Raw genomic sequence first — 57,671 nt, 5'->3', positions numbered from 1 at the left:
AAGCTGATGCCGTGCGTGCCCGCGGGGTAGCGGCGCTGGTCGAGGCCCATCTTCTTCAGGGGCGTGCCGTGGTGGGTCTGGAGGTAGATCTGGCCGGGGCGTTTGGTGAAGCCGCCGGGGAAGGAGGAGTTGTTGACGAGGTATGTGGCGCGGGCCATCGCCTGCCAGTAGCGCCGCGAGCCCTCGATGACGTACTCGACGCCGGGCGGTACCCGGTGCTTGTGGCGGCTCGACACCACCCACACACCGCGGATGTGCGGGGCGAGCTCGCGGGCCTTGGCGTGGATGGCGGCCGGGTTGCAGCTCACGGCGCGGTTCCAGTAGGCGCCGTAGACGGCAAGATGCGGGTCGAGGGAGCGGCGCAGGTCGGCGCGGTAGGTGACGCGCATGGCGCGGGCGCGGACGGCCTTCTTGCGGCGGGCGAGCGCGGAGCGGACGGCCTTCATGCGGCCGCCCGCGCGGGCGAGGGACCGGTAGGTGGAGTACGAGCCGGACAGCAGGGCGCGCTGCCGGTCGGTCACCGTGACGTAGCCGCCGGGGCGGTGGGCGCGCAGCATGGCGGCGGCCGCCCGGAAGTACGCGGCGCGGTCGCCGGGCGGGATGCGGCCCGGGTCGTCGAGGACGGCCAGGATGTGCTCGACGGCGCACGGGAAGAGGCGTGCCGTCACCTCGGTGCCCGCGGCGAACAGCTCCTCGTACCGCCCGATGACCGCGAAGTGCGCCCGGCCCGGTGACTTCGCGAAGCTGCCGCCGCGCCGCTCGCGCCAGCGCACGCACACCCGGTCGAGCGCGCCGACGCGCTCCCCGGCGGCCAGGGTCGCCTGGTGCACCGGCACCACGTCCTCGTAGGGGCCCGCGGAGAAGGCGAGCGCGTGCGCGGACCAGAAGGAACGGCGCACGACGCGGTTCCAGGCGGCGACGGTCACGGCGAGCGGATCGCCGGTGACGTCCTCGCCGGCCGGGCGGCGCACCGTCTCCCACCAGTCGACGCGGTCGTGGCCGAAGAGCAGCACGTCGACGCCTTCGGCGGGGCCGCGCAGCGCCTCGCTCAGGGCGGCGAGCGCGCCGGGGAGCAGGATGTCGTCGCCGTCGAGGAACAGCAGCCACTCGCCGGTGGCGCGCTCGGCGCCGGTGTCGCGGGCGGCGCCGGTGCCCCGCCGCTCGGGGAGGCGGACGAGTTGCACCCGGGGGTCGCGCTGCGCATACTCCGCGGCGATCGCGGCCCCCGCGTCCGGCGAGTCGTCGTCGACGACGACCAGTTCGAGGTCCGTGAAGGACTGGTCGAGCACGGACTCCAGGCACTCCCGGAGATACCCCTGGACGCGGTGGGCGGGTACGACGACTGAGAAATACGGCATGAGTACCGACCGTAGCCAGATGCGCACGCTGTGTCGAAGACCGAGCCTCACTCGATGGGGTGATCAGGCACCTCGATGGGGTGAGCGGGGGCACGGAAGTTGATCGAGTCGGGCAAAAAGGGTGAATACGCCCGTAATAGGTCGTAACGCCACCCTTACTCCTACGAAAGGCCGGTCGCCGTGCAGCCCCGACTCACCGTCGTCGTGCCCATCTACAACGTCGAGGAGTTTCTGCAGGAGTGCCTTGAGTCGATCGCCCGGCAGACTCTGGACGGCGGCATCGAAGCCGTCCTCGTCGACGACGGCTCCACCGACTCCAGTCCGCGCATCGCGCGTGAATTCGCCACCCGCGACCCCCGCTTCGTCTATGTCCGCCAGCCCAACGCGGGCCTGAGCGCCGCCCGCAACACCGGGGTGCGGCACGCCCATCCGAGCGCCGAGTACCTCACGTTCGTGGACAGCGACGACATCGTGCCGCACGACGCCTACGCCCGCCTGATCGCGAGCCTGGACGCCAGCGGCTCCGACTTCGCCAGCGGCAACGTCTGGCGCCTCACCGAACGCGGCCGCTCACAGGCCTGGCAGTACCAGTGGCTCACCGCGCCGCGCACCCGTACCCACATCAGCCGTGACCTGGCCCTGCTCGCCGACCGCGTTGCCTGGAACAAGGTCTTCCGGCGCGCCTTCTGGGACCGGCACGGCTTCGAGTTCCCCGAGGGACGGCTCTACGAGGACACCCCGGTGATGATCCCGGCGCACTTCCTAGCCTCCTGTGTGGACGTGCTCAACGACCACGTCTACTACTGGCGGGTGCGCGAGGGCTCGATCACCCGGCGGCGCACCGACGTCAAGGGCGTGCGGGACCGCATCGCGGCCTGCGCCCACGTCAGCACCTTCCTGGCCGGACAGGCGCCCGAGCTGAAGTCCACGTACGACGTCTCGTGCCTGCGCGACGACTTCGTGTACTTCCTGGAGGGGCTGCCGATGGGCGGCCCCGAGTACCGGGCGGCGTTCCTGGAGGGCACCGCCGACTTCCTGCGCGCGGCGGACCCGGAGATCCTGCGGCAACTCCCGGTGGATCTGCGCGTGAAGTGGCACCTGGTGCGGGAGCGGCGCACCGGTGAGCTGATCGAACTGCTCGACCACGAACGGCGCGGCGGCAAGGGCACGTTCGCGGTGCGCGGCGCCGTGCGCAAGTACGCCGAGTACCCGGGGTTGGCAGACCTTCCCCCCGAGATCGCCCGGCTCGGCCGCGACGAACTGCCCGCCGTGGCGCGCCTCGGCGAGGCGCGCTGGGGCGCGGACGGGCTGCTGCGGATCAGCGGCTACGCGCACCTGCACAACCTGGACGCGGCCCGGCCCGCGCAGTCGGTGAAGACCGGGCTGCTCAAGGCGGCGCACAGCAGGGGCCGGTACCGGTGGGTGCCTGCCAGGACCGTGCCCGCGCCCGAGGCCACCGAGGATTCCGGGCAGCAACTGCACTGCTACGACCTGTCCGGCTTCGAGATGACCGTCGACCCGCAGCGGCTGAGGACCGGCGGCAAGTGGCGGCCCGGCAACTGGCTGCTCGGCGTGGTCGTCGCGGGCCACGGCGTCGTGCGCCGCGCCGCCGTCCGCGCCCGGGACGGCTCCCGCACCCAGTCCCTGGTGCACGACCTCGGCGACGGGATGCGTGTGGTGCTCGGCTTCAGCAAGGGCCGGCTCGTGCTGCGCGTACAGGAGTACGCGGCCCGCGTCGAGGGCCATCGCGGGCACGGCGGCGACGTGGTGCTCACCGGCAGCCTGCCGGGGCACGCCCGTCCCAGGGCGCTGCGCCTCACCCACTCCTGCGGTGTCCGCCTCGACTTCCCGGTCGCCGTCGTCGACGACCGCTTCGAGGCCCGCCTCCACCTCCCCGACCTGGAGGCCGTGCCGCCCGCCCCGCACCACGCCCCCGCCCAGGTCGAGCCGCCGCACAGCGACCGCTGGCAGGCCGCACTCGAACTCCCCGACGGCTCGACGCTGCCCCTCGCGGCCGTCACGGACCTGCCGCCGGGACGGTACGCGACCCGGCCGGGCCGTGAGCTGTGCACCACCGCCGACGACCGCGGCAACCTGGTGGTGGAGCTGACCCGGCGGCCCATCGCGGACCGGGTCGTGTGGACCGCCGACGGCACCCTGGAGATCGAGGGCTCCGCCACCGAGGCGAGCTGGCCCTCGGCCGATCTCGTCCTGCGGCACAGCGGCCGCGACGACGAGGTGACGGTGCCGGTGGAGCTGACCGGCGACCGGTTCCGCGCGGTGGTGGCGCCCGGGGGCGGGGTGCTGCGGGAAGGCCGCTGGTATGTGTTCCTGCGCGAGGTGGAGAACAGCGGGGCGGGCGTTCCGGTACGGGTGCTCGCGTCGACGGGGGCCGGGCTGCCGTTCCACCAGGTGCTCCAGGGGCGGCAGTTCACCGCCGACCGGCGCTTCGGCGACCGGCTCGTGATCGACGCCCGGTCGGTCCTCGCGCCCACCGAACGCGGTGCGTACCGGCGCCACCGACTGCGTACCGAGCACTACCCGCGCGAGCGCGCGAGGGCGCTGCGGGACGCCGTCCTGTACTTCGACGGCGACTCGCCGCGCGCCGTCCACGAGGAGCTGGTGCGGCGCGGCGCCGAGGTCGAGCACCTGTGGGTCACCCAGGACCAGCAGACCCGGGTGCCCGCGGGGGCGCACGGCGTGGCCGAGCACAGCGCCGAGTTCCACGAGGCCCTGGCCCGCTGCCGCCGCATCGTCACCGCGGGGCACCTGCCGGACTTCTTCCGGCGCAGTGAGGGCCAGACCGTCGTCCAGACCTGGCACGGCACCCCCCTCAAGCGCATCGGCACCGACCTCACCGACACCCTGTACGCCGACCACGGCCACCTCGACCGACTGCCGCGCCTGGCCGCGCAGTGGAACGTCCTGGTCTCCCCCAGCCGCTTCGCGACGCCACACCTGGGCCGCGCCCTCGCCTACGACGGCGAGGTCCTCGAAGCCGGATCGCCGCGCAACGACGTGCTGTTCGCCGACGACCGCGACAAGGTCGCCGAGCGCGTCCGGCGCGAACTGGGCCTGCCCCCCGACCGCCGTGTCGTCCTGTACGCGCCCACCTACCGCGACCACCTCGGCTTCGGCCCCGGCCGCTACCGCCACGACCCCGCCCTCGACCTCGGCGCCGTCGAGGACGGCATCGGCGACGACCACGTCCTGCTCGTACGCAGACACCCGCTGACGTCGGGACGTCTCCCCGGCGCCCGGGCACCGTTCGTCCGCGACGTCACCACCCACCCGCGCGCCACCGAACTCCTGTTGGTGGCCGACGTGCTGATCACCGACTACTCGTCCCTGATGTTCGACTTCGCCCACACCGGCCGCCCGATGCTCTTCCACGCCTACGACCTGGAGCACTACCGCGACACCGTCCGCGGCTTCTACCTCGACTTCGAGAACAGCGCACCGGGCCCGCTGCTCACCTCCACCACCGAGGTCGTCGACGCCCTGCGCGGCCTCGACGCCGTCACCGGACGGCACGCGGACGCGTACGCGGCGTTCCGCGAGGCGTACTGCGACCTGGACGACGGGCGCGCCGCGGGCCGCGTCGCGGACAGGCTGATGCGGTGACGGCGCCGATCAGACCGTCACCCGCCGCAGAGTCGTCCGCGCCCGCGGCACCCGCGCCCGCGCCGGGTGCGGGCACGGACACCGTCGCCGCGGGTGCGGGCGCGGCGGGAGGCGCGGGTGCGGCGTGGCGGCGGGTCTCGCTCGGGGCCACCGCGTCCGGGTTCGGGGTGCGGTGGCGGCCGAGCCCCTACCTCCTGCTCGGCGGGCTCTTCTGGCTCGTGATGTCGCTCGCCTACTGGCGGGTCCCGATCTGCTGCGACTTCGGGCAGCACGCGGCGGTCGTCGAGCGGCTCAAGGACGACCTGCTGCACCCGGCCCACCCGATGGCGGACCTGCCGGGCGACGGCAGCGCGTACTACTCGCCGTACGCCGTCGCGCAGGCACTGCTCGCCGAGGCGACGGGCCTCGCGGGCTGGCAGGTCGTCAAGCTCTCCGGGCCGCTGAACCTGCTCGTGCTGCTCACCGGCATCGGCCGCTTCGTCCGTGTCCTCACACCGCGCCCCTGGGCCCCCGTGCTCGCCCTGTTCGCGATGGTGCTGCTCTGGGGCACACGGATGGCCTGGTGGAGCGGTTACCTCGGCCTGATGTCGATGACGGGCAACCTCGGCTACCCGTCGACGTTCGGCATCGCGCTGATGTTCTGGGCCTGGGCGTGGGCGGGCACGGCCGCCAGGTCCCGGCGCGGCGCGCCGACCCACCTGGGGCTCGGCGCGCTGTGCGGGCTGATCCTGCTGATCCACCCGATCACGTCGGTGGCGGCGGTGATCGGTGTGACCGCCTTCGCCGTGCCGCAGTGCGGGCGGGCGCTGCGGGACGGTGTGAGGGCGGGGCTGCGGGTGCCGCTGATGTGGGCGCTCACCGGCCTCACCGCCCTCGCGGTGGCCACGACCTGGCCGTACTTCAACCCGCTGACCCTGGTCGGGGACCAGTCCGTCGACTGGATCCACCGGCAGTTGTACACCGACATGCCCGAGCGCTTCTGGCTCGCCGCCCTCGGCCTGCCCGCCCTGTACCTGCGGTGGCGCAAGGACCACAAGGACCCGCTGGTCGTGATGTTCGCCCTGGACTGCGCGGTCGTCGGCTACGGCTGGCTCAGCGGCCACTACACCTACGGCCGCATCCTCGGTCTGACCCTGGTCCCGCTGCAGTTCGCCCTGGCGATCGAGCTGGCGGCCGCGCGCCCGTGGGGCACCCGCCGCGCCGCCCTCGCGGGGGCCACCGCGCTCGGCGCGTTCACCGGGTTCTTCCAGATCCAGGCGGGCGCCGTGGTGCCCCGCGCCCTCGACCCGGTCGGCTTCGCCCAGCCACCGCGCTGGCCGGACTACGGCTGGGCGGCGGCGCACATGGACCGCGGCGACGTCGTCCTGACCGACAGCTACCGGCCCATGCGCTCGGTCCCCGCGTTCGGCGTCAACCTGGTGGCGCCCGCCTGGCCGGACGCCTCGCTCGAGGAGTCGGTGCGCAACCGGCGCCTGGACGAGGTGCGCCGCTACCTCGACCCGGCGTCGACGCCCGCCGAACGCGCCGCCGTCGTCGAGCGGTACCACGTGCGCTGGCTGCTGCTCGCCCCGGAACAACGGCTGCCCCCCGAGGCGGTGGTGGTGACGTGGAGCTCCCGCACCGGCGAGATCCTCGCCCGGGTGGGCGGGGTGTCATGAGGCGGAGGTGACCGATGGGATGTGGGCGGCGAAAGTGACTGGTGGGACGTGTGAGGCGATGGTGTCCGGGAAGGCGCCCAGGGCAAGCTTCCCGACGAAGACCACGAAGACTCCTAATCGGATAAATTCTGCCAAGCTCTAAAATTTCCCCCGTGGACCGCAACTCACCCCAAGAGCCCCAGATCACCGTCGTCGTGATCGGCTACGACGACGCCCCGCACATCGCCGACGCGGTGCGCTCCGCGCTCGCCCAGGGCCCCGCCGTGGGCGAGGTGATCGCGGTGGACGACTGTTCGACGGACGACACCCCCGCCGTGCTCGCGGAACTGGCCGCGCGGGACCGCCGGGTGCGGGTGATCCGGCGGCCCGTCAACAGCGGCGGCTGCGGGGCCCCGCGCAACGACGGCATCGACGCCGCCAGGCTGCCGTACCTGATGTTCCTGGACAGCGACGACGTGCTGGCCCCCGGCGCCGCCCAGGCGCTCCTGGACGCCGCGCTCGGGCACGGCGCCGAGGTCGCCTCCGGGCGGTGCGTGCGGCGCGAGCTGCCGTCGGGGCGCGAAGTGCCCTGGCAGCCCGAGCTGTACCGCAAGCCCGCGCTCGTGGCCCGCCCCGAGCTGCGCCCGCACCTCGTCCACGACACGCTCTGCGTCAACAAGCTCTACCGCACGGACTTCCTGCGCGCCCACGACATCCGCTTCCCCGAAGGCCGGTTCCTCTACGAGGACTTCGTCTTCGGCGCCCGCGTCCTGGCCGCCGCGCCGCGCATCGCCCTCGTCCCCGACACCGTGTACGTGTGGCACGTGCGGCGTGCGGCCACCAAGCTGTCGATCTCCCTTGACCGCGCGGGGATCGACAACTGGCGGGCCCGCATCACCGCGCACCGCCGGGCCGTGGAGATCCTGCGGGGCGCGGCGAGCGGCGACAAGCTGCTGGCACGGGCGGCCCGCGCCCAGTTCCTCGACCACGGCCTGCGCATGTACACGCGGGAGCTGACGGCCCGCGGCCCGGAGTACCAGCGCGAGTGGTGGGCGCTCACCCGTGCCTACCTCGCCGAGTTCGACGCCGCCGACCTGGAGGCCGCGCCCGCGCCGGGACGTGTCATCGCCCGGGTCGTCCTGGCCGCCGCCGAGCCCCGCGACCTGGACCGCCTCAAGCAGGTGGCGGCCCGTCCGGCCCGGCTCGTCCCGCCGTACGCGCGCGCCGCCGACGACACCCCCGTCTGGTCGCCCGACCTGCCCCAGGTCACCCTGGACCACCTCCTCGTACGGCCGCTGCGGCTGCTTCCGCTCACGGTCGACGCGGAGCTGCGCCCGCGCGCGGGCACCAGCGTGCTGCGCCTGCGGCTGCACGAGCTGTACGGGCGGGTCGCCGCCGCGGGCCCCGGCGTGGTCGACGTGGAGCTGACGCACCGGGGCGGCGGCCGTCCCGGTCTGCGGCGCACGGCCGCTTTCGGCCCCGGGCAGTTGGACGGGAGCTGGCTCGCCGAGGTGCGCGTCGACCTCGGCGCGCTCGACGGCGACGTGTGGGACCTGCGGCTCCGGCTGCTCTTCGACGACGGCACGGCACGCGAGACCACGGCGCGCGCGGTGCCGGGACCCGGTCTGCTGCGGCGCACGGTGGTGCCGGGCGGGCGGCGCGGCGTCCTGCTCGTACAGCCGTACGCGACGCGGGCGGGGAACCTCTCGGTGCGGATCGCGCCCGGGGTGCGCGGGGTCGCGGCGGTCGCGCGGCGGCGGCTCGCGCGGATGGTCCGCAGGCTGCCGGGCAGGCGGGCCGACGGCCCCTGACGCGAGCCGTACGCGCGCTCTGGAAGACTGCACGTCCGGGATGTCCGGGGTGCGCCCACCACCGGCACGACACGACCGACACGACGACACGACGGGACGAGCTGACCATGACCTGGCTGATCACCGGCGGCGCGGGATACATCGGAGGGCACGTCGTGCGCGCCATGGCGGAGGCGGGCGAGCGGACGGTGGTCTACGACGACCTGTCGTCGGGCTTCGCCGAGCGCGTGCCCGACGGCGTGCCCCTCGTCGTCGGCTCGACCCTGGACGCGGACCTCGTCGCGCGCACCCTGCGGGACCACGAGGTGGCCGGTGTCATCCACCTGGCGGCGAAGAAGCAGGTCGGCGAGTCCGTCGAGCAGCCCCTGCGCTACTACCGGGAGAACATCGAGGGCCTCAGGGTCCTCCTCGACGCGGTCACGGACGCGGCGGTGCCGTCGTTCGTCCTGTCCTCCTCGGCCGCCGTGTACGGCATGCCCGACGTGGACCTGGTCACCGAGGACACGCCCTGCGTGCCGATGAGTCCGTACGGTGAGACGAAGCTGGCGGGCGAGTGGCTGACCCGCGCGGTGGGCCGTGCCACGGGCCTGCGCACGGCGTGCCTGCGGTACTTCAACGTGGCGGGCGCGAAGAGCCCCGACCTCGCCGACACCGGCGTCTTCAACCTGGTGCCGATGGTCTTCGAGAGGCTCACCGCCGGCGAGGCCCCGCGGATCTTCGGCGCCGACTATCCGACGCCCGACGGCACCTGCGTACGCGACTACATCCACGTCACGGATCTCGCCGAGGCCCACGTGGCCGCCGCCCGGCGGCTCACGGAATCCCCCGGCGCCACCGACCTGACCCTCAACGTCGGCCGCGGCGAGGGCGTTTCGGTGCGCGCGATGGTCGACCTGATCGCGGAGGTCACCGGGTACGACATCCCGGCCGCGGTCACCGAGCGGCGCGCGGGCGACCCGGCGCGCGTGGTCGCCGCGGCGGACCGGGTGGCCGCCGAGCTCGGCTGGTCAGCGAAGCGGGACGTGCGGGAGATGGTGGAGTCGGCGTGGGCGGGCTGGACGCGGCTGCACCCGGGGGCGCGGCGGCAGGCACGCACCGAGAGGTAAGTACCGCACCGAATAGTCGGTACTTGAGCGGTAGCACGGCGGGCACCAGGCTTGAGGGGCGGCGAGCGACACCTCGCCACCCCACCGTCCCTCGCCCCCTTGGGAGCAGCCATGCCCGCGCACGCCCGTACACCCGTGACCCTGGTCGGACTCGGCGCGATGGGCGCGGCGCTGGCGTCGGCGTACCTCGCGGCCGGGCACCCCGTCACCGTGTGGAACCGCACCCAGGACAAGGCCGCACCGCTCGTCGAGCGGGGCGCGGTGCACGCCGTGGACATCCGGGACGCCATCGCCGCGAGCCCGCTGACGATCGCCTGTCTGACGACGTACGAGGCGACCCTCGCGGCCCTGGGGCCCGCCGCGTCCGCGCTCGCGGGACGGACCCTGGTCACCGTCAACTCCGGTACCCCCGCCGGTGCCCGGGCGATGGCCGACTGGGCTCTCGGTCACGGTGCGCGCTTCCTCGACGGCGCCGTCAAGAACGTACCCGCGGCCGTGGGCGCGCCCGACACCCTGCTCTACTACAGCGGCGACCGGGCCGTCTTCGACGAGCACGAGGCCACGCTGCGGGTCATGGGCGGCGACACCGTGCACCTGGGCACCGACCCCGACCTCGCGGCCCTGTACGAGTCCGCCGTGGGCGGCACGCTGCTGCCCGCGCTGCTCGGCTTCCTCCAGGGCGCGGCACTGGTCACGGCGCGCGGCCTGGAGGCGAGCACGCTGGTCCCGTACACGGTGAAGTGGCTGGAGATGATCAACTCCCTGCTCCCGCAGTTCGCGGCGGAGATCGACCGCGGCGACTACAGCGCGCCCCAGTCGTCCGTCGGCATCTTCCACGCGGGCATCCCCGGTGACACCGAGGTCGCGGCCGAGGCCGGTCTCGACGTGAGCTGGCACGCGCCGATGCACGCGCTTCTGGAGCGGGCGGTCGCCGAGGGGCGCGCCGAGCAGAGCATCGCGGCGCTGGTGGAGGTGTTGCGCAGGCCCGCCTGACGCAACCCGCCGGGCGCCGCTGCTCGGCGGGGGTGTAGCAGGCTCCACCCCCGCTTCGGGTGCGCGCCCTCTCGTGGCCCCCGGGCCCGGATTCCTAGCGTTCTCGGTGACGGGCGGCGCGGGCCGCGGGGGTCATGGAGAGGGCGTACGGGATGTTCGGGCGGCGCGGTCCTGCGCGGAAGGCGGCCACGGAACGGGCGGGGAGCGACGCGCTCGTCCTCGACGGGGTCGGGCGTACGTACCGCGGGGGTGAGGTCGTCGCGCTGCACCCGGTCGACCTGGTGGTGCCCCGGGGCCGGTTCCTCGCCGTCATGGGCCCCTCGGGCTCCGGCAAGTCGACGCTCCTGCAGTGCGCGGCCGGGCTCGACCGGCCGACGTCCGGCACCGTCCGGGTGCAGGGCGTCGGGATCGGCGCCCTGCCGGAGGCCGAGCTGACGCGACTGCGCCGGGAGCGGATCGGCTTCGTCTTCCAGGCCCACAACCTCGTGCCGTCGCTCAGCGTCGGCGAGAACGTGGCGCTGCCGCTGATGCTCGGCGGCGCGACGGCCGGGGTGAGCGCCCGCGCGGCCGTGGCCCTGGCCGCCGTCGGCCTCGGCGACCGCACCGGCGACCGCCCCGCCGAACTCTCCGGCGGCCAGCAGCAGCGCGTCGCGATAGCCCGCGCCCTGGTCACCGACCCGGCCGTGATCTTCGCCGACGAGCCCACCGGCGCCCTGGACCCGTCGACCGCCCACGACGTCCTCACCCTGCTCCGAGGAGCGGTCGACAGGGACGGCCACACGGTCGTCATGGTGACGCACGACCCAACGGCGGCCGCCTGGTGCGACGAGGCGGTCTTCCTCGCCCAGGGCCGCGTGGTCGCCGCCCTCGGCGCACCGGACGCCGAGCGGGTGCACGCGGTGATGCGGCAACTGGGGAGCGGTCGGACGGTGGTGGCGGCGTGAGCGGGACGCGGGGTACCTCGGCGGCGGGGACGGCGGCGGGCAGGCGGGGTGGTGGGGGCGTTGTCGCGTTGCTCGCCGCCCGCGGGGCGCGTGCGCATCGGAAGGCGTGGGCCGCGGTGTTCGCGGCGCTCGTGCTGACGTCCACGCTGCTCGGCGCCTTCGCGCTCGCCGTGACGTCGGCGGCGCTCGGCCACGCGCGCGTGGAGCGCTACGCGGCGGCCGACCTCGTGGTCGCCGGTGACCAGAACACCCGCTACACCGCCAAGCCGTGGGGCTCGGAACCGGAGACGGCGACGGCGGGCCTGACGGAACGGGTGCGGGTGCCCGAGCGCGCGCTCGACGTGGTGCGCCGGGTGCCGGGCGTGCGGGCGGCGATCGCCGACCGGGTGTTCCCTGTGGGCCTCGCGGGCACCGCCGCCACCGGCCGCCCCTGGGACGCGGCCCGCCTCGCGCCGTACGCGCTGCGGGACGGACGGGAACCGCAGCGGGCGGGTGAGGTCGTGGTGGGGCGCGGCGCGCGTCCCGTGCACGCGGTCGGCGGCCGGGTCGCGTTGCGGGTCGACGGGGCCGACCGGACGTACCGGGTGGTGGGCGTCGCGGACGGGCCGCGTGCGGCGGTCTACTTCACCGGCGGCGAGGCGCGCCGCCTCGCCGGGCACGCGGGCACGGTGGACGCCGTCGGCGTCGTGGCCGAAGAGGGCGTCGGCACCGGCGCGTTGCACGGGCGGGTGCGGGACGCCGTGGACGAGGCCGGTCTCCGCGGCACCGGGGTACGGGCGAAGGGCGACGCGGCGGGGCTTCGGGTGCTCACCGGCGACGGCCGCGGGGCCGCGGAGGACCTGACGGCGTCCCCGGCGCGCGGCACCCTCCTGGAGATCCTCGGGGCGGTCGCGGGGACGATGACGCTGATCGCCGTCCTTGTGGTGTCGTCGACGGTCGTGCAGGCGCTGCGCCAACGCGGCCACGAGCTGGGCCTGTTGCGGGCCGTGGGCGCGACGCCCCGGCAGTTGCGGGGCGCGGTGGGCCGCGAGGTGGGGCGTGTCGCGGTGGCGGCGGCCGCGGTGGGCGCCGTCCTCGCCGTGCCCGCGCATCTGGTGCTGCGCGCGCTCCTTGACGCACGCGGTGCGGTGCCGGCAGGCCTCGTGCTGCCCTTCCCGCCCTGGCTGGTGGCGGCACCGCTGGTCACGGCGGGCGTCACCGTACTCGTCGCCCGGCTCTCGGCGCTGATCGCCTGCGGTCGCACGGCGAAGGTGCGGCCCGCGCAGGCGCTGCGCGAGTCACCGCCGGGAACTCCGCGCCGCATCACGGGCCTTGTGCTGCTCGGCCTCGGTGTCAGCTCCGCGGGAACGGCGACGCTCCAGGGCGGGCAGGCCGCGGCGGCGGCAGCGAGTGCCGCCGCGGTCCTCATGGTGATCGCGTGCGCGGTGCTCGGCCCGTGGATCGCGACGGGCGCGATGCGGGTGCTCGGCGCGCCGATGCGCCGCTTCGGCGGCCCCGGCGGCCGGCTCGCGGCCGCCAACTGCACGGCGGCGGCGACCCGTCTGGGCGCCGCGATCACCCCCGTCGTCCTGGTCACCGCGTTCGCCCTGGTGCAGCTCGCGGCGGGCGCCACCCTGACGCACGAGGCCCGGGCCCAGGTACGGGACGCCGCCCGCGCGGACGTGGTGGTACGGGCCGAAGGCGGGCTCCCGCGCGGCGCCCTGGAGCGGATCAGGGCCCTGCCCGGGGTGTCGGGCGCGACGCTGGTCGTGCGCAGCACGGTGGTGCTCGCGGGCAAGGAGGCGGGCGAACCGAAGCTCGAACGCCTGCCGGTGCTCGGCGTCACGCCGGAGCGCCTGACCCGCACCCTGGACCCCGACGTCCGCGAAGGCGACCTGGCGGGCCTGCGCCCCGGCACCGTCGCCCTCTCCACGGACCGGGCGCGCGCCCTGGACGCCGAGCCGGGCTCGACGGTGCGGCTGCGCTTCGGCGACGGCGCCGAAGGGCGGCTGCGGGTGGCCGCGGTCTACGGACGGGGCCTCGGCACCGGGGACTTCCTGCTCGCCCGCGACGAGGTCCTGCGGCACGCGTCCGGCGCCGGGCAGGCCCGGGTCCTGGTGGCGACGGACGGCACGGCCCGCACGCTCCGTGCGGTGGGCGCGGCCGTGCCGGGCGCCCGCGCGCACCGGGACGCGGCGGCCGTACGGGACGCGGTGCGCGTCGAACCCGAGGACCAGGCCCTGGGCGAAGTGGTGACCGGGGCGGCGGTCGGCGCGATCGGCGCCTTCACCGTCATCGCCGTCCTCAGCACACTCTCGCTGATCGCGGTCGGCCGCCGCCCCGAACTCACCCTCCTGCGCAGGGCCGGAGCGGCCCGCTCCCAGTTGCGCCGGATGCTGCACGCGGAGGCAGCCGCGGTCGCCGTCACCGGCCTGGTGGTGGGCGCCGCCGTCGCCCTGGTCCCGCTGCTCGCCTTCAGCCTGGCCTTCGCGGGCGCCCTGCCCTACCTGCCGCCCGCCCAGGCCGCGCTGATCGTCGGCGTGGTCGCGGCGACGGCCCTGGCGGGGACGGTGCCGCCGGTGCGGCGGGTGCTGCGGGGGCGGTACCCGACGGGGTGAGGGGGTGGGGGCGCGGGCCGCGCCCCGGACAGGCCTCGATACCCCCTCGGTCAGGCCTTGTTGAGATAGGCGAGGACAGCGAGCACCCGCCGGTGCCCGCTGTCGCTGGGCGGCAGGCCCAGCTTCAGGAAGACGTTCCCGATGTGCTTGCTGACCGCGCGTTCGGAGACGACCAGGGTGGCCGCGATGGTGGTGTTGTCGCGGCCCTCGGCCATGAGGTGCAGCACCTCGCGCTCGCGCGGCGTGAGCGAGTCCAGGGGGTCGTCGGCGCGCCGCGTCAGAAGCTCGGTGACGACCTCCGGGTCGAGCGCGGTGCCGCCCGTGGCGACGCGCTCCAGGGCGTCGAGGAACGCGTCGACCCGGCCGACGCGGTCCTTCAGGAGATAGCCGACACCGCTCGCGTCACCGCCGAGCAGCTCGGCCGCGTACGTCTCCTCGACGTACTGGGACAGGACGAGGACGGGAAGGCCCGGCAGTTGCCTGCGGGCGTCGATGGCCGCGCGCAGCCCCTCGTCGCGGAAGCCGGGCGGCATCCGGACGTCGAGGACGGCCACGTCGGGCCGGTGTTCCAGGAGGGCGGGCAGGATCTCGGGTCCGGTGGTCGCGACGGCCGCCACCTCGTGCCCCGCCGATGTCAGGAGCAGCACGAGCCCCTCCCGCAGCAACGCGTTGTCCTCCGCGATCACCACACGCACGGCAGCTCCACCCCGATCTCGGTCGGCCCCCCGGCGGGGCTCGTCACATCCATGGTCCCGTCCAGGGCCGCGACCCTGCGCCGCATGCCGAGCAGCCCGCTGCCGCCCGACTCGTCGGCGCCGCCGCTGCCCTCGTCCCGTACGCACAGCCGCAGGCCGCGGGGTGTGCGGGCCAGTTCGACCCCGGCCCCGCGCGCCCCGCTGTGCTTGGCGGCGTTCGTCAGGGCCTCGGCCACCACGAAGTACGCGGCGGCCTCCACCGCGGCGGGCGCCCGCGCGCCGCCCTCCACGCCGTCGTCCCGTACGGACACCTCAAGGCCGCTGCTCGCGGCCAAGGCCCGTACCGCGCCGAGGAGTCCGCGGTCGGTCAGGATGGGCGGGTGGATGCCGCGCACGACGTGCCGCAGTTCGGTCAGGGCCTCCTCGGCCTGGTCCTGCGCGTCGTCGAGGAGTCTGCGTACCGTATCGGGGTCGGTGCCGCCCCGGTCGTAGGCCCGCTTGGCCAGACCGACCCGCATGGACAGGGCGACGAGCCGCGCCTGGGTGCCGTCGTGCAGATCCCGCTCGATGCGGCGCAGTTCGGCGCCGTGCGCGGCCACCGCGCCCGCCCTGGTCTCCGTCAGCTCCTCGACCCGCTCGGCCAGTTCGGCGTTGCGCTCGGCCTCGGGCGACGGCTTGAGCAGCGCCCGCGACCAGCGCGCGTCGAGTTCGGCGAGGCGCACGATCAGCGGGAGCACGACGGCCCCGCGGCGGAGCAGCCCGCACCACACGCCGTCGACGATCACACCGATCACCCACAGCGGCAGCGCCACGTACAGCAGCAGCAGGCCGTAGACGAAGTGGACGACGAGCCAGCGCAGGTCCCGGTAGGTGCCGGGGTCCTTGACCGCCTTGCGCACCCGCTCCACGAGGGTGCCGGTCAGCGGCGTGTACGCCTCGGGGATCCGGGTGCCCGACCACTGGGCGACCTGGCGCCGCTTGTAGCCGGCGATGCGGCGCAGCATCAGGACCGTCTCCGGCAGCACGCCCAGGCCGATCACGATGAGCGAGGCGACGGCGGTGAAGAGCAGGACGCCGACGAACACGTACGAGAGGAGGGCGAGGCCCGCGCCGAGGAGCAGTTGCATGGAGGCGCGGTCCGCCCGCTCGATCGTCTCTCGCATGCCCCTCAGGCTATGCGAGCCCCCGCGCGGGCACGGGTGGGTGTGCCACCGGCCCGGTGGTGGAGCGCGCTACACCACCGGCCAGGGTGGGTGCCCCCTCGATCATCGCGGGCGGTGCGGGCAGAGTGGGCCACGAACGAAAGTCCGTACCCCGAAAGGTCCCCGCCATGAAGGCCGTCCTCTGGTTCGTGCTCGCTGTCGCCATCGTCTTCAACGCCTTCAGCAGCGTCGCGTTCAGCGGGGCGACGGAACTGGCCGTGAGCATCACCACGGGCTGCGCCGTGATCGGCTCGATCACGGTCCTCGTGCTGACCCGGGAGAGGCAGCCGTAGCTGACCGCGCGTTGAGCGCGAGGGGGCTCACAGCGCGTTGAGCGCCGCCGCCGTCGCCCTGGCCAGTCCTTCCAGATACCCCTCGGGCAGTTCGCCGCGCACCACGACCGCCCGCCAGTACAGCGGCCCCGACATCAGGTCCAGGGCAAGGGCCTCGTCCGTGCCGCTCAGGCCCGCGCGCAGTTCGCCCCGCGCCACGGCCTGCGCGACGATGCCGCTCGCCACGCCGTACTGCCCCTCGCGCAGCGCCTTCTGCAGGGCCGCCTCGATGTCGGGGTTGCGGGCCGCCTCCGCCTGGAGGTCGGGGACGACCTGGGAGGCGACGGGGTGGCGCAGCGCGCGCGACGTCACCTCGTACAGCAGGCGCAGATCGCCCTCCAGGGTGCCGGTGTCCGGCGTGGGCAGGCCCTGGACCGCGAGCGCCGACACCAGGTCGAGCACCAGGTGCAGCTTGGAACGCCAGCGGCGGTAGACGGCCGTCTTGCCGACGCCCGCGCGGCGCGCGATGCCCTCGATGGACATGCGCGCGTACCCCACCGCCGCGAGCTCCTCGAAGACGGCGGCGCGGATGGCCTCCGTCACGTCCTCGCGCAGCACGGCGGCCCCCGCGGGCGCCCTGCGGCCCCGGTCACCGGGCTTTTTCCCGCTTTCCCCGGGCTCTCTGTCACGCGTCGTCATGAGGACAGCATAGGACGTGACGACGAAACGGTTGCGTTCCGACGTCGCGGCGTCCTACTGTCTGCGTGACGACGATACGGTCCCGTCCCGACGTGTTCCGGCGTGAACCCGCGTGTTCGATGTGAACCCACGTGTTCCGATGTGAACCTGCGTGACATCGCACCGTGCCGCCGCCCTCCCACGTCCCCGAGCGGAAGCAACGGCCGTGACCCTCGTACTCGACAAACCGCCCACGGCGGAGCCGCCGGCGGAGTCCGCGGCGGCCCTCGCCGCCCGCCACGGCCTGACCGTCAGCGGCGCCCGCCCCTCCCTGCCCGCCTATGTGCGCGAACTGTGGCGGCGGCGCCACTTCATCACCGCGTTCGCCACGGCCAAGCTCACCGCCCAGTACAGCCGGGCGAAGCTCGGCCAGCTCTGGCAGGTGCTGACACCGCTGCTCAACGCGGCCGTCTACTACTTCATCTTCGGCGTCCTGATGGACACCAAGCACGACGTGCCGGACTATGTGCCGTTCCTGGTCACGGGCGTCTTCGTGTTCACCTTCACGCAGCAGTCCGCCCTCGCGGGCACCCGCGCCGTCTCCGGCAGCCTCGGTCTGGTGCGCGCCCTGCACTTCCCGCGGGCCGCGCTGCCGATCTCGTACTGCCTGCAACAGCTCCAGCAGCTCCTGTTCTCGCTGGGCGCGCTGCTCGCGATCCTGCTCTGCTTCGGGGTGCCGCCCAGCGCCTCCTGGCTCCTGGTCCTGCCCGCGCTCACCCTGCAGTTCGTCTTCAACGCGGGCCTCGCGCTCGCCCTCGCCCGCCTCGGCGCGAGGACGCCTGACATCGCGCAGTTGATGCCGTTCGTGCTGCGGACCTGGATGTACGCGTCCGGGGTGATGTGGAGCATCGACAAGGTCCTGGCCGACAGGGATCTGCCGCGCGCGGTCACCGTGCTCCTTGAGGCCAACCCGGCGGCCGTCTACATCGACCTCATGCGGTTCGCGCTCATCGACAGCTTCCACGCCGACCGGCTCCCGCCGCACGTGTGGGCGTGGGCCACGGGCTGGGCGCTGATCGCGGGGGTGGGCGGATTCCTCTACTTCTGGAAGGCGGAGGAGACATATGGCCGCGGCTGACGCGACCCCGGGGGCGAGCACGCCCCGCACGCACGAGCCCCCCGCGCCGACCGTCGTCGTCGACGCCGTCGACATCGTGTACCGCGTGCACGGCTCCGGCGCGGCCACCGCCCGGGGCGCGGCGACCGCGGCCCTCGGCCGCGTCCTGCGGCGCCGGGGCGGCGCGGAGGCCGGGGTGCGTACGGTGCACGCCGTCCGCGGGGTGTCCTTCACCGCCCTGCGCGGCGAGGCCATCGGGCTCGTCGGCACCAACGGCTCCGGCAAGTCCACGCTCCTGAAGGCGGTCGCGGGCCTGCTGCCGGTCGAGCGCGGCCGGATCTACACCGAGGGGCAGCCCTCGCTGCTCGGCGTCAACGCGGCCCTGATGAACGACCTCACCGGCGAGCGCAACGTCCGGCTCGGCTGCCTCGCGATGGGGATGTCCCGCGAGGAGACCCGGGAGCGCGGCGCGGGCATCGTCGACTTCTCCGGGATCGACGACAAGGGCGACTTCAGCTCGCTGCCGATGCGCACCTACTCCTCCGGCATGGCCGCGCGCCTGCGCTTCTCCATCGGTGCCGCCAAGGACCACGACGTCCTGCTGATCGACGAGGCCCTGGCCACCGGCGACCGCGCCTTCCAGCAGCGCTCCCAGGCCCGCGTCCGCGCGCTGCGCGAGCGCGCGGGGACGGTCTTCCTCGTCAGCCACAACAACAAGTCGATCCGGGACACCTGCGACCGCGTGCTGTGGCTGGAACACGGGGAGCTGCGCCTGGACGGCCCGACGGCGGAGGTCATGAAGGAGTACGAGCGGTTCACCGGCGGCAGGAGCTGAGATCCTTGCCCCTTTTGTCGCGCCAATAAGCAGATCCTTACACTATGGGAGCGTTTAGCAGCGTTGGCAGAGCCGACGGCCGAGCCGACGACAGAGGCAGCAGAGAGGCTGGAGCAGGGATGCCGGAGCTGAGCGTCGTGGTGTACGGCCGCAACGTACAGGGGCACCTCGCGGAGAGCCTCGCGGCCCTCGCGGACGCCGCGCCCGCGGTGGAGGTCGTCGTCGCGGCCGTCGGCGACTCCGCCCGCCAGGCCGCGGAACGGCACCCGTACGTCACCCTCGTCGCGCTGCCCGACGGCACCGCGGACGGCACGGCCCGCGCGGCGGGCGCGGACCGGGCGACGGGGCGCTGGCTTCAGTTCGTGCACAGCAAGGACAGCGTCCCCGCGCTCGCGGCACGGGCGGTCGCCGAGCGGGTGGCCGCCTTCCGGGAGACGGCGGCCTCGCAGGAGGCTGTGGCCTCGAAGGAGGCTGTGGCCTCGCAGGAAATGGCGGCCCCGCCGGAATCTACGGCCCCTCAAGAATCTGCGCCCCCGCAAGAAACCGCCGCCCCGCAAGAAGTGGACGTCCTGCTCACCGATCACGTCCGCTCCACCTGGCGGCACTCCCGCATGCCGAGCCCCGACGGCGGCTTCCTCGCCGAGCCGGGCCGCCGCGAGGTGTCCCTCGGGGACTGCCCGGACCTGCTGAAGGTGACACCGCTGCTCGGCACCCACGTCGTACGGGCGGACTTCTGGCGGTCCCGGCAGCGGGCGGGCCTCGCCACGGACGACGAGCTGTTCACGGCGTACGCGCTGCTGCTCACCGCGGGACGGATCGCGGCCCTGGACCAGGCGGCCCTGGAGGACCGGCAGTTGCGGGCGCAGAGCCTGCCGCCGGTCACGGCCGACGACCACTTCGCGCTCCTCGACACCTACGAGCGGCTGCTCCGCCTCGCCGCCGAGCACGACGCGGGCCCCGGTCCGCGCGCCGTGCTGTACGCCGCGATGGTCACCGCGAGCCTGCGCACCGTGGCCCGCGCGCCCCTGCCCGATGACACCGCGCGGGAGTTCTTCGCCCGCGCCGCCCGGGCCGCGGTGGAATTCCGGCCGCCCGGGTACCGGCGCCCCGGCGGCCTGGAAGGGATGCGCCGCCGCCTCCTGGAGGAGAACGCGTACACCAAGTACCGCGTGTTCCAGGCGGCGAACCAGCGGCGCCGCACGGTGCGCTCGGCGGTCAGGGGGAGCCGGCGGACGGTGGGCAGGAAGGTCCGTGACCTTCAGTACCACCAGGACCTGAAACGTCCGATCGACCCGAACCTGGCCGTGTTCTCCGCGTACTGGGACCGGGGCGTCGCCTGCAACCCGGCCGCCGTCGCCGCGAAGCTCGCCGAACTCGCCCCGCACATCCACCAGGTGTGGATCGTCGCCGCCGACAACGTGCCGCTGCTGCCGCCGGGCACCGACCACGTCGTACCGGGAACGCGCCGCTACTGGCGGGTCCTCGCGACGGCCAAGTACCTGGTGAACAACGCCAACTTCCCCAACGCGGTGGTCAAGCGTCCCGACGCCGTGCACCTCCAGACGCACCACGGCACCCCCCTGAAGCGCATGGGCCTCGACCAGCTCGACTACCCGGCGGCGGCCAAGGGCCTGAACTTCCACGACCTGCTCGCACGCGTCGACCGCTGGGACTACAGCGTCTCGTCCAACAGCCACTCCACGCAGATGTGGCAGCGCGCCTACCAGTCCCGCTACGTGGAGCTCGACCACGGCTACCCGCGCAACGACGTGTACTACACGGCGACGGCCGCGGACGTCCGCGCGGTCCGCGAGCGCCTCGGCATCGCCCCCGGCAAGCGCGCCCTGCTGTACGCGCCCACGCACCGCGACTACGAGGCGACGTGGACGCCGCGCCTGGACCTGGCGACACTCGCCGACCGGCTCGGCGAGGACACCGTGCTCCTGGTGCGGGGCCACTACTTCTACGGCGGCGCGGCCTCGCCCCTGCCGAGCCTGCGCCGTTCCGGCCGCATCGTCGACGTGTCCACGTACGACCCGGTGGAGGACCTCGCCCTCGCGGCTGACGCGCTGATCACGGACTACTCCTCCATCATGTTCGACTACGCCAACCTGGACCGCCCGATCGTGATCTACGCCGACGACTGGGAGACGTACGCGAAGACGCGCGGCGTCTACTTCGACCTGCCGTCACAGGCGCCAGGACCGGTGGCCCGTACACAGGAGGAACTGACCCGGATCCTCACCTGTGACGCCTGGCGGGACGGGGCGGCGGCGAAGGCGCGGGCGGCGTTCCGGCGGCGCTTCTGCGAGTTCGACGACGGGCGGGCCGCCGAGCGCGTCGTCCGCCGGGTGTTCCTCGGCGAGCCCGAGGATTCACTGCCGCCCGTCACCCCGCTGGACGGGCGGACACCCGCCCCCACCCCGCAGGAGGCCACCCGATGACGCCCGCCCCCGCGTCCCCCGATGTGACGGTCACCGTCATCGTCCACAACGACGCCGAGCGCCTCCCGCGCGCCGTGGCCTCGCTCCAGCGCCAGTCCCACCCGAACATCGAGATCGTCATCAGCGACGACCACTCCACGGACGCCACCCCCCGGGTGGCACGGGAGCTCGCCGCCCGCGACGACCGCGTCACCTACCTCCGCCTGCCGCGGAACAGCGGCGGCTGCAGCGCCCCGCGCAACCGCGCGATCGACATCGCGCGCGCCCCGTTTCTGATGTTCCTGGACAGCGACGACGAACTCCCGGAGCGGGCGGTGGAGTCACTCCTCGCCGCCCACGGCGAACGCCCGGTCGACTTCGTGATGGGCGCGGTGGAACGGGTACGGGTCGACACCGGCCGCACCTCGACGTGGATGCCCCACCTGGTCGCCGAACACCGCACGGTGGCGGGCATCGAAGCCGAACCCGCCCTGCTCTTCGAGCACTTGGCGACGAGCAAGATGTACCGGAAGTCCTTCCTCGACGACCACGCGCTGCGCTTCCCCGAAGGCATCCACTACGAGGACCAGCTCTTCTCGGCCCAGGCGTACTGCCTGGCGAAGGCGTTCACGGTCATCCCCGAACCGGTGTACCGCTGGTACATAGAGCCGTACGGCGCGGCGGAGGCGGCGTCCATCTCCAACCAGCGGCACAAGCTGAGCAATGTACGCGACCGGGTGCACGTGCAGGGCCTGATCGACGCGTTCCTGGAGCAGAGCGGCCACCAGAGCCTGCGCGACGCCAAGGACTACAAGTTCCTCAAGCACGACTTCCGGATGTACGCGGGCGACCTGCCCTTCCGTGACGAGACCTGGCTGCGCGGCTTCGCCGACATCGTGAACCCCTATCTGGCGGGCCTCTCCGAGGACGCGTACGCGCGGCTGCCGCGAGCGGAACGGGTCGTCCTGCAACTGGTACGGGACGGACGCCTGGACGAGGCGCAGGTGGCGGCGCGGGGGCTCGGGCACGGGGTGGGGCCGCGCGCCCTGGCCGAGGACGCCGACGGGCGGGTCTACTGGGGCGCGCGAGTACCCGCCACGCCCGCCGCCCGGCGCGAACTCGACCTCACCGATCTCGGTCTGGACTCCCGGCCGTTCCCGAGCGCGCAGTTCCGGCACGAGATCACGCGCCTCGAACCGGCCCCCGGAGCCGCCCTCGCTCTGACGGTCCGCACCTACGACCCCGGCCGCAGGCTTCCTATGGGCCCGCAGGTGGCGAGCCTCGTCGTGGCGCCGGGCCGCCGCCGTCTGACGACCCGCTTCCGGCTCGACCCGGTACGCCCCGGCGTCTACGAGGGCGAGGCCGTCCTCGACCTCTCCCGGGCCCCCGTCCCGCCGGACGGCTTCGCGGGCACCCGCCACCCGCTGATCCAGCTCACCGACGGCCGCCTGCGCAACAGCGGCATACTCCTCGCCCCCCTTGCCTTCCCCCGCCTCACGGCCCGCGTCCCCTACCGCTCGGGCACGGCCCCGCACCGGGTGACGGCGGAACCGGAGGGCCGCGGCGCGGGCCGCCTCCAGCTCACCTGGGCCCCGGTGGGCGTGACGTCCCGCGTCCTTGGGCCCCTGGCCCGCCGGGTGGCCGGGGAGCAGGGCTCACGCGTGCGCAGGGCGGCGCGCCTGGTGGGGAGCGTGCTGCGCTGACCGCGGACACGGGCACCGGCACCGGCACCGGCACCGGCACCGGCACCGGCACCGGCACATCGTCCCCGGCGGCGCGATCCCGCCCGTGAGTTCATGTCCGCCCCTGTGCCTCTGCCGCCGCCGCGCGCCCCGCCCCGCCCCCGCCCGACGGACTCAGCACCTCGTACAGCACCTGCCCCCTGGGCCCGGTCGCCACCTTGCGCAGCGCGGGGTCGGAGCCGGGCAGGCCGCCGTCGGAGCGGTACGCCACGACCCACCGCACCCCGTACCGGCGCAGCACCTCCAGTCGCCCGGCGCGCGGCGTCTTCGGCGCGAAGTAGCGGCGTACAGCGGCGGCGCGCGCGTCCTCGTCGGGGAGAAAGAAGTCCGGGTAGCCGGGCGCCACGGTGTACGCGCCGTAGGCCGGGAGCCGGCGGGCCGGGAACGTCTTGGCCAGAACCACGTCGCCGTAGCGCACATGCGGGGTGATCCAGCGGTGACCGGGCCACGGCGGGCGGTACTTCGCGGCGACGGCGGCAGGGAGCGCAGCCCGGGGAAGGACGTAGCCGAGCGTGCCCGCCTGCGTCCACGCGCCGACCGCGAGGGCCAGGGTCAGGGTCCCCGCGGACGCGGCGGCCAGGGCCCGCCCGACGCGGCCCCCGCGTACCGCCGCCAGGCCCGCCGCCTCCACCCCCGCCGCGATCTGCGCGGGCAGCAGCGCCGCCGGTAGCACCCGGCCCCAGGAGTAGTGGCCGCTCAGGCCCCCCGCGGCGAAGACCAGCGCGCCGAGGGCGAAGAAGAGGACGAGGGGGTCGCGGCGGTCGCGGCGGAAGCGGAGAGCCAGTGCGGCCACGCCGACGAGGGCGAGGCCGAAGCGGGCCGGGAGGTCGCGGTAGAGGGCGCGGTGGATCTCCTCCAGGCCGCCGCCGGCGCCGAAGAGGTCGAAGAAGGGGTAGTAGGGCCAGGCGGCGAGCAGCGCGAGGCCGAGGGCGAGACCGGCGCCGAGCCGAAGCAGCGTCGCGCGGCGCGGCCACGGTCGCGCGCCGAGCAGCAGCGCGAGCGCGCCGAGGGAAGCGACCACGCCGGTGAACTGGTGGGTCAGGAGGACGACCGCCCACAGCGCCCCCAGGGCGAGGAACACCGCGGGGCCCGCCGTGTCCGCCCGGAGGGCCTCGCGCAGGCACGCCCAGAGGTGGAAGGCGAGGCCCAGGGCGAACGTACTCGGGTACGAGACCGTCAGGGCCAGCGAGTTCAGGCCGAGGAATCCGCTCCACGCGAAGAGGGACGGGCCCCAGAGGAAGAGGACGCAGAGGAGGGCGAGGGGCACGGCCGCCCGGTGCGGGGTCAGGGTGCGGACGAAGCGCCGGATGCCGGTGAGGAGGAGGGCGAGGCCCGCAAGGGCCGCGAACCGCAGGACGGCGAAGACGCCGAGGCCGGTCGCCTTGGCGAGGCAGCCGAGGAGGACCGTCCACGGGGAGTAGTAGGGGCTGGGCACGTCGGCGTCGACGAGGGGGTCGCCGGGGTGCAGCGGGTCGTGCCGCAGGCGCTCCAGCGTCGCCGCGTGGATGCCGAGGTCACCGGCCCAGGGCAGCCGGACGACGACGGCGAGGAGGAGAAGGACGGCGACGGCCGCGGCGGCCGACGCCCCTATGTGCCCCGGCGGCGCGTCGCTCCCGCTACGGCCGCCGCGCGTCATGGTGGGCACGGTCCTTGAACACCCACGTCCGGTACACCAGGAAGCGGAACGCGGAGGCGAGCACGATGGACTGAGCCTTCGCGATGTTCGAGCCGAGCGGCCCGCTCAGCCCTGCCCCGTGGTAGGCGGCGTAGAACAGCAGGCTCTCCATCAGCACACCGATGCCGCTGAAGGCGAAGAACAGGGCGATCTGCCGTTTGCTGCGCGAGGCGCGGTCCCGGTAGGCGAAGAAGCGGAACCCGAGGTAGTTGGTGCCCATGGCGACGCAGCTCGCGAGGACGGTGGCCGTCATGGGCCGTGAGCCGAGGCCGTGCAGGAGCAGGTTGAAGACGACGAGGTTGACGGCGACCCCGCTGCCGCCGACGACCCCGAACTTGACGACCTCCAGGCAGAGGCGGCGCAGCTTGGCCAGGGGGAAGCGGGGTACGGCCACCGGAGCCGCCACGTCCGGCACGGCGACGCCGGGGGCGGTGCCGGGGGCGGCGGCCCGTGCCTCGTGCAGTGTGCCGCTCGTCATACGGACGACCCCGCCCCGGAGCCCCCGCGGGCACCCTGCGCCGCACGTACCCGCAGCTTCCACGGCATGACGACGGACTCCAGTTGCACCATCAGGTTCATCTTGGACTCGCCGACGGTGCGGTCCTCGAAGTGGATCGGGACCTCCATGACGTCGAAGCCGTGGCGCAGCGCGCGGTACTTCATCTCGACCTGGAAGCTGTAGCCCGCGCTGTCGATGCTCGCGAGGTCCACGGCGTGCACGGCGTCGGCACGCCACAGATTGAAGCCGCCGGTGATGTCGCGGACGCGGGTGCCGAGGATGGTGCCCGCGTAGGCGTTGGCCCAGCGGGAGAGGAGCTTGCGGTGGGCGCCCCAGGCTTCGGAGAGGGTGCCGCCCTGCACGTACCGGCTGCCGACGACGACCCCGGCGTCCGTGGCGAGCGCGACGCCGAGCAGTTCGGCGACCTTCTCCACGGGGTGGCTGCCGTCGGCGTCCATCTGCAGGACGTAGCGCGCGCCGTCCTGGACGGCCTTGGCCATGCCCGCTGCGTAGGCCCGGCCGAGGCCGTCCTTCTCGGTGCGGTGCAGCACGCTCATGCGGCGGTGGCCCGTGGTCTCCTGGTGGCGCCGGGCGCAGTCCTCGGCGAGTTCGCCGGTGCCGTCGGGGCTGGAGTCGTCGACGACGAGCAGGCTCAGGCCCGGCAGCCCGAGGGCGAGCAGCGCGTCGGCCATGCCGGGCAGGTTCCCCGCCTCGTTGTACGTCGGCATGACCACGGTCAGCGGTGTGGCGGCCCACTCCGCGGGCAGTCGTCCGGCGCCGAGCACCTGGGCCGCGCGCTCCGCCGCGGTCGGCGGACTTGCTTCTGTCATCGGCCTACCCTGCGACCTTCCCGGCGTCCACGCCGACGGTTCGATACCGATCTGCCCGTCAGATCCGTCCATCAGATCCGTCCATCAGATCTGTCCGTCAGACAATCTCATCTACCGTAGCCCAAATGCCCGAATTAACGGCATAAGGCAAGTCTCGTCACCCGTTCCGCAGACTGCGGGTATCCCGTACGGCGCCGAAAACGCCGCCAACGGGACCGGGGGCGCCCCGCACCACAAGGTGCGGGGCGCCCCCGGAAACGTACAACGTTCGAACGGTTCTCCGCCGCCCGGTTACGAGTGCGTGCGCAGCAGCGTCCGCATCGTCCGCATGGCCACCGACAGATTGGCCAGGTCGAAGGCGTCGGAGCCCTGGATCTCCTCCAGGGTCGTCCGGGCCCGGCTGAGGATCGCCGCGTTCTTCTCCTCCCACGCCTTGAACCGCTGCTCGGGCGTCGCCTCGCCGTTCCCGACGGCCAGCACGTCGGCCGTGAGGGCGGCGTGCGCCGCGTACAGGTCCTCGCGGATCGAGGCCCGCGCCATCGACTGCCAGCGGTCGGCCCGCGGCAGTTCGATGATCCGGTCCATGAGCTGGGTGATCCGCAGCCGGTCCGCGAGGTCGTAGTACACCTCGGCGACGGCCATCGGTTCCTTGCCCATGCGGTCCGCGACGGCGACGATGTCGAGCGAGGGGAAGGCCGAGGAGAATCCGGCGACCCGCTGGGCAAGCTCTTCCGGCACGCCCGCCGCGGTCAGCTCCTCGCGGATGTTCTCGTACCACTCCAGGTCGGAACCGCGCATCAGCTTCGGCAGCTCGCCCCACACCTGGGCGACGCCGTCGCTGAAGAACTCGATGGTCTCGGCCAGTTGCAGCGGCTGCGGCCGGTTGTTGAGCAGCCAGCGCGTACCCCGCTCGACGAGCCGGCGGCAGTGCAGCCGCACCCGCGTCTGGACGTCGGCGGCCACGACGTTGTCGAGCGACTCCACGGCGTCCCAGACCTCGCCGAACCCGAAGATCTCCCGCGCGGCGAGCTGCGCCCGCACGATCTCCTCCAGGGACGCCCCGGTCTCCTCGCGCAGGCGGTGCAGGAACGTCGAACCGCCGGAGTTGACCGTGTCGTTGACCAGGACGGTGGTGATGATCTCGCGGCGCAGCGCGTGGCCGTCGATCTGGTCGAGGAACCTCTCACGCAGCGGCTGCGGGAAGTACGCGTGCAGCAGCCTGCGCAGGTACGCGTCGTCGGGCAGCGTGGTCTCGATCAGCTCCTCCGCCGTCACGATCTTCGTGTAGGCGAGCAGGACGGCCAGCTCGGGCTGTGCGAGGCCGCGGCCGGAGCTGAGCAGCTCGCGGATCTGCCGGTCGGTGGGCAGGAACTCCAGGTTCCGGTTGAGCTGGCCCTCGCGGGTCAGACGCCGCATGAAGCGCTGGTGGGCGTGGAGCAGCGAGGGCGCCTCGAAGACGGAGTTGGAGAGCGCCGTGTTCTGCGCGTAGTTGTTGCGCAGCACGAGGTGGCCGACCTCGTCGGTCATCTCGGCGAGCAGCTTGTTGCGCTGCTTGACCGTCATGTCCCCGGCCTGCACCACGGCGTTGAGGAGGATCTTGATGTTCACCTCGTGGTCGGAGGTGTCCACGCCCGCGCTGTTGTCGATGGCGTCGGTGTTGATGCGCCCGCCCGCCCGCGCGAACTCGATCCGGCCGAGCTGGGTGAGGCCGAGGTTGCCGCCCTCGCCGACGACCTTCACGCGCAGCTCGGCGCCGTCGACGCGGATGGCGTCGTTGGCCTTGTCGCCGACGTCCGTGTGCGACTCGGTGCCCGACTTCACGTACGTGCCGATGCCGCCGTTCCACAGCAGGTCGACCGGCGCCTTGAGGATGGCCTTCATCAGGTCGGCCGGGGTCATCTTGGCGCCGGACTCGATGCCGAGCGCCTCGCGGATGTGCGCGTTGAGCTGGATGGCCTTGGCCGAGCGCGGGAAGATGCCGCCGCCCGCGGAGAGCAGTTCCTTGTTGTAGTCGGCCCAACTGGAGCGCGGCAGCTCGAAGAGACGGCGGCGCTCGGCGTACGAGGTGGCCGCGTCCGGGTTCGGGTCGATGAAGATGTGCCGGTGGTCGAAGGCCGCGACCAGGCGGATGTGCTCCGAGAGCAGCATGCCGTTGCCGAACACGTCACCGGACATGTCACCGACGCCGACGACGGTGAAGTCCTCGGTCTGGGTGTCGCAGCCCAGCTCCCTGAAGTGCCGCTTCACGGACTCCCAGGCGCCGCGGGCGGTGATGCCCATGCCCTTGTGGTCGTAACCCGCGGAACCGCCGGAGGCGAAGGCGTCACCGAGCCAGAAGTTGTACGACTGGGCGACCTCGTTGGCGATGTCGGAGAACGTCGCCGTGCCCTTGTCGGCCGCGACCACCAGATAGGTGTCGTCCTCGTCGTGCCTGACGACGTCGGCCGGGGGCACGACCTCGCCCGCGACGAGGTTGTCGGTGATGTCGAGCAGCGCCGAGATGAACGTCTTGTAGCAGGCCACACCCTCCGCGAGCCAGGCGTCACGGTCCACGGACGGGTCGGGGAGCTGCTTGGCGACGAAGCCGCCCTTGGCGCCCACCGGCACGATGACGGTGTTCTTCACCATCTGCGCCTTGACCAGGCCGAGGATCTCCGTACGGAAGTCCTCACGCCGGTCGGACCAGCGCAGACCGCCGCGCGCCACCTTGCCGAAGCGCAGGTGGACGCCCTCGACACGCGGCGAGTACACCCAGATCTCGTACGCGGGCCGCGGCGCCGGCAGGTCGGGGATGGCCTGCGGGTCGAACTTCATGGAGACATAGCCGTGCGGCTTGCCGCCCGCCGCCTCCTGGAAGAAGTTGGTGCGCAGCGTCGCCTTGATGACGGTGAGGAAGGAGCGCAGGATGCGGTCCTCGTCCAGGGAGGCGACCTGGTCCAGGGCGCCGTCCAGCTCCTCCAGGAGCCCGTCGGTCAGCTCGGTGCCCGCGCGCTGGCGCTCCGGGGACATCCGGGCCTCGAAGAGCGAGACGAGCAGCCGGGTGGTGTGGACGTTGTTGCGGAGGGTGTCCTCCATGTAGTCCTGGCTGAAGGTGGACCCCGCCTGGCGCAGGTACTTGGCGTAGGCGCGCAGGACCATCGCCTGGCGCCAGTTCAGTCCGGCGCGCAGGACCAGGGAGTTGAAGCCGTCGACCTCGGCCTCGCCGGTCCAGGCGGCCGCGAAGGCCTCCTGGAAGCGGGCCCGGCCGTCGTCGCCCAGATAGTCGCCGTTGCCGTTCTGCGCCTTCGGCATCCGCAGGCCGAAGTCGTAGACCCAGGCGCTGGTGCGGTCCGAGCAGCGCAGCTCGTAGGGCCGCTCGTCGGTGACCTCCACGCCCAGGCGCTGAAGGACGGGCAGCACGGCGGACAGCGAGATCTGCGCACCGGCCCGGTAGATCTTGAAGCGGCGCTCGTCGGGGGCGGCGCCCACGGGCTCGTAGAGGCTGAGCGCGAAGTCCTTGTGGCTGTCCTTGGACAGCCGCTCCAGGTGGACGAGGTCGGCGACCGCGGCGCGCGGCGTGTGGTCGGCCTTGTAGCCCTCGGGGAACGCGTGCTGGTAGCGGCGCAGCAGCTCAGCGGCGCGCTCCTCGCCCAGCTCGGCGGTCAGCGCCTCGCCGAAGCCGTCGGCCCAGGAGCGGGCGGCCTCCACCAGGCGGGCCTCGATGCGCTCGACGTCGCTGTCGGAGAGGTCGGGGACCTCGCCGCCCTTGGGGACGCGGACGACGAAGTGGATGCGGGAGAGGATCGACTCGGTGTTCCAGGCCGTGAAGTCGACGCTGGCGCCGTTCAGCTCCTCCTTGAGGATGTCGATGATCCGCAGCCGCACGCCCGTGGTGTAGCGGTCGCGGGGCAGGTAGACGAGCGCCGAGTAGTAGCGGCCGTACTCGTCCTTGCGCAGGTAGAGACGGAGGCGGCGGCGCTCCTGGAGGTAGAGCACGGAGGTGACGATGGACCGCAGCGGGTCGGCCGGGGTCTGGAAGAGCTCGTCGCGGGGGTAGGTCTCCAGGATCTGGAGCAGGTCCCGGCCGTCGTGGCTGTTGGGCGAGAAGCCCGCGCCCCTGAGGACCTCGGCGACCTTGCGGCGGATGACCGGCACCCGGCGCACGGACTCGGTGTACGCGGCCGAGGAGAACAGGCCGAGGAAGCGGCGCTCACCGACGACGTTGCCCTGCTCGTCGAACTTCTTCACGCCGACGTAGTCGAGGTAGCTGGGCCGGTGCACCGTGGAGCGGCTGTTGGCCTTCGTCAGGACCAGGAGCTTGTGCTCGCGGGCCTTGGCGCGGGCGTCGGCGGGCAGCCGGTTGAAGGACGGGCTGACCGGGTGGTGGTCGTCGTCCTCGCTGTGCTGCGGGTCGGCGCGCAGGATGCCGAGGCCGGTGCCTGGCACGGCGGCCAGGGAGTCGTCCTCCGTCAGGTCGTACTCGCGGTAGCCGAGGAAGGTGAAGTGGTCGGCTGCCAGCCAGCGCAGGAGCTCACGGGCCTCCTCGACCTCCTGGTCGCGCAGGTCGTCGGCGGTCGGCTCCTTCGGCAGCTCGTCGGCGATGCGCAGCGCGGCGTCGCGCATCTTCTCCCAGTCCTCGACCGTCTCGCGGACGTCGGACAGGATGCGCAGCAGGTCGGCGGTGATCTGCTTCAGGTCGGAGCGGTCGGTCTCACGGTCGATCTCGACGTGGATCCAGGACTCGGTGACCGCGTCGTGCGGGCGCTCGGCGCCGTTCGCCCCCGCGGGGAGGCCGTTCGCCCCCGCGGGGAGTACCTCCAGGAGCTTGCCGGTGACGTCACGGCGGACCACGACCTGCGGGTGGATGACGACGTGGATGCCGCGCCCCTGCCGGGACAGCTCGTTGGTGACGGAGTCCACCAGGAACGGCATGTCGTCGGTCACGACCTCGACGACGGAGTGGCTGCACGTCCAGCCGTTCTCCTCGACGGTCGGGGTGTGCACCCGGACGTTGGCCGTGCCCTGGGGGCGGTTCTCGGCCAGACGGTAGTGGGAGTAGGCGGCGCCGAAGACGTCGACCGGGTCGCGGTCGGTGAGGTCCTCGGGGGCGGTGTGGAGGTAGTAGCGCTGGAGGAACGCGAGCACCTTCGCCTGGTCGGCGTCGGCGGCGTCCTCGGCCTCGGCGGCGCTTCCGGGGCTGGCGGCTGCGCCTCCGGCCTTCGCGGCGGCGCTCTCGGCCTTCGGGGCTGCGCTTTCGGCCTTCGGGGGACGGGTGGCCTTGCCGGAGCGGTCGGCCTTTGTGGAACCGTCGGCCTTGCCGGAACCGTCGGCCTCGGCGGTGCGGCCCGGTCCGGGCCCCCCGATGGCGTCGCTCCCGCCCGTCGGCCCGGTCGGTGCTCCCGTTGGCAGGCGCCCCCCGACCGGGCTGTTCTCAGCTACCCGGGCGGCCCGCGCGAGCAGCTCGGCCTTGGCTTCGTCCAGCTTGGTCTGCATTGTCCTCTGACTCCTGTCGCGCGCCGTTGCGTGACGTAGAAGGAAGTGATGTGACGTAACGCCGCGACGCGGGGTCTCCGGTCCATGTCGACGTTATGCCGCGATGAGCGATGAGCGGGCGGTTATCCGCCATTTCCGGCGAATCCATTGGCCGACCCAGATGTCCGCGATACCCCTGATGCCTGAGATGTTCGTGGCATCGGCTCCGTGATCCGTTCCGCGGTCCACACCGCGAAGAGTCGTCAGCGAGGCGCCCGGCACGGTTCGTGTGCACCGTGTTCTCCGGGCGCGGGGCGGAGGCGACGTCGCCTCCGCGGGATATCGCGCTGATCACGGGACCAAGGCTATCGCCCCGCACCGGGAAGTCGTCATGAGCCGCATGTGTACAAAACCCGGAGGCGAACTTTGACAGTCTGCACAGTCGCCTCCCGCACTACGGGGGCCAGAGCACTACGGGGGTCAGATCCGGCCACACCCGGGCCGCGGGCGGACGGCGTGCGGCCGGGGGGCGGGCGGCACCCTTGGCAAACGGCGCGGGGCGATGCACGTTGAGCGTGAAGGCACGCACCGTACTGCGCGCGTGAGGGCACGCACCGTACTGCACGCGTGAGGGCGCGCACGGTACTGCACGCGTGAGGGCACGCACCGCACCGCACGCGTGAGGGCACGCACCGCACCGCACGCGTGAGGGCACGCATCGCACCGCGCGCCGTCCCGTACGCGGATACGCGACCGACTCGGGGAGCGAACACCATGGCACCCAAGATCCTGATCGTCACCGGTGACGCGGCGGAGTCACTGGAGGTCCTCTACCCCTACCAGCGCCTGCGCGAGGAGGGCTACGACGTCCACATCGCGGCCCCCGCCCGCAAGACGCTCCAGTTCGTGGTGCACGACTTCGAGCCCGGCTTCGACACGTTCACGGAGAAGCCCGGCTACACCTGGCCTGCCGACCTGGCCTTCTCCGAGGTGGATCCGGGTCAGTACGTCGCCCTCGTCGTCCCCGGCGGCCGCGCCCCCGAGTACCTGCGCAACGACCCGGAGCTCCGCAAGGTCCTCAAGTCCTTCTTCGACGCCGACAAGCCCGTCGCCCAGATCTGCCACGGCCCCCTGCTCACCGCGGCCGTGGGCGGCCTCGCGGGCCGCCGGGTCACGGCCTACCCGGCCCTCGAACTCGACATGCAGGCGGCCGGGGCCACCTTCCAGGACGCGGAGGCGGTGGTCGACGGCACCCTGGTCTCGTCCAGGGCCTGGCCGGATCACTCCGGCTGGATGCGCGAATTCTTGACAGTACTGAGGTCAAAGGCCCCGGTCACATAACCTTCCCCCCGGCCCCCCTGCCCCGCAGCCCCCTGCGTGCAACTGGCCCGCCCCCCGCTGTGGGCAACTGGTCCGCCAGGGGCGAGGGGGGTACCTTCCTGCTCGAGCGGAGCCGAGAGCTTGGGGGAGGGTGGGCACAGCCCCAACCGCCGGGCACCGCCTGTGTGGGCGGAGGGGCACCCCCCGGACGGGACACGGCACGCGGCACGCGGCACGCAGCACCGCAAAGCTCAGGCGACCAACCGCTCCGCGGTCTCCACGGCCTCCCCGAGGCTGTCAACGACGGGAACTCCCGCCGATTCAAGGCTCCCCCGACTGTGCGACCCACCGGTATAAAGCACGGCCCGAGCCCCCACATGAGCCGCGGCCCGAGCATCATCCACCGCGTCCCCGATGACGACGACCTGCTCGACAGCAACCTCCGCCAGCTCGGCAAGATGCCGGACCATCCGCTCGGCCTTCCCGGCATGGGAGGCATCCGCACGCCCGTCGATCCGCACGAACCGCTCCGCGATCCCGTGCCGCCGCACCAACGGCACGAGCTGCTCGTGCGGAGCGAGCGACAGCAGCGACTGCGTACGCCCCTCCGCCTGCCGCAGCGCGAGCAGCTCCGCCGCCCCCTCGGCCAGCGCGCACGTGTCCACCCGCGTCCCGTAGTGCTTGTGGAAGACGGCGTCCATCACGAGCCACTCGTCCTCGGTGGGCAACCGCCCCATCAGCCGCTCGTAGAACAACGGCACCGGAACGCAGTACAGCTCCCGATACCGCTCCAGGGTGATCGGCTCCAGGCCGATCTCCTGGAACGACGCGTTCGTCGCTCCTATGACCGCGTCGATGTCATGCAGAAGAGTCCCGTTCCAGTCCCAGACGATGTGCGCCCCGCGCCGCTGCTTCCCCATGCGAAAGACCGTACCCGGCGCCACCGACAACACATCCGAGGAACCCCGCGGCCGGGGAACTCCCGCAGCCGAGAGCGACCGCTGGGTCCTGGGCCCGGGGTCCGGGGTCCGGGGTCCGACCAGGTTCGGGCTAGTCCTGGGCCCCGATCAGGTTCGGGATCTCCTGCGTGGCGTACCAGAGCAGCTCGTGGTCCTCGGCCCCGTCGACGACGAACCGCGCGTCGTCGTCCCCGTGGTCCGCGGCCCCCAGCGCGTCCGCCGCAGCGGTGACGTCGGCCTCCGCGTCCCCGGAGTCCACGTGCACGGCGGCCGCCTTGGCCAGCGGCAGCGCGCCCGCGATCCGCACCTCGCCGAGCGCGCCCTGGTCGAGACCGCGGTCGGGGTCGGCGACGGCCGTCCCGTCCGGCACGTCCGCCGCGAGAACGACCCGGCGCCGCGCGGCCCCCGGCTCACCGGCGAGCAGCCGCAGGGAGGCGAGCGCCGCCCGGTTCAGGGCCGCGTACTCCAGCTCCTCGATGTCGTCCGAGACATACCACTCGCGCAGCGCGGGCGTCACGGCGTACGCGGTCATCGGTCCGGGCCCCAGCTCACCGGCCTCGTGCGCCTGCGCGAGACGGGGCAGGGTCAGGGGTACGTACACGCGCATGACTGGCCGCTTTCGTAGTCGCGAAGGCGTCCGGGAGGGGCCTCCAGGACTCCCGGGACGGGCTTCCAGGATACGTGCGCGCGTCCCCCTTCGAGCTGCCGCCCGGCACGGCCCCCGCGTCCACCCCGGTCCACGCCGTCACCCGCTCCTCCCCCGCGCCCGCGGCCCCGCGCACCCCTCCGCTCACCCTGATGAGTGAACCGCCGCGCACGCCCCGGGCCCGCTCGAAGCCGTTGCCCCGCCCGCCTCCGCGGCCGTACAAGATCCCCAGCACAAAAGTTACCCACCGGTACTAGCAAGGGGCCCCGAGGCCACCACCGCAGCCTCCGCCCTCACCACACACCAGCGAACGGAACTGGAACCCCCATATGCGCCAGCCCCAGCCCCAGACCCAGACCCAGACCCAGCCCCAGATCCAGCCCCAGACGCAGACCCCAACCGCACCGACAACCACGCCCACACCGACAGCCACGCCCAAACCCATGCCCCCGACCGGCTCCAGGCGCCCCGCCACAACCCGCAAAGCCCCGTCGCCCACGCTCCGCAAGATCATGACCAGGCCCCGCCGCCCCGCGGCCCCCCGCCCCACGGCGACCCGCCCGCCCACGAGCCGCCCACCGGGCCGTACCGACCCTCGCCGCCCGAGTCCACGCCGCATCCCCGCCCAGCCACCCCCGCACCCGGCCGAGCTCTTCACCGAGTTGCTGCTCCTGGTGCTCAGCGGTCAGCGTCCGGTGCACGCGGTGGCGCGCCACATCGCTCACACCGCGTACGACGACCTGGTGCGGCTCGCCGAGCTGCTGCCGCTGCGCTCCGTCGGCGGCCACCGCCCCGCCGTACAGCGCGTGGGCCACTACGAGGTGCGCCCGGGTGTCTTCGAGGTCTTCGCCCGCGTAGGCGCGGGCCCCGCGCTGCGCGCCCTCGCGTTCCGCCTGCACCTGGGCGACGACGAGCGCTGGCGCTGCACGGCGGTGGAGGTCGCGGGGCCAGGCATCCGCCGGCACTGACAGGGCCGCCGACAGCGAACGACAAAGCGCGGGCCGGGCACCCACAGGTACCCGGCCCGCGCTCAAGCCCTACGCCTCGCGAAGCCCTACGCCTCGCGAAGCCCTGTGCCGCTCGAAGCCTCACGCCACGCGCAGAACCGCTACTTCTTGCGGCGACGCCCGCCCTTCTGGGCCTTGCGCCGCTCCGCGCGGGTCATGCCGTCGCCGGAGGCCGTCGTGGCACCGGCCGGCTGGTCGCTGGTCGTGAAGTCGCCCTCGTCGACACCGCCCTCGGCGTTCGGCGCCTGGAAGTGCAGGCGGTCGGGGCGCTGCGGGGCGTCGAGGCCCTTGGCGCGGATCTCCGGGCGGGGGGCGCCGGCCGGAACCGCGTCCTGCGCGCCGTCCTTGGTGAGGGAGGGCGCCGCGTCGGACACGGGGACCTCCTCGACCTGCTGCTCGACCTGGACCTCCAGGTTGAACAGATAGCCGACGGACTCCTCCTTGATGCCGTCCATCATGGCGTTGAACATGTCGAAGCCCTCGCGCTGGTACTCGACCAGCGGGTCCTTCTGCGCCATGGCCCGCAGGCCGATGCCCTCCTGGAGGTAGTCCATCTCGTAGAGGTGCTCGCGCCACTTGCGGTCGAGGACGGAGAGCACGACCCGGCGCTCCAGCTCACGCATGATGTCGGAGCCGAGCTGCGCCTCACGGGCCTCGTACTGCGCGTGGACGTCGTCCTTGATGGCCTCGGAGATGAACTCGGCCGTCAGACCCGCGCGGTCGCCGATCTCGTCCTCGAGCTCCTCGACGGTGACCTTCACCGGGTAGAGCTGCTTGAAGGCGCCCCACAGCCGGTCGAGATCCCACTCCTCGGCGAAGCCCTCCGCGGTCTCCGCGGAGACGTACGCGTCGATGGTGTCGTCCATGAAGTGCACGATCTGCTCCTGCAGGTCCTCACCTTCCAGGACGCGGCGGCGCTCGCCGTAGATGACCTCGCGCTGGCGGTTGAGGACCTCGTCGTACTTCAGGACGTTCTTACGCGTCTCGAAGTTCTGCTGCTCGACCTGCGACTGGGCGGACGCGATCGCGCGCGTCACCATCTTGTTCTCGATCGGCACGTCGTCGGGGACGTTGGCCATCGACATCACGCGCTCGACCATCTGGGCCTTGAACAGGCGCATCAGGTCGTCACCGAGCGACAGGTAGAAACGGGATTCGCCGGGGTCGCCCTGACGGCCGGAACGGCCGCGCAACTGGTTGTCGATACGGCGCGACTCGTGCCGCTCGGTGCCGAGGACGTAGAGCCCGCCGAGGTCGACGACCTCCTCGAACTCGGCCTTCACGGCCTGCTCGGCCTTCTCCAGGGCGGCGGGCAGCGCGGCAGCCCACTCCTCGATGTGCTCCTCGGGGTCGAGGCCGCGCTGACGCAGCTCCGCCTCGGCGAGGTCGTCGGGGTTGCCGCCGAGCTTGATGTCGGTGCCTCGTCCGGCCATGTTCGTGGCGACGGTGACGGCGCCCTTGCGACCGGCCTGGGCGATGATCGGCGCTTCACGGTCGTGCTGCTTGGCGTTCAGGACCTCGTGCTGGACACCGCGCTTGGAGAGCTGCTGCGAGAGGTACTCGGACTTCTCCACGGAGGTGGTGCCGACCAGGATCGGCTGGCCCTTCTCGTGCTTCTCCGCGATGTCGTCGACGACGGCGGCGAACTTGGCGACCTCGGTGCGGTAGATCAGGTCCGACTGGTCGGCGCGGACCATGGGCCGGTTCGTCGGGATCGGCACGACGCCCAGCTTGTAGATCTGGTGGAACTCGGCGGCCTCCGTCATGGCCGTACCGGTCATTCCGGAGAGCTTGCCGTAGAGCCGGAAGAAGTTCTGGAGGGTGATGGTCGCAAGGGTCTGGTTCTCGTCCTTGATGTCCACCCCTTCCTTCGCCTCGATCGCCTGGTGCATGCCCTCGTTGTAGCGGCGGCCGGCGAGGATACGGCCGGTGTGCTCGTCGACGATCATGACTTCGCCGTCGATGACGACGTAGTCCTTGTCCTTCTTGAAGAGTTCCTTGGCCTTGATGGCGTTGTTCAGATAACCCACGAGCGGGGTGTTCACCGACTCGTAGAGGTTGTCGATGCCCAGCCAGTCCTCGACCTTGGCGACGCCGGACTCGTGGATGGCGACGGTGCGCTTCTTCTCGTCGACCTCGTAGTCCCCGGTCTCCTCGATGCCCTTGAGGGGCTCGCCGGGCTTGCCCCTGGTGAGGCGGGTGACCAGCTTGGCGAAGTCGCCGTACCACTTGGTGGCCTGATCGGCGGGGCCGGAAATGATCAGCGGCGTCCGGGCCTCGTCGACGAGGATCGAGTCGACCTCGTCCACGATCGCGTAGTTGTGGCCGCGCTGGACCAGCTCGTCCTTCGACCACGCCATGTTGTCGCGGAGGTAGTCGAAGCCGAACTCGTTGTTCGTGCCGTACGTGATGTCGCAGTTGTACATCTCGCGGCGCTGGGCCGGTGGCATGTTCGCGAGGATGCAGCCGACGCTCAGGCCGAGGAACTTGTGGACGCGGCCCATCATTTCGGAGTCGCGCTCGGCCAGATAGTCGTTGACCGTGATCAGGTGTACGCCCTTGCCCGAGAGCGCGTTCAGATACGCGGGCAGCGTACCGACGAGCGTCTTGCCCTCACCGGTCTTCATCTCGGCGACATAGCCGAGGTGCAGGGCGGCGCCGCCCATGAGCTGCACATCGTAGGGACGCTGGCCGAGGACGCGCTTGGCGGCCTCGCGCACCGTCGCGAAGGCCTCGGGCAGCAGGTCGTCGAGGGTTTCGCCGTCGGCGAACCGCTCCTTGTACTCCGCGGTCAGCGCGCGCAGCTCGGCGTCGGAGAGGGCGGTGAAGTCCTCTTCGATGGAGTTGACCTGGTCCGCAATGCGGTGCAGCTTGCGCAGGATCTTGCCTTCGCCTGCACGCATGATCTTCGAGAGGACGGACACGGGGGTTGGTCTCCTTGCCGGTCGGGCCTGGCACGGTCGGTTTTACTCGTCGGGCAACGGCCATCGTATGCGAGGACCCGGCCGCCCCGGGAGGTCTGCCATGTCGTCAACGGACGGGCACTCGTGAAGGTGCCGCTCCGAGCCCGGGAATCCGCGCCGGCGGGCGACTCCTGCGGCCGCCCCGCTGCCCCGCGTTCCGAGCGCCGCAGGCCCGGAACGGCGGCCGCGCGGACACAAAAAGCTGGCGCCGCCTCGTCCGCCCGCAGCAGAATCGGCCGATGGAGCCCGTCACCCTGACCACCGAGCGCCTGCTGCTGCGCGCCTTCTCCCCGGCCGACACCGACGAGGTGTACGCGGCCTGCCAGGACCCCGAGATCCAGCGCTGGACGACGATGCCCTCGCCGTACGCGCGCGCGGACGCGGAGGGCTTCATCGGCCGCATGGTGCCCGACGGCTGGCGTCTCGACTCGGAGTACACCTTCTCCGTGCGTCCCCGTGCGGGCGGCCCGCTCCTCGCCGCGACCAGCCTGCACCACCCGCGCGCGGGCTGCTGGGAGGTCGGCTTCTGGACCGGCAAGGAACACCGGGGCCGCGGCTACATGACGGAGGCCGTCCACGCCCTCGCCCACTGGGCCTTCACCCGCCTCGGCTGCAGCCGCCTGGAATGGCGTGCCGAAGTGGGCAACACAGCGTCCCGCGCGGTAGCCGAGAAGGCGGGCTTCACCGTAGAGGGCACCCTCCGAGCGGGCCTGCTCAACAAGGGCACCCTCCGCGACACCTGGATCGCCTCCCTGCTCCCCACAGACCTGGACCTCCCCTCCCCCCACCCCTACCTCCCGCCCAAAACCAGCCCGTCCGGCGTTTGAGGACGAGGCCGAAGGCCGAGCTTTCCTCAGCCCGTCCGGCGCTTGAGGACAAGGCCGAAGGCCGATGAGGCGGGGGTCCAGGGGCGGCAGGCCCCTGGTTTCGGGAAGGGGCGGGCCTGGGGCGCCCCGCGAGGACACCCACCCGCACCCAGGCACACCCCCAGCCCCCCGCCCGCACACCCCCACTGTCAGTGCCTCCCCCTATCGTTCCGCCCATGAGGAGCAAGCCGAGCACGCCGAGCAAGCAGAGCGGACCGAGCACGCACCACCACCCCACAACCACCCTCTCCGCAGACGAGGCCCGCCGCATCGCCCTGCGCGCCCAGGGCTTCCTGGGCGCCCCGGACCGCAGGTCGGGAGTGCGAGGCGTGCTGCGCCACCTCGGCGCGGTCCAGCTCGACACGATCTCCGTCCTGGCCCGCTCGCACGAACTGATCCCGTACGCCCGCCTGGGCCCCGTGGGCCGCACCACCGTCGAGTCGGCGTACTGGACGGACACCCACGCCTTCGAGTACTGGTCGCACGCCGCCTGCATCCTCCCCATCGAGGAATGGCCCCACTTCGCCTTCCGCCGCCGCGCCTACCGCGCCCGCCCGCACTGGCACCACCACCTGCCGGACGGCGCGTACGACCAGGTGATCAAGCAGCTCCGCACCGAAGGCCCGCTGACGGCCACGGAATTGGGCGGCGCGAAGAACAAGGGCGAGTGGTGGGACTGGTCCGACTCCAAGATCGCGGTCGAGCGCGCCCTGATGTACGGCGACGTGGTGTGCACGGAGCGCCGCTCCTGGAAGCGGGTGTACGACCTCGCGGAGCGCGCCGTCCCGGACGCCCTGCTGCACGACGACCTGGACGACGCGGAGTGCGTGCGCCGCCTCGTCCGCCTCGCGGGGCAGTCCCTGGGCGTGGGCACGCGCGCGGACATCGCCGACTACCACCGCCTGAAGGGCGAGCAGTTCGACGCCGTCGTCGCGGACTCGGGCCTGGTCCCGGTGACCGTGGAGGGCTGGGACAAGCCCGCCTGGGCCGACCCGCAGGCGCTGGCCACGCCCCCGCGCGGCCGCCACCGCACGACGCTCCTGTCACCCTTCGACTCGCTGATCTGGGAGCGGGCGCGCACGGAGCGGATCTTCGGCTTCACCCACCGCCTGGAGGCGTATGTCCCCAAGCCCAAGCGGGTGTACGGCTACTTCGCGATGCCGGTGCTCGCGGGCGGTCGGCTCGTGGGCCGCGTGGACCCCGCCCGCGAGGGGCGCACGCTGGTGGCCAAGCAGGTGTCCCTGGACGGCCCCAAGGCGGTGCGGGGGGTGGCGCAGGCGCTCCTGGAGGCAGCGCAGTGGGTGGGCTGCGACTCCGTACGCATCGAGCGCGTCGACCGCCCCGAGCTGACGGCGGACCTGATCCGCGCGGTGAGCTGACCCGCGCCGCACCCGCACCGGCATCGGCACCCGCACCGGCTCACCGGATCTCGAGGATCTTCTCCCGCATCGCGTACACCACGGCCTCCATCCTGGAGTGCAGTTGCAGCTTCTCCAGGATGTTGCGCACATGGTTTTTCACGGTGTTCTCGGAGATGAACAACTCCTTGGCGATGTCGCGGTTGTTCATCCCCGTGGCAACCAGCTTGAGCACCTCCAGCTCGCGTTCGGTCAGCCGGGGCGCGGGCACCAGACGGCGCTCGTCCGTGCGCTGGATCATCGACTTGAACTCCGTGAGCAGCTTGGACGCCATCGACGGGCTGATCTGCGACTGCCCGTCGGCGACCGCGCGAATGGCCGTGGCCACCTCGTCGGTCGAGATCTCCTTCAGGAGATAGCCCGTCGCGCCCGCCTTGATGGCGTCGTAGAGATCCGCTTCCTCGTCGCTGATCGTCAGCATGATGATCTTCGCACTGGGGGCCACCTCCTTGATGGAGGTGCACGCCTCGATACCGCCGCGCTTGGGCATCCGTACGTCCATGAGCACGATGTCCGGCAGCAGGTCGGCGGCCTTGTCCACGGCCTCGGCGCCGTCACCCGCCTCCCCGACCACCTGGATGTCCTCCTCGGCGGCGAGGACGATCTCCAGGCCGCGGCGGAAGAGCGCGTGGTCGTCCACGACAAGGACCCGGATGGGCTCCTTGCGCGGGGCGCCCGCGTCCGTGCCGATGCCGATGCCGTCACCGGCACCCTCGCTCCGCATCGGTCCGAAGCTGTCCGCCATCGTTCCTCCCCCTGAAGGCCAGGGCCCGTCTCTTGCCTCGGCTGCGCCAACCCTAGGCAGAGTCAAGTGGGTTGAGCCGTCGCGCCCATGATTCCATGCCCGGCCCCCCGGTCGTGCCCGCAGTGGTCGCACGCGGGTGCCCCTGGGGGCGCACATGCGCTCCAGGGGCACCGGCCCGTGCGCTCCGACGGGCGCCTCAGCGGCTGTCAGCCGCCGAGGGCACTGCCTCCACCGGCCGATTGGGCCTTGGCGACCATGGGGTCGGTGTTGAGGCGGATGACGCCGTAGTCGTAGGCGTGCCGTCGGTAGACGACGCTGGGTTCCTTGCTCTCGGAGTCGATGAACAGATAGAAGTCGTGTCCGACGAGTTCCATCTCGTACAGCGCCTGGTCCAGGGTCATGGGCGCCGCGACGTGGGTCTTCTCGCGCACCACGAGGGGCCCTTCGCCCTGGATCTCCAGGGAGCCGATCCTGGTGGTGGGCACGCCTTCGGGCTCCTCTTCGCGGACCAGGCTGCCGTCCCCGTTCAGATGCGCCGCGTCCGGGACCCGGTCGGCCACTTCGGCGGCGGTGAGCCTGCCGGCGCCGCGCCGGTTGTGCCGCTTCTCGTGCTGCTTGCGCAGCGACGCGTCGAGCTTGGCCGTGGCCAGGTCGAGCGCCGCGTACGGATCTGCTGCCGAGGCCTCCGCGCGGATCACGGGCCCGCGCCCCCGGACGGTGATCTCCACACGGTCGGAACGGTCGGCCTGACGCGGGTTGGTTTCCTTGGACACCTCGACGTCGAGGCTGATCACCTTGCCGTCGAGCTTCTGGATCTTGTCCAGCTTCAGCTTCTCGGCCACGTGCTTGCGGAACCGCTCGGGCACCTCTGTCTTGCGGCCCTTGACGACGATGTCCACGCAGAACTCCGTTCCCGGATCGCTCCGCTGCTTCGGCGGAGTATCTCCCTCTTGCACCAGACTCCTGGAAACTCCCGGAGCCTCGGACTCGGTGACTTCCACCTCCTCCTCCCCCATGGGCAAGATCTCCACCCACCGTCCCCGGGTGATGGCAGAAAACCCAGAGGTCGGCATTCCGATATGCGAGGGGCGGTGTCCGCCTTTCCTCACAACCGAACATATCTCGCCCGGACGGATGTCGTCACCCTCTACTGACACGTACCTCCATTCGGGTGGATAGGCCTTCTCACTACCTGCAACGATGAAACTCTCCGTTCAGTTCCGGTTTATTTCGAAAGAAACCGGAGACGCAGCGACGACTGCGGCAAGGATGGTGTCCGAGCGAGGCATTTCGCTGGCCGGGAGGGCTTTCCGGGTCCGGCGCCCACGGCCGTCCCCGCGATCGCAGCTTGGCCGGTTATCCCTCTGGCGCTCCGCCGCCACCTGTGCTCCCGTCACGCCTGCCGTCGTGCTTCTTCGCTCATCCCCTACCCCGTGTACGCCACATACGCCCCTCAATGCTCGGGCCGCCTCAGCCAGCGAGGCACCCGTCGTCATCAGGTCGTCCACGACCACGATCCGCGCCGCGCCCCGCAGCAGCCGCCCGGCCCCCGGCGCCACCTCCAGCGCCCCCGACAGATTGATCTGCCGCTCCCGGGAGTTGAGCCCCGCCTGGTCCTCCACCGCACGCCGCTGACGCAGCACGCTCAGCACGCTCACCGGCAGCCCGGCGCGCCGCAACCGCCCCGCCGCCGCGAGCGCCGACCGGCGCACCGGGTCGTGCCCCCGCGCCCGCACGGCCCGTCGCGCGGAGGGCACCGGCACCAACAGCACAGGACCGCCACCGACTTGGCCCGCGCCCCGCAACGCGGCCCGCACCGCACCCGCGAGCGCCTCACCGAGCACCTCGGCCAACGGCAGCGCGCCCCGCTCCTTGTGCGCGAGCAGCACCGCCCGCACCGCTCCCCCGTACGGCGCGGCAGCGTGCACCGCCGGCAGACCCCGCGGCTGCGGATCCGGACGCACCCTGCGCGGCGACGCCCCGCACAGCGCGGACCGGCACCCGGCGCACAGGGCCACCCGCGGTGTCCCGCAGCCGGGGCAGTCGACCGGCAGCACCAGATCCGTGAGGTCCCGCCACCACCCCCGCATGTCCCCACTGTGCCAACGCGCCCACCCCGCTGCCACCCCTGTGGACAACCGCCTGTGGATAACTCGTCACACTCTGTTCGACCTGCGGCGGAGCAGGCTTGCGGGGAGTCCGACGGCCCGAGGGAGACCGCCTCGCCGGGGGCGAAGGCCCTCACCCGGGATAGAAACGCCCTCACCCGGGATAGACCGGCGTGCGCCCTTCCTTGACCACCGTCTGCCACTGCGCGCCGGACGGCAGTCGGACGATGCCGTCGTCGGAGTGCGCCACCAGCGGCTGCCGCTCGTCCTCGGAGGCGGCGATCTCCTTCACTCCGGTGAGGCCGGGCAGCGTCGCCCCCGTCCGCGCGGACCCGTCGCACTGGACGTACCGCATCTGCTGCACACCGCCGGACTCGCGACCGACCACCACGAGGCGGCTGACGCCCGCCCAGGACATGGCGGTCACCTCCTCCATCTGCGGGGCGGCCTCCAGGAGTTCGACGACGGAGATGTCGGGCTGCCCGCCCTTGCCCTCGGCCCATTCGATCAGGCCGATGCGCAGTGACGTCTTGCCGTCCTTGCGCACGAGCAACGCGACCCGCACCCCGTCGGCCGCGACCCGCACCGCCTCGATACGCCCGTCCAGATCCGGCACCCTCACCTGCACCGGCTCGCCCGTACCCGCCGCCAGCCACAGCAGCCGCGACCGCCGCGGATCCCGGTCGGCCACCCACAGGTCGCCGCGACCGTCCCAACTCGGCGTCGAGAAGCCGTCCTTCTCCGACTTGGCACGCGAACGCAGCTCAGGACTGCCGAGCGGCCCCTTCGACACCACGGACGAGGTGAAGAGCCGCCGCCCGTCGAGCGACACCCCGGCCGCTCGCTCCTCGTCGCGCGAGACCGCCGCCGAGCGCAGCGGCTGCTCGCCGTCGCCGAACGGCCCGGTCACCGGCTCGGGCCCGGCGTCACTGCCCGCGTTGCCGGGCATCCGCACCAGTTGCCGCTTGTCGTCCACGAAGTACTGGTACGCCGGAAGGTCCGCCGTACGGTGCGGCGCGACGGTCTCGGCACGGTCCTTGCCGAGGACGCACAGCCGCGAGCCGTTCCGCTGCTGCAGCTCCACCTGCTCGACTCCGGAGGACGGCAGGTCCTGCAGCGTGAAGAGGAGCTGGGCGGCCACCTGCGTGCACTGATCGTGAACGAGCGAGTCCCCCCGCGCGTTCAACGGCACGACGAGCTTGTTCTTGTCGTCGGGCGTCAGCGACTTGGCGTCGGGGGCAAGGCGCGCGCCCATCGGGACCGCCGTGCGGACCGCCGGGTCGAGCCGGTTGCTGGGCCCTTCGAGGAGAGCCTTCACCGTCTCGGTCAACGGATCGATGCGCTGGCGTACGTAGATGGGGTCCGCGACGAGCCCCTGCTGGGCGCCCACCTGCCGGGCCGGACCGAGGCCCTTCGGAGGCGACGCGAAGTAGTACTTGTTGACGGCCTGGTAATTGCGTTCGAAGTCGGACTCGCCGAGGACGACACCCGCGGGCGGCGCGTCGATGCGCCACGCCCCGCCGTTCGGCCCGTTCTGCTGCGTGAGGTGGATGGCCTGCTTGAAGGTCCCCGAGTCGGGCTGGTACGCCCGCTGTGCGTTGACCGTCGCGAGCCTGCGGCCGGTCAGCGAGTACGTACGCTCACCCTCGTTGCTGTTGCCCACGTTGTCCGCGACCGTGTTCGGGCCGTCGGCGAGCACCGTGGTGGAGCGCTCCGGGTGCCAGTTCTTGGACGCTTCCTTCGTCAGGTACTTGCGGGCGATGGCGAAGTCGGGGTCGTCGCTGGTCAGCGCCTCAAGGAAGCCCTGGACGATGTCCACGGCACCCGCGTCCTCGGGCGGCGGCATCGCGTAGACCCGCACCTGGGACTGCGAGTCGGGGCGCTGCGAGGCCTCGACCTTCTTCATGTTGCCCTCGTCCGGCATGGAGGCGCAGCCGGCGATCAGCGTGCCGCACGCGGCGAGCACAAGACCGGCGCGCAGCCGACGCGCGCGCCCCCGCAATTGACCCTCACCACCCACGCGAGGCCTCCTCTTCCGTGCCGGGAGCCGCATCAGTTTCCGTGCCGGGAGCCGCATCCGTGCCGGGAGCCGCATCGGTGCCGGAAGCGGCATCAGTGTCGGGAGCCGCATCCGTTCCCGCGGTCGCGCCGCCGCCACCGCCCTGCGGGGCATCCTTCGCCCCCGCGTGCGCACTGCCATGGGTACTGGCCCCCGACTCCTCCCAGGCCTGCCGCTGCACCACCCGTGCCCCATTGCCCGGCAGGGCGGTGGGGTCGACGTCCAGTGCGGCCGCACGGGCCAGCCTGGGCGCTATGGGGGCCTTGGCGGGCACCGGGGGCGGTACCCGGCCCGGGGGCGCCTGATGGGGCACTGTGGCCCGCTTGGGGCCGTCACCGACCGGGAGCCCCGCGCCGTTCAGGGTGCGCAGGCGGCGGGAGTCGTCGGGTTCGAGCGGTATCGGCGAACCCCGCAGCGGCTCGTCCGCCGTACGCGGCAGGGTGAGCCGGAACTGCGAGCCGCCGCCCGGCTCGCCCCAGGCCTGTAGCCATCCGCCGTGCAGGCGGGCGTCCTCAAGGGCGATGGAGAGCCCGAGGCCCGTACCGCCGGTGGTACGCGCGCGTGCCGGGTCGGCCCGCCAGAAGCGGCTGAACACCCGGGTCGCCTCGCCCGGCTTGAGGCCGACCCCGTAGTCCCGTACCGCGACGGCGACAGCGCCGCCCGCGGCCGCGAGGCGCACCACCACGTCCTTGCCCTCGCCGTGCTCCACGGCGTTGACGACGAGGTTGCGCAGCACCCGCTCGACGCGCCGTGCGTCCGCCTCGGCGACCACGGGCTGCTGGTCGCCGACGACGCGTATGTGTGTGCCCTTGCGCTCCGCCAGCGGCTCGGCCCCGCCGACCACGCGGCGCACCACCTCGCGCAGGTCTATCGGCTCGGCCTCCAGGGCCGCCGCGCCCGCGTCGAACCTGCTGATCTCCAGGAGGTCCCCGAGCAGCGACTCGAAGCGGTCGAGCTGATCGGCGAGCAACTCCGCCGAGCGGGCCGTGATCGGGTCGAAGTCCACCCGCGCCTCGTGGATGACGTCGGCCGCCATCCGTACGGTCGTCAGCGGCGTACGCAGCTCGTGCGACACGTCGGAGACGAACCGCCGCTGCATCCGCGACAGCTCCTCAAGCTGCTGGATCTTGAGCTGGAGGTTCGACGCCATCTTGTTGAAGGCCTCCCCGAGGCGCGCGATGTCGTCCTCTCCGGTGACCTTCATCCGCTCCTGGAGGCGGCCGGCGGACAACCGCTCGGCGATCCCCGCGGCCATCCGTACGGGCGTCACGACCTGCCGCACCACCAGCCAGGCGATGGCGCCGAGCAGCACCACTACGAAGAGGCCTGCCGTGGCGAGGGTGCCGCGCACCAGGTTCATCGACTCCTCCTCCTGCGTCAGCGGGAAGAGGTAGTAGAGCTGGTAGGAGTCGCCGTTGTTGTCGCTCAACTGCTTGCCGATCACCAGGCCGGGCTGCGAGGCACGGTGGTCGATGAAGTCGATGCGCGTATTGCTCTGGTACGCGAGCGTGCCGCCGTCGATCCGCTCGCGCAGTTCCTCGGGCACGCTCTGGATCGGGTTCACGCCACCGGAGGCACGCGGTCCGCGCACGCTGCCGCCGTCACTGGCGTTGGAGCTGAGCGTGACTACGTAGAAGGCGTTCTGGCCGCCGCTCGCCAGTTGCTCGACCAGCTCCGACAGCCACACGGCGGCGTTCTGCGCGGTGGGGCCGTCGGATGCGTCGACGCCCTGGGCGGCGGACTGGTGGGCGCTGTTCGCCTGCTCCTGGGCGGCCCGGAAACCACCGTCGGCCTGGCTCTGCGCCGCGTTCACCTTGGCCTTGAGCAGTCCGTTGCTCACCGAGCTCATGACGACGAAGCCGAGAAGGAGCACCACTCCGAGGGACATCAGGAGGGTCGTGACGACGACCTTGAGCTGGATGTTGCGCCGCCACAGCCGCATCATCGGCAGCAGCGGGCGGCGCACCCAGCGTGTGAAGAGCCGCAGCAGGGGGCTGCTGCCCTGCACGCCGCCCTGCAGCATCAGACCGCTGTCGACGAGCGCCCCGAAGCGGGGCCCCCGCCGCGGCGGCCGTACAGCCCGCCCCGGCCGCGCTCCCGGTTCGCCGGGCGCCGGAGAGGAGCTGTCCCGGGACACGTCAGCTCGGTCCGGCCTTGTAACCGACGCCACGGACGGTCACGACGATCTCCGGCCGCTCGGGGTCCCGCTCGACCTTGGAACGCAGCCGCTGCACATGCACATTCACCAGACGGGTGTCGGCCGCGTGCCGATAGCCCCAGACCTGCTCGAGGAGCACTTCACGCGTGAACACCTGCCACGGCTTGCGGGCGAGCGCGACCAGCAGGTCGAACTCCAGCGGCGTCAGCGCGATCGACTGCCCGTCCCGCTTCACGGAGTGCCCGGCCACATCGATGACGAGGTCACCGATGGCAAGCTGCTCCGGCGCGGGCTCCTCGGACCTGCGAAGGCGCGCACGGATGCGGGCCACCAGCTCCTTGGGCTTGAACGGCTTGACGATGTAGTCGTCGGCTCCCGACTCCAGGCCGACCACCACATCCACGGTGTCGCTCTTGGCCGTGAGCATGACGATGGGCACTCCGGACTCCGCCCTGATCAGACGGCACACCTCGATGCCGTCCCGACCGGGAAGCATCAGATCGAGGAGCACCAGATCGGGTTTGGCCTCCCGGAAGGCAGCCAGCGCCTTGTCGCCGTCAGCTACGAACGACGGCTCAAAACCTTCACCACGCAGCACAATCCCGAGCATCTCGGCCAGTGCGGTGTCGTCGTCGACGACAAGGACTCGTCCCTTCATGCCTGACATCATCCCATTCTCATAACGGCAGCGAACACGGTGGTGAGATAGGTCACTGACCAGCACGGTTAACCGCATGTGCCCGCCGCCGTGCACCCATGTTCGCCGACTGGTGCCGAGCTCGTCGCCACGGCCCCTCTGCCCGCGGCCCTCTCCGCCACCCCGTGGCACAGGCGGAGAGACCGTTTTCCGTCGGCGGGGCCGAAAAAGCCCCTACTGGCCGATTCAGCCGATCGTCACCTGACCCGACCTGGCGCACAGCTCCGCCAGACCCTCAGCCGTCACGGGCGACACGACGCCCCCCTCCGTGACGATGGCCGTCACCAGCTCGGGCGGGGTGACGTCGAACGCCGGGTTGTACGCCTGCGTCCCCAGCGGCGCCACGGCTATCCCCCCTCCCGCCTCCGCTCCGGCCACCGGCACGAACGGCACCATGACCTCCGTCACCTCGTGTCCCGCCCGCTGCTCGACCTCGATGGCGGCCCCGTCCGGGGTGCCCGGGTCCACCGTCGTCACCGGCGCCACCACGATGAACGGCACGTGGTGGTACCGGGCGAGGACCGCGAGCGGATAGCTCCCCACCTTGTTGGCCACCGAACCGTCGGCCGCGATGCGGTCCGCGCCGATCAGCACGGCGTCCACCTCACCGGACGCGAACAGCGAACCCGCGGCGTTGTCGGTCAGGAGCGTGTACGGCATGTCGTTGCGCGCCGCCTCGTACGCCGTCAGCCGGGCGCCTTGCAGCAGCGGCCGGGTCTCGTCGACCCACAGCCTGCGCAGCCGCCCCTGGCGGTGCGCGGCGAGCGCCACCGCGAACGCCGTGCCCTCGCCGCCGGAGACCAGCGCCCCGGTGTTGCAGTGCGTGAGGACCCGGTGCCCGCCGCCCGGCATCAGCTCGTCGAGCAGCGCCAGGCCGTGCACCGCCATCCGCGCGCTGGCCTCGGCGTCCTCCTTGTGCAGCGCCCGCGCGGCGGCGAGGGCCGCGGCCGCCGCCCCCCGCTCGTCCGCGCCCTGGGCCACGGCCGCGCGGTGGGCCTCCTGGGCCCTGCGCGCGCCGTACGCCAGGTTGACCGCGGTGGGCCGCGCACCCGCGAGGGCGTCGGCGGCCTCGTCCACGTCGAAGCCGCGGGCCGCGGCGAGCGCCACGCCGTACGCCCCGGCGATGCCGAGCACCGGAGCCCCGCGCACGGCGAGCGTCCTGATCGCCTGGACCAGGGCGGGTGCGTCCGTGCACACCAGCTCGCTCTCCTCGGCCGGAAGGCGGGTCTGGTCGAGGAGGACGATGACGGGCCCCTCCGGGGGCTCGTCCCAGCGGATCGCGGGGACCCCGGACAGGGTGGCCCGTGGAGAGGCCCCGGGTGGCACCGGGGCCGCCGGGGACGCGGACGGCCGTACGGACTCGCCGGATTGCGCGTAGTGATCAGCCATCCGCCCAGTCTGCCCGCTACCCGACGGACAATAGAAGGTGCGCAGCCCAGACAGCACACGGTCGCGGCGGCAGGTTGGCGGCCACCGCGCCGGGTCCCGGGGCGACCACCCCGTGGCACGATGGCTGCCAACCTGCCGCCGCGACCGCGGACGGGCACTGTGAAGGAGCGACGATGAACGACACTCCGGGCTGGGCCTCGCCCGGATCCGCCCCCTCCGACGAACCCGACCCCCACAAGAAGGGGCCCGACGAACCCGGCCCCGACAAGAAGGGGTCCGACGAGCCTGCGGACCAGCCGAACGGCTCCGGTTCGAAGTGGTCCAAGGAGCAGCCGCCGCCCGCCCAGTGGTCCGCGCCCGGTGCGCCCGTTCCCGGCCAGAACCCGCCGCCGCCCCCGGCCCCCGGCCAGGGCTGGGGAGCGGGCCCCGGCAGCTCCGGCGGTCCAGGCGGCCCCGGCTGGGGCAGCGGCCAGAACGGGCCCGGCGGCCCCTACCGTGGCTGGGGCAACTGGCAGGGCCCGCCCGCCGCCGCCAAGCCCGGCGTCATTCCGCTGCGTCCCCTCGCCGTCGGCGAGATCCTGGACGGCGCCGTCTCCACGATGCGCACCCACTGGCGCACGGTCCTCGGTATCTCGCTGACCGTCGCCGTCGTCACGGAAGTCCTCGTCGTCCTGCTCCAGGGGCTCGTCCTCAACGACGCGGCCGACACCGAAGCGCTCGACGACCCGAGCGCCACCACCGGCGAGGTCACGCGCGCGCTCTGGGACACGCTGCTGAGCTCCGGCGCCGTCCTCGTGATCACCCTCCTCGGCACGATCGTCGCGACGGCCCTGCTCACCATGGTCACCAGCCGCGCCGTCCTGGGGAAGTCCGTGACCACGGCGGAGGCCTGGAACGACTCCCGGCCGCTGCTCGGGAAGCTGATCGGCCTGACGCTCCTGCTCCCGCTCATCGCCGTGGGCATCGTCGCCGCGGGCACCCTGCCCGGTGTCCTGATCGCCGTCGCCGGGGCCGAGAACGCCGGTGTCGCACTCGCCGTGATCGGCGGCATCGCCGCGGGCGTCGTCGCCATCTGGCTGATGGTCCGCCTCTCGCTGTCCTCGCCCGCGCTGATGCTGGAGAAGCAGGGCGTGAAGAAGGCGATGGCCAGATCCGGGAAGCTGGTCAGCCGCTCCTGGTGGCGGGTCTTCGGCATCCAGTTGCTCGCCGCGGTCATCGCGAACGTCGTCGCGTCGATCATCGTCATCCCGTTCACGCTCATCGCGGGCGCGCTCAGCGGTGACAGCGTCTCCAACCTGCTCGACGCGAGCGGCAGCGACGTCGGCTGGACCTTCCTGATCGTGAGCGGCGTCGGACAGGTGATCGGCTCCATGCTGACGTTCCCGATCACCGCAGGGGTCACCGTGCTGCTCTACATCGACCAGCGGATCCGCCGCGAGGCCCTCGACCTCGAACTCGCCCGCGCCGCCGGCGTGCCGGGCCACGACGCCTCCGGCACACCGGGGAGCTGATGCGGTGACGCCGGTGGGGGCGGTTCTCGGCATGCTCGGCGCGGTCTCACGGCTGCCCCGCGCCGGAGACGAACCTCCGGTGACGATCCCGCGCGACCCCGCGCGGGAGGCGGCCGAGCGCGAGCTGTCCGAGCCGAGGTACCACGAGGACGACCCGAGCCTCATGCAGCGCGCCCTGAACCGCTTCTGGGAGTTCGTCGACGACTTGTTCTCGGCGGCTTCGGGCGCGGCGCCGGGCGGCACGGTGGGCCTCCTCGTCATCGGCCTCGCGGTGGTGGCGGTGGCCGTGGCCCTGTGGTGGCGCCTCGGCACCCCACGCCGTGCCCCCGCCGGCTCGGCGGCGCTCTTTGACGACCGCCCGCGCAGCGCAGCCGAGCACCGCTCAGCCGCGGAGGCGCACGCCGCCCAGGGCCACTGGAACCAGGCCCTCCAGGAGCGGATGCGGGCCGTCGTGCGCTCCCTGGAGGAGCGCGCACTCCTCGACCCGCGCCCCGGCCGCACCGCGGACGAGGCCGCCGCGGAGGCCTCCCGCGCCCTCCCCGACCACACGGACCGCCTGCACGCCGCCGCCCGGGAGTTCGACGACGTGACGTACGGAGGCCGTACGGCCACCGAGCCCTCGTACCGCACGCTCGCCGACCTGGACCACGACCTGGAGCGTTCCAAGCCGCTCCTCACCCGCGCGCCCGACGCCCCGTCCGACGGCGCATCCTGGGGGGCGATCCGATGACGGAATCCCCACCGCCGACCCGGACACCCCCGGCCCAAGCACCCCCGCCCGAGGCTCCGGTGGGCCAGGCGCAGTTGCCCCCCGCGCAGGACACCCGGACACCGCAGCCCCCGGACTCCGGAACCTCGTCCACCTCCACCGCCCCCACCTCCCGGGAGCTGTGGACCCGCTCGCGTGGCATCGCCCTTGCCGTCGTCGTCCTCCTGGTGGCCGCAGTCGCCATCGCGGCCGTCCGCTCCGGCGACCGGCACGGCCGTCTCGACCCCCGCTCGGCCGACCCTCAGGGCAGCCGCGCCGTCGCCGAACTCCTCGCCGACCGGGGGGTGTCCACGCGCGTCGTGACCACCGTCAAGGAGGCGGGGGACGCCGCGGGCCCCGACACCACCCTCCTGGTGACCGATCCCGACCTGCTCGACGACGGCAGGCAGTCCCGTCTGCACGACGCCACCGTCGGCTCCGGCGGCCGCACGGTCCTCGTCGCCCCCGGCTCCCCCTCGGTGTCGAAACTCGCCCCCGGGGTCACCGCGGACCCCGCGGCCAGCTTCGACTCGACGCTCTCCCCGGACTGCGCCCTGCCCGCGGCCCGCCGCGCCGGCTCCGCGGACGTGGGTGGCGTCCGCTACGACACGCTCGTCCCCGGCGCCGAGGCCTGCTACCTCGACGACGGGCTCCCCAGCCTCCTGCACCTCCCGGCGACGACCGACAAGGACGCCCCTTCGAAGACCGGCGACAACGCTGCGAGCTCCCCGAAGAGCAACGCCGAGCACACGCCTCGCAAGGGCTCCCAGGGCCCTTCGGAGCCCTCCTCGCGCGGGGACACGGTCATCCTCGGTGCCCCCGACATCCTCTTCAACGACCGCCTCGACGAGCACGGCAACGCCTCGCTCGCCCTGCAACTCCTGGGTTCGCGCCCCCATCTGGTCTGGTACCTCCCCTCGCTCTCCGACGACGCGCTCGACGGCACCGCCGACAACGGCGACGACAGCTTCTTCGACCTGATCCCGTCCGGCTGGCTCTGGGGCAGGCTGCAGCTCACCGTCGCCGCCGTCCTCGCGGCCCTGTGGCGCGCGCGCCGCCTCGGCCCCCTCGTACCGGAGAAACTCCCCGTCGCAATCCGCGCCTCCGAGACCGCCGAAGGCCGCGCCCGCCTCTACCGCAAGGCCAACGCCCGCGACCGCGCCGCCGCGGCTCTTCGCTCGGCCACCCGCACCCGGCTCGCCCCCCTCGTCGGCGTCCCCACCGCCCGGGCCCATACGCCCGAAGCGCTCCTGCCCGCCCTGGCAGGCCGACTGCACAGCCCCGGCCAGGACCCGCACGCTCTCCTCTTCGGCCCGCCACCCGGCGACGACGCGGGCCTGACCGCCCTCGTCGACCGACTCGACGCCCTCGAAAGTGAGGTACGTGGTTCATGATGGACCCGACCACTGACAACGCCGGGAGCTCCGGCGGCGCCCGCTCCGCCCTGGAGTCCCTGCGCACCGAGATCTCCAAGGCCGTGGTCGGCCAGGACCCCGCCGTGACCGGCCTCGTCGTGGCCCTGCTCTGCCGCGGCCACGTCCTGCTCGAAGGCGTCCCCGGCGTCGCCAAGACCCTGCTCGTACGGGCCCTCGCCGCCTCCCTCGAACTCGACACCAAACGCGTCCAGTTCACCCCCGACCTGATGCCGAGCGACGTCACGGGATCCCTCGTCTACGACGCCCGCAGCACGGAGTTCTCCTTCCAGCCGGGCCCGGTGTTCACCAACCTCCTCCTCGCCGACGAGATCAACCGCACCCCGCCCAAGACGCAGTCGTCCCTCCTCGAAGCGATGGAGGAACGCCAGGTCACGGTCGACGGCACACCGCGCCCCCTGCCCGAGCCGTTCCTGGTCGCCGCCACCCAGAACCCGGTCGAGTACGAGGGCACGTACCCCCTTCCCGAAGCCCAGCTCGACCGTTTCCTCTTGAAGCTGACGGTCCCGCTCCCCTCCCGGCAGGACGAGATCGACGTCCTGACACGGCACGCGGACGGCTTCAACCCGCGCGACCTGCGCGCCGCCGGCGTACGCCCCGTGGCGGGACCCGAAGACCTGGAAGCGGCCCGCGCCGCCGTCGCCAAGACAGCCGTCTCTCCCGAAATCACCGCCTACGTAGTCGACGTTTGCCGCGCCACCCGCGAATCGCCGTCCCTCACGCTCGGCGTCTCCCCGCGCGGAGCCACGGCACTGCTCTCCGCGGCCCGCGCCTGGGCCTGGCTGACGGGCCGCGACTACGTCATCCCCGACGACGTGAAGGCCCTCGCCCTGCCCGCGCTCCGCCACCGCGTGCAACTGCGGCCCGAGGCCGAGATGGAGGGCGTGACCGCCGACTCCGTCATCACCGCGATCCTCGCGCACGTCCCGGTACCCCGCTGATGCCCGTCACCGGCCGCACCGCCCTCCTCGCGGCCCTCGGCTCGCTCCCTGTGGGCGTCGTGGCACCGTCCTGGACCGGTTTCCTCGCCGTCAACGCCCCGCTGGCCCTGGCCTGCGCCTACGACTTCGCCCGCGCCGCTCCCGTACGCCGACTGCGTCTCACCCGTTCCGGTGACACCACCACACGCCTCGGCGAGCCCGCGGACATCCAGCTCACCGTCACCAACCCCACCAACCGTCCGCTGCGCGCGGAACTCCGTGACGCCTGGCCCCCGAGCAGTTGGCAACCGGGCACCGAGGTGTCCGCTTCCAGGAACCGTCTGGACGTCCCTTCCGGAGAGCGCCGCCGCCTCACCACCCGTCTGCGCCCCACCCGTCGCGGCGACCACCGCGCCGACCGCGTCACGATCCGCTCGCGGGGCCCCCTCGGCCTCTTCACCCGGCAGGGCAGCCACCGTGTGCCCTGGACGCTCCGTGTCCTGCCGCCCTTCACCAGCCGCAAGCACCTCCCGTCCAAACTGGCCCGCCTGCGCGAACTCGACGGCCGCACCAGCGTCCTGATCCGCGGTCAGGGAACCGAGTTCGACAGCCTGCGCGAGTACGTTCCCGGGGACGACACCCGCTCCATCGACTGGCGCGCCACCGCCCGCCAGTCCGCGGTGGCCGTCCGCACCTGGCGCCCAGAACGCGACCGCCACATCCTCCTGGTCCTCGACACCGGCCGCACCTCGGCGGGCCGTGTCGGTGACGCCCCGCGCCTCGACGCGTCCATGGACGCGGCCCTCCTCCTCGCGGCCCTCGCCTCACGTGCCGGTGACCGCGTGGACCTCCTCGCCCACGACCGCCGGGTACGCGCCCTGGTCCAGGGCAAGGCGGCGGGCGATGTCCTGCCCTCGCTGGTGAGCGCCCTGGCCACGCTGGAGCCCGCACTCGTCGAGACCGACGCCCGCGGCCTGACCGCCACCGCGCTGCGCGCCGCTCCCCGCAGCTCCCTGATCGTGCTGCTCACCAGCCTGGATGCGGCCCCCATCGAGGAAGGCCTGCTGCCGGTGCTCCCCCGGCTAACCCAGCGCCACACGGTCCTGGTCGCCTCGGTCGCCGACCCGCACATCGCGGAGATGGCGCGGGCCCGGGGTTCCGCGGAGGCCGTGTACGACGCCGCGGCCGCGGCGCAGGCCCAGGCGGAGCGCCGCCGTACCGCGGAACACCTCACCCGGCACGGCGTGACGGTCGTGGACGCTACCCCCGACGACCTGGCCCCCTCGCTGGCGGACGCCTATCTCTCCATGAAGGCGGCGGGCCGCCTCTGAGCCCGGCGCGCGGACGGCTCACTCCCGTCATCCGCAAGCTTCCGAAAAAAAGATCTCGGCAGCGATGTCGAGAACCGGTGACTGGCTCCGTCCCCGCTGTGAACGCGACGAAAATGGGTCGCACAAGCCCGAGGAGAACGCCATGGCCAAGTACCTGCTTCTCAAGCACTACCGCGGCGCCCCGGCCGCGGTGAACGACGTCCGCATGGACCAGTGGACGCCGGAGGAGATCTCGGCTCACGTGCAGTACATGAACGACTTCGCGGCCCGGCTCGAAAAGACCGGCGAGTTCGTCGACGGCCAGGCGCTGGCCCCCGAGGGCACGTGGGTCCGCTACGACGGCGAGGGCCGCCCGCCGGTCACCGACGGCCCGTTCGCCGAGACCAAGGACCTCATCGCCGGTTGGATGGTGATCGACGTCGACAGCTACGAGCGTGCCGTCGAGCTGGCCGGGGAGCTGTCGGCCGCCCCCGGTGCGGGCGGGAAGCCCATCCACGAGTGGCTGGAGCTGCGTCCGTTCCTCACCGCGCCGCCCACCATCACGGAGTAGCGGCCCCACCACCCGCACGGAGCGGCTACGGAGTGACGACGCATTGACTGCCGAAGTGGACGACACCCTGCTCCGGAGCCTCACGCCGAGTGTGCTCGGCATCCTCGTCCGCCGCGGAGCCGACTTCGCGGCGGCCGAGGACGCCGTCCAGGACGCGCTGGTCGAGGCGGTCCGCGTCTGGCCCACCGACCGGCCACGGGACGCCAAGGGCTGGCTGGTCACCGTGGCCTGGCGCCGGTTCCTCGACGCGACCAGGGCTGACGTCGCCCGCCGCCGGCGTGAGGACCTCGTCGACGAGGAGCCTGGGCCCGGGCCCACGCCCTCGGTGGACGACACGCTTCAGCTCTACTTCCTGTGCGCCCACCCCTCGCTGACGCCGTCGTCCGCGGTCGCGTTGACTCTGCGCGCCGTGGGCGGCCTGACCACCCGCCAGATCGCCCAGGCCTATCTGGTGCCCGAGGCAACCATGGCGCAGCGCATCAGCCGCGCCAAGCGCACTGTCTCCGGTGTGCGCTTCGACAAGCCCGGAGACGTCGCCACCGTGCTGCGTGTCCTGTATCTGGTCTTCAACGAGGGCTATTCGGGCGTCGTCGACCTCGCCGCCGAGGCCATCCGCCTCACCCGTCAGTTGGCGGCTTCGATCGACCACCCCGAGGTGGCGGGGCTGCTCGCTCTCATGCTGCTCCACCATGCCCGGCGTGCCGCCCGGACCGCGCCGGACGGGGGTCTGGTGCCGCTCGCCGAGCAGGTTCGCAGCCTGTGGGACACCAGGTCGATCGCCGAGGGCATCGAGATCCTGCAGACGGCTCTCGCCCGCGACCGCCTGGGTGAGTTCCAGGCACAGGCAGCTATCGCGGCTCTCCACGCCGACGCGCCCGTCGCCGAGGAGACCGACTGGGTGCAGATCGTCGAGTGGTACGACGAGCTCGTGCGCTTGACCGACAGTCCCGTCGTCCGGCTGAACCGGGCGGTGGCCGTCGGTGAGGCCGACGGCCCGCGCGCCGGCCTGGCGGCGCTCGCCGCGCTGGATGGTTCCTTGCCCCGTCGTGCCGCGGTGGCGGCGTATCTGCATGAGCGCGACGGCGATGTGGCGTTGGCGGCACGGCTGTATGCCGAGGCGGCCGAGAAGGCATCGAATCTTGCCGAGCGCGCTCATCTGACGCGTCAGGCCGCTCGGCTCAACGCCTGCCTGAACGCACGCCAATAGGGGGCACCTCGCCGATTGGGAGTGCAACGCAAAAAAGCCGTACCCCCAAGTCGGAACTCGGGGGTACGGCTTCTTATCAAAATTAGTTCGGCGGCGTCCTACTCTCCCACAGGGTCCCCCCTGCAGTACCATCGGCGCTGTGAGGCT

41 protein-coding genes (1 of these 41 running past the window's edge) are annotated in these 57,671 nt (G+C 72.7%); 23 read left to right on the top strand and 18 right to left on the bottom strand.

Features of this window, described 5'->3' with window-relative positions; all coding sequences use genetic code 11:
* A protein-coding gene (locus IG78_RS0129680; RefSeq protein ID WP_030568632.1) for a bifunctional glycosyltransferase/CDP-glycerol:glycerophosphate glycerophosphotransferase crosses the window boundary here: on the bottom strand, positions 1–1,358 show its 5' portion. 727 nt of this gene lie to the left of the window's left edge; only the first 1,358 of its 2,085 coding nucleotides appear in the window; its start codon is at positions 1,356–1,358; its stop codon lies off the left edge, out of view.
* 180 nt (positions 1,359–1,538) lie between these two features.
* On the opposite strand from IG78_RS0129680, the gene IG78_RS0129675 reads away from it, so the two are divergent.
* The 7 genes from IG78_RS0129675 (at position 1,539) to IG78_RS0129645 (ending at position 14,070) form a co-directional block, all read left to right on the top strand.
* Positions 1,539–4,982: a bifunctional glycosyltransferase/CDP-glycerol:glycerophosphate glycerophosphotransferase gene (locus IG78_RS0129675; RefSeq protein WP_030568630.1), complete on the top strand. Its 3,444-nt coding sequence runs from the start codon at positions 1,539–1,541 to the stop codon at positions 4,980–4,982.
* Positions 4,983–5,149: 167 nt separating this feature from the next.
* Positions 5,150–6,640, top strand: a complete 1,491-nt coding sequence (locus tag IG78_RS0129670; protein WP_051853043.1) for a hypothetical protein — start codon at positions 5,150–5,152, stop codon at positions 6,638–6,640.
* 152 nt (positions 6,641–6,792) lie between these two features.
* Positions 6,793–8,430: a glycosyltransferase family 2 protein gene (locus tag IG78_RS0129665; RefSeq protein WP_030568626.1), complete on the top strand. Its 1,638-nt coding sequence runs from the start codon at positions 6,793–6,795 to the stop codon at positions 8,428–8,430.
* A 107-nt stretch (positions 8,431–8,537) separates the two neighbouring features.
* Positions 8,538–9,536, top strand: coding sequence for a UDP-glucose 4-epimerase GalE (gene galE, locus IG78_RS0129660; RefSeq protein WP_030568625.1), 999 nt, complete (start codon positions 8,538–8,540; stop codon positions 9,534–9,536).
* A gap of 111 nt (positions 9,537–9,647) precedes the next feature.
* Entirely contained in the window at positions 9,648–10,529 is an 882-nt protein-coding gene (locus tag IG78_RS0129655) for an NAD(P)-dependent oxidoreductase (protein WP_030568623.1), read from the top strand.
* A gap of 134 nt (positions 10,530–10,663) precedes the next feature.
* Positions 10,664–11,473 carry an ABC transporter ATP-binding protein gene (locus IG78_RS0129650; protein WP_078965693.1) on the top strand — a complete coding sequence of 270 codons (810 nt, stop codon included), beginning with the start codon at positions 10,664–10,666 and terminating at the stop codon, positions 11,471–11,473.
* Positions 11,470–14,070 carry an FtsX-like permease family protein gene (locus IG78_RS0129645; RefSeq protein WP_225882272.1) on the top strand — a complete coding sequence of 867 codons (2,601 nt, stop codon included), beginning with the start codon at positions 11,470–11,472 and terminating at the stop codon, positions 14,068–14,070. The genes IG78_RS0129650 and IG78_RS0129645 overlap by 4 nt, the downstream gene beginning before the upstream one ends.
* A gap of 50 nt (positions 14,071–14,120) precedes the next feature.
* Here IG78_RS0129645 and IG78_RS0129640 read toward each other — a convergent pair whose 3' ends face one another.
* Positions 14,121–14,765, bottom strand: a complete 645-nt coding sequence (locus IG78_RS0129640) for a LuxR C-terminal-related transcriptional regulator (protein ID WP_030568618.1) — start codon at positions 14,763–14,765, stop codon at positions 14,121–14,123.
* The gene (locus IG78_RS0129635; protein ID WP_030568615.1) at positions 14,753–15,928 is read right to left on the bottom strand and encodes a sensor histidine kinase; all 1,176 of its coding nucleotides are present in this window, start codon (positions 15,926–15,928) and stop codon (positions 14,753–14,755) included. Before IG78_RS0129635 ends, IG78_RS0129640 begins: the two co-directional genes overlap by 13 nt.
* Before the next feature lie 167 nt (positions 15,929–16,095).
* Here IG78_RS0129635 and IG78_RS50315 point away from each other — a divergent pair, with 167 nt between their 5' ends.
* A complete protein-coding gene (locus IG78_RS50315) occupies positions 16,096–16,260 on the top strand; it encodes a hypothetical protein (RefSeq protein WP_169749726.1) in 165 nt (54 codons plus the stop codon).
* A gap of 27 nt (positions 16,261–16,287) precedes the next feature.
* Here IG78_RS50315 and IG78_RS0129625 read toward each other — a convergent pair whose 3' ends face one another.
* Complete coding sequence (locus IG78_RS0129625; protein ID WP_030568614.1) at positions 16,288–16,938, bottom strand: TetR/AcrR family transcriptional regulator; 651 nt, start codon at positions 16,936–16,938, stop codon at positions 16,288–16,290.
* A gap of 205 nt (positions 16,939–17,143) precedes the next feature.
* Here IG78_RS0129625 and IG78_RS0129620 point away from each other — a divergent pair, with 205 nt between their 5' ends.
* The 4 genes from IG78_RS0129620 to IG78_RS0129605 all read left to right on the top strand — a co-directional run bounded on the left by IG78_RS0129620 (position 17,144) and on the right by IG78_RS0129605 (position 22,995).
* Entirely contained in the window at positions 17,144–18,055 is a 912-nt protein-coding gene (locus IG78_RS0129620; protein WP_030568613.1) for an ABC transporter permease, read from the top strand.
* The gene (locus IG78_RS0129615) at positions 18,042–18,869 is read left to right on the top strand and encodes an ABC transporter ATP-binding protein (RefSeq protein WP_030568612.1); all 828 of its coding nucleotides are present in this window, start codon (positions 18,042–18,044) and stop codon (positions 18,867–18,869) included. The genes IG78_RS0129620 and IG78_RS0129615 overlap by 14 nt, the downstream gene beginning before the upstream one ends.
* A 119-nt stretch (positions 18,870–18,988) precedes the next feature.
* A complete protein-coding gene (locus IG78_RS0129610) occupies positions 18,989–21,313 on the top strand; it encodes a CDP-glycerol glycerophosphotransferase family protein (protein WP_030568611.1) in 2,325 nt (774 codons plus the stop codon).
* Positions 21,310–22,995 (top strand): glycosyltransferase family 2 protein, encoded by a 1,686-nt coding sequence (locus IG78_RS0129605; RefSeq protein ID WP_030568610.1) that lies wholly within the window; start codon positions 21,310–21,312, stop codon positions 22,993–22,995. The genes IG78_RS0129610 and IG78_RS0129605 overlap by 4 nt, the downstream gene beginning before the upstream one ends.
* Positions 22,996–23,086: 91 nt before the next feature.
* On the opposite strand, the gene IG78_RS0129600 is transcribed toward IG78_RS0129605, so the two are convergent.
* The 4 genes from IG78_RS0129600 to IG78_RS0129585 form a co-directional block, all read right to left on the bottom strand.
* Complete coding sequence (locus IG78_RS0129600; protein ID WP_051853039.1) at positions 23,087–24,670, bottom strand: hypothetical protein; 1,584 nt, start codon at positions 24,668–24,670, stop codon at positions 23,087–23,089.
* On the bottom strand, positions 24,651–25,187 hold the full coding sequence (locus IG78_RS0129595; protein ID WP_030568608.1) for a GtrA family protein: 537 nt from the start codon (positions 25,185–25,187) through the stop codon (positions 24,651–24,653). Before IG78_RS0129595 ends, IG78_RS0129600 begins: the two co-directional genes overlap by 20 nt.
* On the bottom strand, positions 25,184–26,038 hold the full coding sequence (locus IG78_RS42870; protein ID WP_199813325.1) for a polyprenol monophosphomannose synthase: 855 nt from the start codon (positions 26,036–26,038) through the stop codon (positions 25,184–25,186). The genes IG78_RS0129595 and IG78_RS42870 overlap by 4 nt, the downstream gene beginning before the upstream one ends.
* A gap of 291 nt (positions 26,039–26,329) precedes the next feature.
* A complete protein-coding gene (locus IG78_RS0129585) occupies positions 26,330–31,510 on the bottom strand; it encodes an NAD-glutamate dehydrogenase (protein ID WP_030568604.1) in 5,181 nt (1,726 codons plus the stop codon).
* A gap of 753 nt (positions 31,511–32,263) precedes the next feature.
* Between IG78_RS0129585 and IG78_RS0129580 the strand changes: the two genes are divergently transcribed.
* Positions 32,264–32,830 carry a DJ-1/PfpI family protein gene (locus IG78_RS0129580; RefSeq protein ID WP_030568602.1) on the top strand — a complete coding sequence of 189 codons (567 nt, stop codon included), beginning with the start codon at positions 32,264–32,266 and terminating at the stop codon, positions 32,828–32,830.
* A gap of 230 nt (positions 32,831–33,060) precedes the next feature.
* Here the strand turns inward: IG78_RS0129580 and IG78_RS0129575 are convergent, their stop codons facing one another.
* Positions 33,061–33,729, bottom strand: coding sequence for an HAD family hydrolase (locus tag IG78_RS0129575; RefSeq protein ID WP_030568600.1), 669 nt, complete (start codon positions 33,727–33,729; stop codon positions 33,061–33,063).
* 130 nt (positions 33,730–33,859) lie between these two features.
* On the bottom strand, positions 33,860–34,375 hold the full coding sequence (locus tag IG78_RS0129570) for a DUF6912 family protein (protein ID WP_030568598.1): 516 nt from the start codon (positions 34,373–34,375) through the stop codon (positions 33,860–33,862).
* A gap of 551 nt (positions 34,376–34,926) precedes the next feature.
* On the opposite strand from IG78_RS0129570, the gene IG78_RS51715 reads away from it, so the two are divergent.
* The gene (locus IG78_RS51715; RefSeq protein ID WP_225882271.1) at positions 34,927–35,382 is read left to right on the top strand and encodes an Rv3235 family protein; all 456 of its coding nucleotides are present in this window, start codon (positions 34,927–34,929) and stop codon (positions 35,380–35,382) included.
* 140 nt (positions 35,383–35,522) lie between these two features.
* Here the strand turns inward: IG78_RS51715 and secA are convergent, their stop codons facing one another.
* Positions 35,523–38,345, bottom strand: coding sequence for a preprotein translocase subunit SecA (gene secA / locus IG78_RS0129560; protein WP_030568594.1), 2,823 nt, complete (start codon positions 38,343–38,345; stop codon positions 35,523–35,525).
* Positions 38,346–38,623: 278 nt separating this feature from the next.
* Between secA and IG78_RS0129555 the strand changes: the two genes are divergently transcribed.
* The gene (locus IG78_RS0129555) at positions 38,624–39,211 is read left to right on the top strand and encodes a GNAT family N-acetyltransferase (RefSeq protein ID WP_030568592.1); all 588 of its coding nucleotides are present in this window, start codon (positions 38,624–38,626) and stop codon (positions 39,209–39,211) included.
* Between the two features lie 215 nt (positions 39,212–39,426).
* On the top strand, positions 39,427–40,629 hold the full coding sequence (locus IG78_RS0129550) for a winged helix-turn-helix domain-containing protein (RefSeq protein WP_051853038.1): 1,203 nt from the start codon (positions 39,427–39,429) through the stop codon (positions 40,627–40,629).
* A 40-nt stretch (positions 40,630–40,669) separates the two neighbouring features.
* On the opposite strand, the gene IG78_RS0129545 is transcribed toward IG78_RS0129550, so the two are convergent.
* From IG78_RS0129545 to mtnA, 7 genes are all read right to left on the bottom strand, one after another.
* Positions 40,670–41,413: a response regulator gene (locus tag IG78_RS0129545; protein ID WP_030568588.1), complete on the bottom strand. Its 744-nt coding sequence runs from the start codon at positions 41,411–41,413 to the stop codon at positions 40,670–40,672.
* 206 nt (positions 41,414–41,619) lie between these two features.
* Positions 41,620–42,312, bottom strand: coding sequence for a ribosome hibernation-promoting factor, HPF/YfiA family (hpf, locus tag IG78_RS0129540; protein ID WP_030568586.1), 693 nt, complete (start codon positions 42,310–42,312; stop codon positions 41,620–41,622).
* A 315-nt stretch (positions 42,313–42,627) separates the two neighbouring features.
* Positions 42,628–43,503 (bottom strand): ComF family protein, encoded by an 876-nt coding sequence (locus IG78_RS0129535; protein ID WP_030568584.1) that lies wholly within the window; start codon positions 43,501–43,503, stop codon positions 42,628–42,630.
* Positions 43,504–43,675: 172 nt separating this feature from the next.
* The gene (locus tag IG78_RS0129530; protein ID WP_030568582.1) at positions 43,676–45,541 is read right to left on the bottom strand and encodes an LpqB family beta-propeller domain-containing protein; all 1,866 of its coding nucleotides are present in this window, start codon (positions 45,539–45,541) and stop codon (positions 43,676–43,678) included.
* Positions 45,531–47,717 carry an MtrAB system histidine kinase MtrB gene (gene mtrB / locus IG78_RS0129525; RefSeq protein WP_037686683.1) on the bottom strand — a complete coding sequence of 729 codons (2,187 nt, stop codon included), beginning with the start codon at positions 47,715–47,717 and terminating at the stop codon, positions 45,531–45,533. Before mtrB ends, IG78_RS0129530 begins: the two co-directional genes overlap by 11 nt.
* Before the next feature lies 1 nt (position 47,718).
* Entirely contained in the window at positions 47,719–48,408 is a 690-nt protein-coding gene (gene mtrA, locus IG78_RS0129520) for a two-component system response regulator MtrA (RefSeq protein ID WP_189176211.1), read from the bottom strand.
* A 213-nt stretch (positions 48,409–48,621) separates the two neighbouring features.
* Complete coding sequence (mtnA, locus tag IG78_RS0129515; RefSeq protein WP_030568577.1) at positions 48,622–49,824, bottom strand: S-methyl-5-thioribose-1-phosphate isomerase; 1,203 nt, start codon at positions 49,822–49,824, stop codon at positions 48,622–48,624.
* A 173-nt stretch (positions 49,825–49,997) separates the two neighbouring features.
* On the opposite strand from mtnA, the gene IG78_RS0129510 reads away from it, so the two are divergent.
* From IG78_RS0129510 to IG78_RS0129480, 7 genes are all read left to right on the top strand, one after another.
* On the top strand, positions 49,998–51,335 hold the full coding sequence (locus tag IG78_RS0129510) for a glycerophosphoryl diester phosphodiesterase membrane domain-containing protein (RefSeq protein WP_030568576.1): 1,338 nt from the start codon (positions 49,998–50,000) through the stop codon (positions 51,333–51,335).
* A 31-nt stretch (positions 51,336–51,366) separates the two neighbouring features.
* Positions 51,367–52,065: a DUF4129 domain-containing protein gene (locus tag IG78_RS0129505; protein ID WP_037686690.1), complete on the top strand. Its 699-nt coding sequence runs from the start codon at positions 51,367–51,369 to the stop codon at positions 52,063–52,065.
* Positions 52,062–53,477, top strand: coding sequence for a DUF4350 domain-containing protein (locus tag IG78_RS0129500; protein ID WP_030568572.1), 1,416 nt, complete (start codon positions 52,062–52,064; stop codon positions 53,475–53,477). The genes IG78_RS0129505 and IG78_RS0129500 overlap by 4 nt, the downstream gene beginning before the upstream one ends.
* Complete coding sequence (locus IG78_RS0129495) at positions 53,477–54,457, top strand: AAA family ATPase (protein ID WP_404827778.1); 981 nt, start codon at positions 53,477–53,479, stop codon at positions 54,455–54,457. Before IG78_RS0129500 ends, IG78_RS0129495 begins: the two co-directional genes overlap by 1 nt.
* Positions 54,457–55,767, top strand: a complete 1,311-nt coding sequence (locus tag IG78_RS0129490; protein WP_030568568.1) for a DUF58 domain-containing protein — start codon at positions 54,457–54,459, stop codon at positions 55,765–55,767. The genes IG78_RS0129495 and IG78_RS0129490 overlap by 1 nt, the downstream gene beginning before the upstream one ends.
* 142 nt (positions 55,768–55,909) lie before the next feature.
* Complete coding sequence (locus tag IG78_RS0129485) at positions 55,910–56,317, top strand: YciI family protein (RefSeq protein WP_030568566.1); 408 nt, start codon at positions 55,910–55,912, stop codon at positions 56,315–56,317.
* 55 nt (positions 56,318–56,372) lie between these two features.
* Positions 56,373–57,524 carry an RNA polymerase sigma factor gene (locus IG78_RS0129480; protein WP_030568564.1) on the top strand — a complete coding sequence of 384 codons (1,152 nt, stop codon included), beginning with the start codon at positions 56,373–56,375 and terminating at the stop codon, positions 57,522–57,524.
* The last annotated feature ends 147 nt before the right edge of the window (positions 57,525–57,671 follow it).

The sequence above is a fragment of the Streptomyces aureocirculatus genome (assembly GCF_000720475.1).
Taxonomy (GTDB): domain Bacteria; phylum Actinomycetota; class Actinomycetes; order Streptomycetales; family Streptomycetaceae; genus Streptomyces; species Streptomyces aureocirculatus.
This window is presented reverse-complemented; position numbering and strand designations above follow the sequence as displayed.

What these genes read in the sequence shown, in the direction of transcription:
- IG78_RS0129655 (WP_030568623.1), top strand. Translation starts at nt 9,648, where the DNA reads ATGCCCGCGCACGCCCGTACACCCGTGACCCTGGTCGGACTCGGCGCG.
- IG78_RS0129650 (WP_078965693.1), top strand. Translation starts at nt 10,664, where the DNA reads ATGGAGAGGGCGTACGGGATGTTCGGGCGGCGCGGTCCTGCGCGGAAG.
- IG78_RS0129615 (WP_030568612.1), top strand. Translation starts at nt 18,042, where the DNA reads ATGGCCGCGGCTGACGCGACCCCGGGGGCGAGCACGCCCCGCACGCAC.
- IG78_RS0129535 (WP_030568584.1), bottom strand. Translation starts at nt 43,503, where the DNA reads ATGCGGGGGTGGTGGCGGGACCTCACGGATCTGGTGCTGCCGGTCGAC.
- mtrA (WP_189176211.1), bottom strand. Translation starts at nt 48,408, where the DNA reads ATGATGTCAGGCATGAAGGGACGAGTCCTTGTCGTCGACGACGACACC.
- IG78_RS51715 (WP_225882271.1), top strand. Translation starts at nt 34,927, where the DNA reads ATGACCAGGCCCCGCCGCCCCGCGGCCCCCCGCCCCACGGCGACCCGC.
- IG78_RS0129500 (WP_030568572.1), top strand. Translation starts at nt 52,062, where the DNA reads ATGACGGAATCCCCACCGCCGACCCGGACACCCCCGGCCCAAGCACCC.
- mtnA (WP_030568577.1), bottom strand. Translation starts at nt 49,824, where the DNA reads ATGGCTGATCACTACGCGCAATCCGGCGAGTCCGTACGGCCGTCCGCG.
- IG78_RS0129550 (WP_051853038.1), top strand. Translation starts at nt 39,427, where the DNA reads ATGAGGAGCAAGCCGAGCACGCCGAGCAAGCAGAGCGGACCGAGCACG.
- IG78_RS0129580 (WP_030568602.1), top strand. Translation starts at nt 32,264, where the DNA reads ATGGCACCCAAGATCCTGATCGTCACCGGTGACGCGGCGGAGTCACTG.
- IG78_RS0129625 (WP_030568614.1), bottom strand. Translation starts at nt 16,938, where the DNA reads ATGACGACGCGTGACAGAGAGCCCGGGGAAAGCGGGAAAAAGCCCGGT.
- IG78_RS0129600 (WP_051853039.1), bottom strand. Translation starts at nt 24,670, where the DNA reads ATGACGCGCGGCGGCCGTAGCGGGAGCGACGCGCCGCCGGGGCACATA.
- galE (WP_030568625.1), top strand. Translation starts at nt 8,538, where the DNA reads ATGACCTGGCTGATCACCGGCGGCGCGGGATACATCGGAGGGCACGTC.
- IG78_RS0129495 (WP_404827778.1), top strand. Translation starts at nt 53,477, where the DNA reads ATGGACCCGACCACTGACAACGCCGGGAGCTCCGGCGGCGCCCGCTCC.
- IG78_RS0129570 (WP_030568598.1), bottom strand. Translation starts at nt 34,375, where the DNA reads ATGCGCGTGTACGTACCCCTGACCCTGCCCCGTCTCGCGCAGGCGCAC.
- IG78_RS0129490 (WP_030568568.1), top strand. Translation starts at nt 54,457, where the DNA reads ATGCCCGTCACCGGCCGCACCGCCCTCCTCGCGGCCCTCGGCTCGCTC.
- IG78_RS0129595 (WP_030568608.1), bottom strand. Translation starts at nt 25,187, where the DNA reads ATGACGAGCGGCACACTGCACGAGGCACGGGCCGCCGCCCCCGGCACC.
- IG78_RS0129635 (WP_030568615.1), bottom strand. Translation starts at nt 15,928, where the DNA reads ATGCGAGAGACGATCGAGCGGGCGGACCGCGCCTCCATGCAACTGCTC.
- IG78_RS0129555 (WP_030568592.1), top strand. Translation starts at nt 38,624, where the DNA reads ATGGAGCCCGTCACCCTGACCACCGAGCGCCTGCTGCTGCGCGCCTTC.
- IG78_RS0129505 (WP_037686690.1), top strand. Translation starts at nt 51,367, where the DNA reads ATGCTCGGCGCGGTCTCACGGCTGCCCCGCGCCGGAGACGAACCTCCG.
- IG78_RS0129545 (WP_030568588.1), bottom strand. Translation starts at nt 41,413, where the DNA reads ATGGCGGACAGCTTCGGACCGATGCGGAGCGAGGGTGCCGGTGACGGC.
- IG78_RS42870 (WP_199813325.1), bottom strand. Translation starts at nt 26,038, where the DNA reads ATGACAGAAGCAAGTCCGCCGACCGCGGCGGAGCGCGCGGCCCAGGTG.
- IG78_RS0129575 (WP_030568600.1), bottom strand. Translation starts at nt 33,729, where the DNA reads ATGGGGAAGCAGCGGCGCGGGGCGCACATCGTCTGGGACTGGAACGGG.
- IG78_RS0129605 (WP_030568610.1), top strand. Translation starts at nt 21,310, where the DNA reads ATGACGCCCGCCCCCGCGTCCCCCGATGTGACGGTCACCGTCATCGTC.
- IG78_RS0129510 (WP_030568576.1), top strand. Translation starts at nt 49,998, where the DNA reads ATGAACGACACTCCGGGCTGGGCCTCGCCCGGATCCGCCCCCTCCGAC.
- IG78_RS0129610 (WP_030568611.1), top strand. Translation starts at nt 18,989, where the DNA reads ATGCCGGAGCTGAGCGTCGTGGTGTACGGCCGCAACGTACAGGGGCAC.
- IG78_RS0129585 (WP_030568604.1), bottom strand. Translation starts at nt 31,510, where the DNA reads ATGCAGACCAAGCTGGACGAAGCCAAGGCCGAGCTGCTCGCGCGGGCC.
- IG78_RS0129485 (WP_030568566.1), top strand. Translation starts at nt 55,910, where the DNA reads ATGGCCAAGTACCTGCTTCTCAAGCACTACCGCGGCGCCCCGGCCGCG.
- IG78_RS50315 (WP_169749726.1), top strand. Translation starts at nt 16,096, where the DNA reads ATGAAGGCCGTCCTCTGGTTCGTGCTCGCTGTCGCCATCGTCTTCAAC.